This window comes from Vibrio mimicus CAIM 602 (genome assembly GCF_000338875.1).
In the GTDB taxonomy this organism is placed as follows: domain Bacteria; phylum Pseudomonadota; class Gammaproteobacteria; order Enterobacterales; family Vibrionaceae; genus Vibrio; species Vibrio mimicus.
The window spans coordinates 1-57,671 of the sequence record NZ_AOMO01000088.1; the positions used below are offsets into that span (position 1 = coordinate 1).

Sequence of the window (57,671 nt, forward strand, 5' to 3'; positions counted from 1 at the left end):
ATGGCTAAAGGTAGAAAAAAGCAAACCGCCGAAACACGCGCCAACAGTGCGCTGGGCTTATCTTGGCTTAGGGAAATTAGCTGGGTGGCACGATAGTAAACGAACAGGAATAGTGGGCTGGGAGCGACTTTGGGAAGGATGGTTCAAACTACAAACCATCCTTGAAGGTTACGAGCTTGCAATGTCTCTTGAGCATGAAATGTGATCAAGAGACAGGCTTTGTGCGGCTTTTTTGTTCACTTGAGATCCCTCTCAAATGGCTGTAGTATTTCGTCCCGTTTTTCTGATGCCCAAACTGGAGTTTCACCATGCTGAACATCAACTCTGATGCAAAATTAAAAGATCTGCTCGAATTCCCATGCTCCTTTACTTACAAAGTAATGGGATATGCCAAGCCTGAGCTGCCAGAACTGGTGTTGGAAGTGATTCAACGTCATGCTCCAGGTGATTACAGCCCACGTGTTAAACCAAGTGCGAAAGGAAACTACCACTCCGTTTCAGTGACGATCCACGCCACCTCAATCGAGCAAGTTGAGATTCTCTATAAAGAGTTAGGTGAAATCGATATCGTGCGCATGGTTCTGTAAACCACGTTATTATTTTATTTATTAAAATTTTTTTGAAAGCAGCTCAGGCTGCTTTTTCTTTATTTTTCATAAAATTAATAAAACCATCTTGTTATCGGGGTCAAAAAGATTCCCCGCATGTGTAGTTCATTACTGGCAAGCAGTTTATAATCGAAAAACTTTATATATATCTGGCGGATGGCAATAATGGAAAACCAGCTATTGGTGAGACGCCTAGGCAGACGGGATTACACTCCGGTTTGGCAGGCAATGCATCAATTCACTGATCAACGTGATTCTACGACACGTGATGAAGTGTGGCTTGTCGAACACAACCCTGTATTTACTCAAGGGCAAGCAGGCAAAGCTGAGCATCTCCTCAATACTGGAGATATTCCTGTCGTGCAAAGTGACCGTGGTGGACAAGTGACCTACCATGGCCCTGGTCAGTTAGTGGCTTACTTTTTAATTGACCTGCGACGTAAGCACCTTGGTGTACGAGAGTTGGTCACTCATATTGAAAACTTAGTCATTAATACCTTAAAACACTACCAGATTGACTCTGCAGCGCGACATGATGCGCCGGGCGTTTACGTACAAGATAAGAAAATCTGTTCTTTGGGACTGCGTATCCGTAAAGGATGCTCTTTCCACGGGCTGGCACTCAATATTCAGATGGATCTTACCCCTTTTCTGCGCATTAACCCCTGTGGTTACGCCGGGATGGAGATGGTTCAATTGAGCGACTTATATGGCCCAATAGGGATTGAACAGGTTGAACAAGCATTAATCCAAGAACTCGTTACCCTACTGGACTACGAGCAAGTCGAATTCAGCACAGAAGCATACAATCATGAGTAAACCAATTCAGATGGAACGCGGTGTTAAGTACCGCGATGCCGACAAAATGGCACTGATTCCGGTAAAAAACATGCCAACAGAACAAAAAGAAGTTCTGCGCAAACCAGAATGGATGAAGATCAAACTGCCTGCAGATAGCCAGCGCATCCAAGACATCAAAGCCGCCATGCGTAAAAACAACCTTCACTCTGTCTGTGAAGAGGCCTCTTGCCCTAACTTGGCAGAGTGTTTTAACCATGGTACCGCGACCTTCATGATCTTAGGTGCCATCTGTACTCGTCGCTGCCCTTTCTGTGACGTCGCCCATGGCCGCCCGAATGCACCAGAAACGGAAGAGCCGAAGAAACTCGCGCAAACCATTCACGACATGAAACTCAAATACGTGGTAATTACATCAGTTGACCGTGATGACTTGCGTGACGGTGGCGCACAACATTTCGCAGATTGTAATCGCGAAATTCGTGCTTTAAACCCGAACATCAGAATCGAAACTCTGGTGCCAGATTTCCGTGGTCGTATGGAAGTGGCACTGGAAGCTCTTAAAGACAATCCACCAGATGTGTTCAACCACAATCTGGAAACAGCACCACGCCTGTACCGTAAAGTACGTCCAGGAGCAAACTACAAGTGGTCTTTAGAACTGCTGCGTCAATTCAAAGAACAGCATCCTAACGTACCGACTAAATCAGGCTTAATGATGGGCTTAGGCGAAACCAAAGAAGAGATCGTCGAAGTTTTAAAAGATTTGCGTGCACACGGCGTGACAATGCTAACTCTTGGCCAATACTTGGCTCCAAGTCGTCACCATTTGCCTGTTGAGCGCTATGTACCACCTTCAGAATTTGATGAACTGAAAGAGATCGCCCTAGAGCTCGGCTTTACTCACGCAGCCTGTGGCCCGTTTGTTCGCTCTTCTTATCATGCCGATTTGCAAGCCAAAGGTTTAGAAGTCAAGTAAGCCTGCATATTCTCTATCAAGCCAGCCTATTTGCTGGCTTGATACATTATCCCGGATGAGATCCTCCGCCATAATCTAACCTCATCAGCTTTTTAACCTTGAATCCTGTGCTTGGGTTCTATAGGCTTACGTTAAGTTTCGATTACTTTTCGCTCACGATTTCCATCGTGCTTTTGAGTGAATACTGACAACAAGGAAAAATAATAATGAATCGTATCGGCTTACTCGCCCTCACAGCCGCGGCGCTTTTGGCAGGTTGTTCATCCAACACACAACAAGATAACTATCGCGAAGCCTCTTTTGAGTTGTGTAATACCGAAGTGAACATTTACTCGGTCAGTGATGACGGCCAAGTGCGTATCGTGTGTGCAGATGGAGCCAAGTTTGCGCTCAAAACAGAGAAAACCCTCGATATCATGCGTGATATCAACGTGGACTACTGTGATGGTGAAGGCCTAGGTAAATTTACCGAAAGCAACAAGTACTACATGTTCAAGTGCAAATCCGGCACTATGATCAGTGTGAGTAAATAAGCGGTCACTGAACTATATTCCAATAAAAAAGCCTGCGGATTTCGCAGGCTTTTTTGTCACGACGACCCAACTGACTAAAGTTGCAACTATTGAGCTGCAACTTCAACTTGTTCAGGTCTGAGCGCTTAAGCGTAAACAGGCAGACGTTTACAGATTGCTAATACTTTTTGCTTAGTCGCTTCGATAACACCTTGGTCGTTGATATTGTCTAGAACATCACACATCCAGTTAGCGAGATCTTTTGCATCTTGCTCAGTGAAACCACGACGAGTGATCGCAGGAGTACCCACACGAATACCAGAAGTCACAAATGGGCTACGTGGATCATTAGGCACTGAGTTTTTGTTCACTGTGATGTTTGCTGCACCAAGTGCCGCATCCGCATCTTTACCTGTGATATTTTTATCAATGAGATCAACCAAGAAGAGATGGTTTTCAGTGCTGTTAGACACGATCTTGTAACCACGCTCTTGGAACTGTGCCACCATAGCCTTCGCATTTTGCACAACACGTGCTTGGTAAGCTTTGAACTCAGGCTCCATTGCTTCTTTAAACGCAACGGCTTTAGCAGCAATTACGTGCATCAAAGGACCACCTTGGCCACCAGGGAACACCGCTGAGTTCAGTTTCTTGTACATCTCTTCGCCAGCGTTTGACAGGATCAAACCACCACGTGGACCAGCCAGAGTTTTGTGCGTGGTCGTAGTCACAACGTGTGCGAAAGGCACTGGGCTTGGATAAACACCCGCAGCAATCAAACCTGCAACGTGCGCCATATCGACAAATAGGTAAGCACCTACTTTGTCTGCGATTTCGCGCATGCGTTTCCAATCAACAATTTGTGAATAGGCAGAGAAACCACCGATGATCATCTTTGGCTTGTGCTCAAAGGCCAACGCTTCCATTTCGTCGTAGTTGATTTGGCCAGCTTCATCGATGCCGTAAGGAATCACATTGTAGTGCTTACCAGAGAAGTTCACTGGTGAACCGTGAGTCAAGTGACCGCCGTGCGCAAGGCTCATACCCAAAACGGTATCACCTGGGTTTAGCAGCGCCATGTACACTGCACTGTTCGCTTGAGAACCAGAGTGAGGTTGAACGTTCGCGTATTCACAGCCAAACAGTTGGCAAGCACGGTCGATAGCCAAAGCTTCTGCTTTATCCACATACTCACAACCACCGTAGTAACGCTTGCCTGGGTAACCTTCGGCGTACTTGTTAGTTAGTTGAGAACCTTGAGCTTGCATTACACGCGGGCTGGTGTAGTTTTCTGAAGCAATAAGTTCAATATGTTCTTCTTGACGAAGCGTCTCTTCCTGAATGGCAGCGTAAAGCTCCGGATCATAATCAGCGATGTTCATATCACGCTTAAGCATCTGTATCTCCTGACTCAGATTGACTGAAATTGCAAAAAAACCACACAATGACTCAACGCAAACGTTTTCGTCATCACTTTATGGCGCGCATTCTACATAATTTGATCTTTATCATAAAGCCCAAATTCACGAATTTATCATGCAGTTTTTTCATAACCACTAAGACAGCTTTCATATTGATGGCATAAACGACGCCTAAACAACAAACTGTCAATTTTTTGCTTTACACCCTGTAAAGCGGATGTGACATAGGTTTACCTCAATTTTTCATCCCTAGCTACCGAAAATATCGGCTTTTCATTAACATCCGCGCCATTCTCTTCCTTGATAACCTAATTTATGGAAAAACATTCACACAAAGAAGACTGGATCGCGATTCTTACTGGGACATTTCTTGTCGCACAGGGCGTCTATTTTCTACAAGCAGGACACTTATTGACGGGGGGAACTACTGGATTAGCCCTTTTGATGACCAAATTCACACCACTGACTTTTGGTGTGCTCTATTTTCTGTCGAACTGTCCGTTTTATTTGCTGGCTTGGAAACGATTTGGTGCTCGTTTTGCTTTCAACAGCGCAATCTCTGGTGCTTTAGTGTCACTGTTTGCTGATCATTTAGCGCTGTTGATTACGCTTGAAAAAGTGAACACCATCTATTGTGCGGTGGCTGGCGGAGTTTTGATGGGATTGGGAATGTTGATTTTATTTCGCCATCGTTCAAGCTTGGGTGGCTTTAACGTGCTGTGCCTGTTTATTCAAGACAAATTTGGTATTTCGGTTGGCAAAAGTCAGATGGCTATTGACGGCTTTATTCTGCTTGCCTCATTTTTCTTCGTCTCTCCACTGACAATTGGTTTATCTATCCTAGGTGCCTTTTTACTCAATGTAGTATTGGCAATGAATCATAAACCAAGCCGTTACCGCGTTGTTTACTGATATTCACTGTAGATAGAGTAAAGAAGCCGTTTACTCTGAGCTTCTTTGTTTTCGTTGACGTAATCCTGCCAATAACGTGTTAATCAAGCTTGCGATGGTCACCCCCATTAAGCTCGCTAAGATGTCCAGCACCGAAAAAGTACGTAGCGGAGAAAATGCCTGCATCCCTTCATCAATCAGGCAGCAAAATGCCACCAGCGCACCTGTTATCAGTACGACTTTGTAATTACTGCTGGTTGCAGATAGCACGCGATACAGTGCCAATGTCAAAAATAACGCTAATAGACCATGCAAATGCGTATCTCCGCCTACCACTGTTTCTAATTGGTAAACGTAATCTGCATGAAATCCTGATGATTTAAGCCAAGACGCCAAGGCGGTAGATAACGCCAACAAGCTGAATAACGCCACGGAAACCGGGCGTTGCTGACAGATTTGACGGCCTATTTTAAGACTGAGTTGCAAATATTGATCTCTAATTTTGGCTCACGGCGTAATGCTAAAACGCAAGCCAGTTTAAATTGGTCGGTCGATTTTAGGTATTCCGCTAAAGTGTGTCGACTGTTTTTCCCGTACAAACCACGAGCGAGATGTTCAATCACCAACCACTTTTGCTCACTATTCCACAACTTCCATTTTGCTAAACCAACTTGTGAAATCGCGATATTTACTGCAGGCGTATAAGGCCCATACTGCGCGGCTTTAGTTAAGTATTCACCCAGTTCAGTGATCTCTTGCCCATCACGATGAAGCTGAGCTTCTATTTTTAATAGCTCAGCCCAAGTATCTGGCCACATCGGTCGGCGTTGTGCACTTTCAAGATATGTTGCTTTTGCCGTTGTTAAGGCCTGATCCGCTTCTTGACCCGTTGATAAGAAAGCCCGCCACTGCCAGATCCTCGCGGCTAAAAAATAGTATTGAGGATGATCTGGATTGTGGTTAATAGCCTGTTGAATGGCGACATGGGCCTCTTCTACGGCAGGCATACTGGCTGGAGTATGATTCCAAGCCAGTAGTTCTTTTTCTGCTGCTAAAGCATATAAAGAAGCAATCCCTTGCTGAAAGGCAAAATAGATCACTAACAATGCAGAAGCAGCAACACAGGCTCTCCAACCAACCTGAAAAGCGGTATTCACTGTACTGAGCCCGGCTTATTATCTTCTCCGTAATAAGCCTGATAATGATAGTAACCGCTGTAACGTGAAGCCTTCTTAGCATTGAGTCGGTTGAGAATCACGCCATCAATTCGGCTGCCTTGCTGAGTCAGTTTACCCACCACTTCACGTACAACAGGGGTTCGAGTATGGTTCGCATCAATCACCAAAATCACTGAATCGACATGTTGCGCCAACATGAAGCTATCACTCACCGCTAGACATGGTGGTGTATCAATCACAATCCGTTGATATCGAGTTCTTAAATCCGATAACAGCTCACTAAATTTAGCTGATGACAGCAATTCCAATGGGTTGGAAGTATAAACACCAGCCGTAAGCACATCGAGCCCAGATTGCTCGTCGTGGTAGATGCAATCCTCTAGCTTCTGCGTACCGGTCAACAGGTTGGTCACACCCGATTGCGAGCCTGAAATTCCAAAACGATGAGCGATCGCCGGTTTGCGTAAATCGCAATCGATAAGCAAAGTCTTTTCCATCTGAGCTAGAGATAACGCTAGGTTAATGCTAGCGGTTGTTTTCCCCTCCCCCGGCAAACAAGAAGTGAGCATCACAACATGCTGTTCTTGATTAACATGCGCCAATAAATAGCTCGTTCGTATGGTTCGTACCGCTTCGGTCAATTCACGCAATTTTTCATCAAAATAAGCCTTCGCATCTAACTTGCCACGACGTTGACGGATGGCAGGTACAACCCCAAGCAAACTCAACGCAAGCTGCTTCTCCACTTGTTTGATGTCAGCAAAGGTGTCAGACATCGCATCGGCAATAAACGCTACCACGCAAGCAAAACCAAACGACGCCACAAATGCCAGTAGCACAATCAATTTCTTATTTGGCTTACTAGGCGTTAATGGAGCTGTTGCTTGATCGGTAAAACGAGCAATCGTGGTATTAAAGTCACCGGAAGCACTTGTCTCTTTCTGACGCGCTAAGAACAAATCAAACAATTCACGGTTAGTTTGTACTTCGCGCTTTAGCTCTGAATACTTGGCATTCTTCACGGTCAGAGTTTGGAATTCTGATTTACGTTGGTTGAACTCCGTTTGTAATGAGCGTTCAGCTTGTTTAGCCGCTTGTAACTCATTATTGATACCGTTCAATAGCTGCTTAAGTTCAGAGCGCAGGTTTTTACGCACAGCTTCCAACTGAGCGGCGGCCGATTTCAATTTCGGATGTTTCGGACCATAACGCTTCGAAAATTCTGAAACTTTACGTTCTGCATCCACTTCCGCCACTTTCAAATCACGAATGGTCGGGTGGTTAGATATTTCAGGAATCGAAGATAATGCCGTCAAGTCACTATCATTTTTGCTATAGCTATTGGCAACCAGATACAAGGTTTCAGCAGCAACGCGACGATCGCGCGCTTTGTTCATCTGCGATGTTAGCTCTTCCAATTCTTGCGTTGCTAACCCTTCAACCCCTTGTACATCCACCAGTCCTTCAGCTTGTAGAAAGGCTTGCAGTTGCGTTTCCGACTCACGCATTTTTTCGCGCAACTCACCCATTCGGTTGTTCAACCAAGTATTGGCTTTTAATTCCACTTCTAATTTGGCATCAAGATGGCTATCCATATAAACCCGCGCGATTTCATTCGCAATATCTGCCGCCAACTTGGGGTTACCCGCTGTGTAGTAGATATTAACCAATTGGGTTTTACGGATTGGACTAATGTTCATGCCATTTTTGAACTTATACAGAATCAATCGACTATTGCGATACGCCTCTTGTTCGGCATCAGGTACCACTTCCTGTTGCTTAAATGCCTTGAGAAAAGGCATCCATTCCAACAACTGATTAGTGAGGCCAGAAGATTGATTCTCCTTTTGAGTAGGATCGAACTCAGGATCGGTCGCCAAATCAAGACGCTGAATCACCTCTTGAGCAATCGTGTCTGATTTGAGGATCTCAATTTGGGTCAAGTAGTATTCCTGACTTTTAGTATCAAGTCCGTACACCTCTTCAATCGAAACCGCTTTCGCCTGGGTCGATTCAATCAAAATTGTTGCACGCGCCGTGTACTCAGAGCGCATCGACAGCACAAAAAGCAGAGTGATGGCTGTTACCATGATTGAAAACAGCAGGATTCGCCATTTGTAGTTGAGCAGTACATTAAAATACTGACGAATATCGATCACTTCTTCTTGAGTGAATTGTTTACCTGTCATCTCGTGTACCATTACACCCTAAAATTAAAAGAAGCTTTCAGCGACAGTCAGTATGTCACCGGGCTGAAGTTTACTGAGCAAAGTGGCTTTGACCGGCTTGGCTTCCGGATCATCGCTGCTGGAGATAAACAAATTGGTTTTGGAGGCACGTTCGGTGAACCCGCCTGCAATCGTTATCGCCTTATTGACCGTTAATCCGGGATGATAAGGATAACTCCCCGGCTTCATCACTTGGCCATTTACAAAGAAAGGACGGTATTCAAGGATTGAAACTGACACGTTTGGATTGATCAAATAACCATCCAACAAACCATCGTGAATGGAGATTTTCACTTCTTCCAAAGTTTTTCCTTTCAGGCGAATTCGACCAAGAAAGGGGTAGTCAATCACACCGTTGTCGCTCACCCGAGTTTCAAAAGAAAGCTCTGGTTCGTCATAGACTTGGATACGAATTTGATCGCCGACACCAAGTCGATAAAAATCATCGTTAGCGAAAGCCAAAGAAGGCAATAGCAATAGGCATAACAAAAAAGAGAACAAGTATTTCATAGCGGTTTACATCACACCCTGAATGGTCAGGTAATACACATTTTGACTATAACTGAGTGAATCGAGATTGGAGTCTTTCTTTTCATGACCAACCCCCACCTCTAAGGTTAACCATCGACGCAGGTCATAACTGGCACGCAAACTTGCATTAGTCGTATCATCTTCGCGATTCGATGCGGTGTAATCTTCACTCAAACGCGTTAATACCGCTTCCGTTGCCCACTTCGCATTCCAGTTATGGGACCAATTGACTTGATAGGTTGCCGCATCAATCGCATCGCCATCACCATCAGAGTCGGTTGAACGTCGGTTTGTCACCAACTGCAATGCTGAATAAGTCCGGATTAGGTAAGTCACATCGACATCCCATGATATTGAGTCAAAGTCCTTGCGGCTTGGTGCATCAAAGTCTTTCTGTTGATAGCCCAATTTCACATTACCCTGTAATTTACCCGTGGCATCCCAAGAAGTACCAAGGTAAGCAAAGTAATGATCGTTATCTTTGGTGCTTGAACCTGTTGCAATGAGATCATAGCGACGCGAATTGGCGATCACCTGCGCGATAAATGAAGTACGCGGTAAGGCTCGATAATAAAACGTTGAGTTAAAACGCAGTTCATCCCAATCCTGATATTGAGTGATATTACGGTTGTTTTGGTAGGTAAAATCCTGCCAGCCTATGTTCGTTTCGATACGACCAATCGCTTCGGTCGAACCGAAACCATAACCGAAGTTAAGGCTGTGGCTATCGTATTCGTTATAACCCAACCCAAGGGTTGTATCATTATCGCCACGCCCTTCATGCGCCAACGCTAAGTTGTATTTCAGAGCTAAGCGATGACGTGAGTTCAATTCCCATGCACTAGAGAGATCGAGAAAATGATCCGTAAAGTTATCTTGCTGGGAACTGAAGTAAGTTCCATTGCGTAGACGATAGCCTAATTCGGTCTTGTTACCCTGTGGCTCAAAAACCAAGCCAACTCCCGGTTCAATAATCGAAAATACCGAACTGTCTAATTGCTGGTTAGCTTTCGCGATGTTGTCGTTATACCCTGTTGAAAGATTGAGAAAAGGTACAATAGCGATGCCAGATTCGGTCTTAATCGGGTTTGGCGTAGGCTCTGCGACACCATACGGCGCATAAATCGCCGCCAGCGTAACCAAGCTGACGGAAAAAAGAGAAGTCACTTTCATCGGTTCCATTTATCTGCACTTACTCAAATTGATATTCACTCAAGAGTAGCACTCCCCTCTAAATGGGAGCGCCCTGAACTAATAGACGTTCTTTCCAACAAAACCTTTGAAGATGGTGAGAAAAACGATTTTGATATCGAACCACAATGACCAGCGATGGATGTAGTCAAGATCAAACTGTACCCGTTTCTCCATCTTATCGACGGTATCAGTTTCACCACGCCAACCATTGATTTGTGCCCACCCGGTAATACCGGGTTTGACTTTATGACGCAGCATGTAGCGGTTAACGATGGTTCGATATTGCTCGTTATGTGCCACCGCATGAGGTCTTGGACCAACAATGGACATAGTGCCTTGCAGCACATTGAAAAACTGAGGTAACTCATCCAATGAAGTGCGGCGGATAAAAGCCCCAAATCGAGTCACTCGAGGATCACCTTTGGTTGCTTGTTTCACTTTGCTGCCATTATCCATCACTCGCATGCTGCGAAATTTCCAGACTTGAATTGGTTTACCATCCAATCCATAGCGATTCTGTTTAAAAATGATCGGCCCCGGGGAACTGAGTTTGACCCCAAGCGCAATCGCCAATAACACTGGACTAATGAGAAGTAGAATAATGCTGCTCAGCACAAGATCCTCAAATCGTTTAACCCAGTTCAGCAGTCCATTGAATGGGGTATCAAAGATACTGAAAGCGTTCACATCACCAATCGTGTACCAACGTGAGTGCAATAAATTAAAAGTAAAAAAGTCAGGCACTATGTAGGTATTGACGGTACTGTCAGAAAAGGCATCTAGGATTTGATTGATGCGACGCTGCGCCTGCATAGGCAGTGCGATATACACATTCTGCACTTGCCCTGTTTTCGCTAAGCTTAACGCATCATTAATTGTGCCAAGGACGGGAGCTCCATCGTCTAAGCGTGAAGGTGCACGATCATCGTAGAAACCTTGCATTACAATTCCTAATTCAGGGTTATGAATGAGGTTTGCCGATAACTCTTGACCTTGCGCCGTCATACCGATAATGACCGCTTTTCGAGTATGTAATCCATTTTTGTGCATATAGTGAATGGTTGCGAAAGCAAGTACTCGCCAACCAATCAGAGCAACAAAAACGCCTGTAAACCAGCTCCCCATCACAAGCCGAGAAAACTCAATTCCAGTTTTTGAAAAATAGCCTAATAAGGTCAAACAGGCGATGGTCGCCGTCCAACAGAATGCAGTATGCATAGATAACGAACGCAGCTTTGCCGTTCGCCAGCCACTATAAATATCTAAACTTTCAGCAATATAGGAATAAAAAATCACACCAAGCAATGCAACGGAAATATATGCCATAGTGACAACATTCTGATTAACTTTAATCGCCGCATACATGATGACCAATATGAAAAAGCTATCAATTAATCGGTAGAAAAACTTACCTTGATAGTTAGTAATACGTATCCTGCCTTTTTCCTTCATGACTACATGCTCCTGACCAACGCAAGCTTTTCTCAAAGAGTAATTTTAATGTATGAATTATTTTTTAAATCCTACATCTTTATCAATAGATAAACCTGCGTCAATTGTAAGACTTACAAAAAATAAAAACCGTCTGGATAAAAACGGTTTAATATATACACCACTCACAATTCATACATCAAAACTCAATACAATCAATCAATTAAGGCAACAAGCAAAAACCAAACAAAACTTTAGTTAACTATGTTAAATATATAAATAAACCTAAAGTTTATCTTCACGAAAATTAAAAGACTAAAAAATCATGAGGTGAAATAAAACAAATGTTCATTTTTAAATTTGAACACTAATTATTGTTTTTGCGAAACAATAGTGAGTCAAATATGAGAACAAATAGAAAACTTATTAATTCAAAAATCACTTTGCTATCACCTTGGATTAGAATCACTCAAAATAATGAAGTGGATACCATCCATTATGAAACAAGTTCTATTAATAACCTTAATCAGTCTGTTCTCAGGTCACTACGCTTTAGCTGAAACTGAATTAAACACTTCAAATCCGCTCGACAGTGCCGTGTGTTCTAACGACACAGAGCTAAATGGCTATTTAAATCAATCGACAGATTTGGTTGGGACAGTATCGATTTTGATGTCAACCTGTCCTGAGAAGTCGTTGCAGATTGCTTCACTAGCAACAAATTTAAATCCACAGCTTGCTCGAGAAATCTATACCGTACTATTTCAGAATGTTCCTGCCGAGCAGCTAGTACAGCGAGCAGTAGACGCGGTGAGAAGTGTAGAGCAAGAACAGCGTGCAGATGTTGTTCAAGCCGCAATTGAAAACGCACCACAAGATCTTGCACAGGCAATTGTTGATGCAATTGCGGACGCTGGACTCATGGATCCAACTGAAATCATTATTGCCGCGATCGCCGGTGGTGCAGATCCTGGCTCTATTACTGAGCCTTCTGCTGCAGGTATTGCCACACCACCGCCTGTTGCGCTTGCTCCGGGAAACACCAATACCTTTGGTACTGGAAATGGCAACAATGGCGGCACCGCTTCGCCTAACTGATCGTAACTCTTTATATCCAAACTATTTGAAGTGGCAGACAGGATATCGCTAGATCCCCCAAACATAGCGTCAATGCGCTATTGTTTGGAGCATAGTCATCTCTATGTAACCTATAACTCTGCTTCTACGATTAAGATGGGTAAACCGCTATTTTGAGCAGACTCACTTATGCTTTTGTTCCACAAGCCTCTTCTCCTTGCCTTCTTATTGTTTGTTTTCTGGCTACCGATCCCACTTGGTAGTAATAGACCTTGGGCATGGTCACTTAATGAAATTTTCGGTGCTTGTTTGCTGATTGCTTGTTTATTCACCATCCCAGCAATTCAGTGGAAACAAGCAATCAAACGCGCACAACTCATCCTCATTCCTGTTGCATTCTTTACTCTATGGTCATGGATACAAAGTTGGCAAAGTTTAGCTCTGTCACCCGATTCTGGGCTGGTTTTTATTTCCACCATCAAGTCGCTGCACTACTTACAGGTTTGCTTGATAGCCGCGTTGTTGATAGATACCCCTCAGAAGCTAAAGATGTTGGCAACAACGATGATTGCCAGTGGTGTTTGCCAAGCTTTTTATGCAGGAGTGGTATTACTGCTCGAACTCCACACTTCCCCTGTTTTTTCGCTTCCTTTAAACCAACGGGCGTCGGGCAGTTTTGTTTACCACAATCATTTAGCAAATTTTCTCATGCTCAATCTCTGCCTTGGATTTGGCCTATTGATTGCTCAGCTAAGCCACCAAAATCAATCAGGTTGGAAAAACACATTCAAGAATTTGCTAACTATTACACTTTCCGATAAAGCCTTTATCCGTCTCGGACTCGTGATTATGGTAATCGCACTCGTGCTAACTCGTTCAAGAATGGGAAACATGGCATTTTTTGTCGCACTGAGTGTAGGGTGTGTCCTGTTATTACTGTTTTATCGACACAAGCCCAAAAGCATCTACATACTCATTGTTAGCTTGTTTATTGTTGATGCCTTCGTGGTCAGTAACTGGTTTGGTTTAGATAAAGTCCGCCAACGTTTAGCAGAAACCAGTTTACAAAGTGAGTCTCGCGATGACGTGGTTCATGACGCTATACAAGCCATTCAAGAACGCCCATTTACAGGATTTGGTAATGGTACTTTCTACTCCACATTTCCATCTTATAACCAAGGTAAAATCGCTTTATTTTACGATCATGCACACAATGATTACGTGCAATTTACCCTTGAATCCGGTCTTGTAGCCATCTGTTTATTGGGGATTATGGTTCTATTCTGTGCTTGGCGATCTTTACAGGCTTTTCGCCATCGAAGTAATGCGACCATGCGTGGTATTGGTTTAGGAAGCTTGATGGCGATCATTGGTATGCTGATGCATATGAGTGTCGACTTCCCATTACAAGCGCCTGCAACAACGCTCTACTTTCTTTTTTGTTTGTTAATGGCGAATTGGAGCATGACCCTGCCGACACCCAAACGCCGACCAGCACGTGTGACTTAATAAGGCAGAAATCAAACAAGGGGGGAACCTTCTCCCTTTTCATTCCAATAATTATCAAAATCACCAAGGTCGTGCTGCCCACTCTCCATTGAAATAACGTTTGTTTTTTTACAGATAAATCCATCGGCAAAGTTAGTGATGTTTTGTGTTATCAAGCCATTGGTACACCCAGCGTAGTCCGCTCTTCCCCGATAAACTAGACGCCATCTTCGTATAAAAAAATACCCCGAACACTCGGGGCATTTTGGTTTATCAATTTATCGTACAGAGAAAACTAACGTACTGAACAGACTAAGTTAATAAACAAATTGGAAGCCTTCGACTAACCAACCACCAGTCCAGACATTGATCTGTTTGATACGCTTACCTTGAGGCACAGTGTAAGTTTCTACTTTCTTATTGCTAGCATAGTTAGTAGAGCCTAACAGTACGGTTGAACCATTTTTCATATTGAACTTAATGGCTACTACGTGATAACCGCCCCAATTATAAAGACCAGAGGTCACTTCCACAGATTGAAGTTGATCCAATGCAATAGGTGCTCTTAATACACCACCATTAGTGCCCTCTACCGGGCCACCAACCAGATTGTTGGTTGTAGTACCAATGGCATCGATCGCGAATCCAGAACGGAGGAACATCTGATTATCAGCCGTTACAACACGTTGATATTGCTGTGTATTTGAATAACCGAAGATCGGAGACTCTCCACCGACAGCGTTACGCAAAGTGCTTGAACGGTAAGTATTGTGGCTTAACCAGCTAGGCTCTGCGTAAGTTGGAATTATCCCACTTTGACTAATGTTAGTGAGATGGAACGCATGCTGATTCCAAATACGTGTTGCGTTTTTCCAAGGTTTTGCACTATCTGCTGACTGGTAGACATAAACACCATGGTTAATCGAATATTGGCGATCAAAATCGTTCGATGCCACAATCAGTTCTGCGTTGTTATCACCTTCCAGATCAACAACAACCGGATATTCCCACAATGTCGCGGTTGAATGTGCTAAGGAAGCACGTTCTTTACCTGTCTTACCATCCAACACTCGTACACGAGCATGATCTTGAACGAGCACTTCATCGATACCATCACCATCAAAGTCATAGGCTGATACACCGATTTTGCCACTACCTGTATCATCGTTAGCTACCGACCAAACGCGCTCACCTTTGCTGTTATACATATCAACAGCAGCATAACCCGCGTACACGATACCTTTCACATCCAGATCATTGGTACCATTTTGTGTTGCTAGCTCAAACTGAACACCATCTAATAACCAACCTGCAGTCCATGCTTTAATACCTTTAATGCGGCTATCTGTAGGTACGTTAAAACGTTCAGTTTGTTTTGAGTAGGCGTAGTTTTTAGACCCCATGGAAATCACACTACCATTACTCATTCTAAAATCGAGTGCGAGCAAGTGATAACCGCCCCAGTAATACTTACCCCAAGTAAGATCAATCGCTTTGATATCTTTGACATTCACAGGCGTATTGAGATGACCTCCTGTGCCACCAACTAACGTTGAAGTCGAAGAACCAATCGCATCGATCGCATAACCAGAACGCACATAGACTTTACCATCCACCGCTAAATCGATTGAGGTCGGCTTGTTATTGGGCTGATAGCCATAAACTTTTGAGAACTCACTGGTTTCAACTGCTTTAGCTTTACCAAGGAAATTCGCTATCGCTTGTACACCACCGCCAGGGTTCGCAGTATTGTTAATTTCCCATTTGATGCTGCCATCGTGTTCTAGCACTGCGAAACGCGAATTCTCGCCAGTGGCAAACGTAGCAGGCACAGAGGCAACGATTTCAGGTTCTGCATCATTATCTAAATTCACGAGAGAAGAGAACCAAACCGCATCATTTGCTTGATATTGCCAATTGATAGCACCGTTATTCTGGAACAGCGTGCCACCAGAAAAGACTTCTTGTTGCTGATCGCCATCCACATCAACGTTGATCGATGATGGTGCCCAAGCATGATTAAATACCAAGCCAGTCTGATAGTTATATACACCGTCTGCCGCGAGGATCTCAATGCTGCCATCATTGTCTAGATCAGCCAAAGTGATATCGCCGACAATTCGCCAGCCACTCTCGGTGGTTGGGATTTGTTTTTTGATATTGCCTTGATTGTCCAAAATAGTAATGAATTGGTCACGATTATTAGCAGTGACGATTTCAACAATCCCATCACCATCCAAATCACCGATTGCTGGCGAATAACGCGCATCTGCAATGATGCCACCGTTGGCGTAATTCCAGAGTTCAGAGCCATCAATACCACTTAAAGCACGCACTAAACCGCCATTCGCGTACTTGTTCCCTTCAAACGTCACGACAACGAGATCAGCAACATCTTTCTCATCGATTTTACCGTCGCCATTATCGTCATTCAGTTGCGCCACAACTGGCGTCACCATGACTTGATTTGAGTTAGCTAAGAATGTGCTACCCTGCCAAGACCATTTGAGTTTCATGTTCAGGGCTGAACTATCCCCCTCATAAGGTACAACACGCATTGAACGTGGTTTAGAAAAGTCGAGAACTTCGCCGTTGTATGCCGTTACTGCACGCAATTGTTCATTTTTGGTTTGTCCCCCAAATACGGCAAGACGGTTGTATGAGAGGTTATCCCAATCACTAAGCATCACACCGAGACCCTGTGGCGCTTCAATATCAACTTCATGCCCGTAAATGTAAGCAGGCAGTGAATAACCCGAACGCTCACCTTCTTTCAAACAGAATCGTTCACCTGTTTGGCGGCTTACAATACAGGCTTCTGGATAGACTTCAGAAGCAAGCACACGCATTGAGCGCGGTTTGGAAAAATCTAAATAAGCGCCATTGTAGGCTTTCACATTCTTAAGATCTTCATTTCCGGTATAGCTGCTAAATACGGCGAGACGATTATAAGAAAGATTATCCCAATCACTGAGCATGACAGAGATGCCGCTAGGTGCTTGCACATCCACAGGATGAGCATAAATCCAATTAGGCAGTGAGTAACCAGAGCGCTCTCCCGCCTTTAAACAATATTTTTCGCCATTAAGACGACTGATAATACACCCTTCAGCATCATTGATCGTGGCGTGAGCAACTGTACCACTTAACGACAATAGGCCGACAGCCAGAGCAATATAATGAGATGTCATTTGGAAGACTCCCTCTACGTAGTGTTAATGCATACGACATTATTCAGACACATAAAGATATGCATCTGGTTGATTTGTTTTATTAATTATTATTTGAGACCTAGAAACTGGTATAAATTGGATTGTAAATAACAACCTGACGGAATTATCAATACGCACATTAAGTAATTCAATACGTCAAGCCTATTTGACCGCCTCAGTAATGAGACATCTCAAAGTTGAGAAGAAAAGAGGTTCGTTGAAGATATTTCTATTTTCATCAGAGTCTAAGGTATTGTGCTAATATACATTCAATATCAGAAAACCTGAGGATAATGCCTTGAATCACACTTTATGTTCACTCGCTCTACTTGGGTTTTCTATCTCAGCCGAGCCAATTTATCTTGAAGTCACAGAATTTGGCGCAATAGCGAATGATGGCATAGATGATTCAATTGCTTTTCAAAATGCACTGAATAAATTAGAACATGGTAATATTCTTGTCATTCCTTCTGGTGAATATCAGATTTGCAAGACCATTTATTTAAAAGAAAAAAATGACATCGAAATTATTGGTCTAGCAAATAGCAAGTTGAAGAAATGTTCTGGTTTTAGTGGGGAATATTTATTAAGTGTTTTTTACACACAAAATCTTAAATTGCAGGGACTTATTTTTGAAGGATTAAACGACGGGGATCAGAATCCAATATGGGGGGAACAAGGCATCTATCTAGGTAGCACCAAAGGCTCTTTAGTGACTCAAAATCAATTCCATCGATTCGGTGATGCAGCATTACGTATTACTACTGCAAGTCAGGATAACTCAGCCTCTCCGGGATCACAGTCGATCACCGTCAGTGATAATCGCTTCGAAAAATGCGCTCAAGTAACAACCACTCAAGCAACCGTCGGTACCGAGATGGCTGGTACACAAAATATCATTGTTGATAACAACCAATTTATTGGATGTAAATTAAAGCTATCGGCACGAGCTGACACTCGTGGAGCTGAAGTGAAAAATAATCTTTTTGCGCATATCAATGGTACATCAAATGAAGTTAGTTATTATTCAGATGTTTCTTATATAAACAATCGCTTCTATGATATCCATGGTTTTGCTATCAACATTTATCCAAACTCTAGAACAACAAAAATTATTCAATGGGAAAACATATCTATTATTGGAAATACCTTTGATACCATTCAGCAAGGCATACGATTACAAAGCTTCAGCAAGCATGATGACGCAAACAAGCCCATTAAAAACATTCAAGTTAAAGAAAACCATTTCTCTAACATTTATTTTGGAAGTAATATTGAAAATCAATATAAAGCAATAATCAGAACGAATACTCAGGATAAAAATGTCTCTTTCGATGGTGTGAATATAGCGAATAATCAATACCAATTAACGCCTTACAGCCAATTCACATCAATAGACACTAAAAGTACTTCAGTCACCATCAATAATAATTCTAGGTTATATGATAATATAACCGACTCAAACACCATAAAAGAATAGCTTTTAAGAAGATATTAATGGTTTTATGTTTAAAAGAATCTAGGTGCTTTCATTAGCAATTATTTAAGTAAAGTGATCACATAATATTTAGTGTAGATTTTGTATATAAAAAATGGAAGAACCACTATGTCGAGGTTCTTCCATGAATGGAGTAAGAAGAAACTACTCTGTTATTTTTTTACTACAGTAATCGACTCTTCAACTCTTTTACCTGAGACAGTGTCAACAACTTGAGTATTAATCACATACTCACCAGCAGGGTAACTTTTATCCATCAAAATACCACGTACTTTTGAATATGTAGTTGATGCTGATACAGTCATTTTTTCTCTAGAGTTAACTGGGATAATCAATCCATTCGGACCAACAGCAGTTATCCAAAATTCTACTTCAGCATCAGTTTCACGTCCGTTATGAAGCGCAATAGTAAATGGTACATATCCACCTTCACTTTCAACGCTAGCAATTTCGAACTGATTTTTTACTTCTACAGTCAAGCCATCAATATCTGGCAGGCTATTTAGCTCGATACCTTTCACAAATACTTCGTCAGCTTTGAATACTTCACCGTTTTCAGCAACAACTTGTAGCGATACTGTGTATTTACCATCAGCCATGTATTCTGGAATCCAGAAACCACGGGTTACATTCAACATGCGGCCGGTGCTTAGTGCATCTGATTCTTGCTGAGCAGTATCAACACCAACTACTGCTTTTGCAGGGAAATACATGCCTTCTGGACCTTTGACTGAAAGCCAGTACTTAAACTTAACGCTTTCACAGCTTTCATTTGCAATATCTAACTGGCTTGAAATGTAACCACCAGTACTCGCAACTTGGCTCTGGTTTAATGTAATATCCGCCTCAATAAGAGGTAGTGTTTCACAATTAACTTCTGCAAAAGAAGCCGCTGAATATAGTAATGCTAGGCATGATGCCAAACATGAATGACGTATGTTCATAATTATTCCTTGAATTTAGACAACCATTTATATAGGTATTGGTACACAACACAACTTCACAACAAGGCTAATTGATAACTATAGAAAATACATCACCCTTTTATGAAAGCATTTGTATTTATCGAAAATAAGACAAATGTAAAATATCAAATCTAATAATTAATACTTAAATTAAAACAATCATAATATTCTTTATAAATACTAAAAACCAACCAACGTTTTATCTCTCCTTCGAAGAGTTAAACTTTTCCATGATCAATAACCATGCATATTTTGTATTGGTTTTTAAATAGCGCTTCCACATTCTTCCAGGCTCTTGCAATACACGATATAACCATTCCAGACCCACTTTCTGCATCCAAAGTGGAGCACGAGAAACATGCCCAGCGACGACATCAAATGTTCCACCAACGCCCATGACAAAAGAAACGCCTAACTGTTCTTTCCAGCGATTGATGAAATTCTCTTTTTTGGGTGAGGTAATTGCGACAAAAAGCAGTTTTGCTCCAGATTGGCGAATTTTCTCCACAATGGCTTGCTCGTCATCCCAAAAGTAACCATGGTGGTATCCTGCCATGATTAATTGAGGATGCTTTTCCTGCATGACCGCCGCCGTTTTCTCAACAATCTCAGGTTTGGCCCCAAGATAAAATACTGGCAACTGTTCAGTGGCAGCCATAGCATTTAATTCAAGGAATAAATCAACACCAGCTACACGTTCTGGTACTTTATGGCCCACAAATCGAGCCCCCCAGACAACGCCCATTCCATCAATATTGATGATATCGCACTCTTTCACGGATTGAGCCAATTCCAAATCTGAGCGCATATTGACTAATTTCGCTACATTGACGACAACATGTTGAGTGAATTCTTGGCGTAGAATACGCTCGCGTATCAATCCGACAGTTTCACTCATTGAAGCCACATCCATTGGGCTGCCGAGAAAATTAATTCGTTGCAAGGTTGTGTTCCTCATTATTTCTTAGATAAAAACGGAAAGAAAAGTACATCCACGCTTGAGTCCAGCGAGCATAGTGAATTCGGTTAACCCAATGTTTGTTGCGCTGATAAACGAACTGATCTCGCTCAGGCATATACAAAGTCTGTATTGCGCGTTGAATCACCTGATTCGCCAATTGCTTATCACTTTCGCTCCCCCCCACCATTAGTAGGGTAATGATCGCTTGCGATACGGAATGTGGATCTAATGGATAAGGGTTGTTGTGGTAATACTTAGCTGTACCATCCACTTCAAAAAGATGCTGTTTGTAAAAAATCAAGCCACGCTCAATTGCACTATCAAACTCAGAGGTCGATAAAGCGGTGCGCATCAAGTGCAAGGCTTCTAAGTTGTACCCCGTATGAAAGCCATCAATAAAGGTATGGTGGTGACGAGTCCCATATGCCCAACTCCCATCTTCAGCCTGCGCACTGACACTATTTCTAGCTATACGCAAAGCAAGTGCCATATAGTCAGAACGTTCGATTTCACGTCCAACCACAGTTAGCCAAGCAGCAGCCCATAGACTGGCATTATGCACAAAAGCACTTTCACCTGGGATGTAGGCAAAAAACTCCCCACTTTCATTTTCAGTATGTAAATGACGAGCAATAAAATGACCACTGCTAAGCGCAAGCTCCACCCAATCCGCTCGCCCAAGGAGATTACCTAATCGATGCAGGGCTCGGCTAACATAAACCGTAGTAATGACATTAGGCTTGCCTTTAGGTACAAAAAAAGCACGAGCTTTCCAATCAAAGTGATACCCCCAACAAGCTCCATGCCATTGTTGCTCATCACAGCGTTGAGTAATCAACCACAATGCGAGTTGCTCTGCTTCCTCGAGCAAGGTTTTATCTTGAGTAACTAAATACTGTTCGATCAACCCAAGAATAAATAGAGCGACACCCTTAGGATTGCGAGCTTTACTTACCCCAAACCATGGCCGAAGGTTGATCGGCGAACGCTTAAAAAGCTGAATCCAAGCCAAACCAAAAGTGGAATCTTTACTCACTGGCATCCATGAAAACCAACTTGAGTTGAGCCCATCAAAAGGGTCATACCCAGCAAATTGTTCTGTTCGTGCTTTATCTAGCAAACATTGGCTGATATCGGCAATCGTACGTGATTTCATTGTTTCAATAACTCGTCATAGACACTTTGCAAACGCGGTATCACTGCTTGCAAAGAAAAATTTTCGGTAAATTTTTGCTTACCGGCTTCGGCTAAGCGTTGATTTTCTGCTCGTTGCTCAATCAAATCACCCAAAGCTTGTGCTAAACCATCTATATCACCCGCATCAATCAATCGGCCTTGCTCACCGTCGGTAATCGCATCCGGGATTCCTCCTGCTCGGCTCGCAACCACAGGGATTTCAGCAGACATTGCTTCTATTACCCCCATTGGAAAGCCTTCGTTGTAACTGGGTAAACAGTAAATATCGGTTTGGGTCAGTAACTTGTTTTTGGCTTCCCCCGCTATCCACCCAAGACAGTGCACAGAACCATTGAGCCCCAATTGGTTTGCCATTGCTTTGTAGATTTCAATCTCCCCATCACCTGCGAGATAAAGTTGTGCATCAGGGTAACGCTGTTTCACCTGAACAAATGCTTGAATAAGATCGCCCACCCCTTTACGTGCGCCCAAACGCCCAAGAAATGCAACACGTCCAGGCTGAACTTGGCTGCGATCTAACTCCAAACTTGGTACTGCGTTATAGAGCACAGAAACCCTCTCGGTTCGACCAACTACTTGGTTCATCCATGTCAGCCACTGAGTTGATAGCACTAAAACATGATCCGCCATGACAAATGTTTGTTGAATATGGCGTTGTAACGGTTCATCACACTCATCACGATAATAATCACGAAATTCCGCACCATGCAGATGAATGATGACTTTCCCTTTCAGTGCCTTAACTAAACGGACTATCACCGCTTTACGACGATAGCTACCTCGTGACGACATATGGATATGAACTAAACCCACACGATAGAAAACAAAGCAGTAAACCAAGTTCACCAAAGCAAAAATAAAGCGGAGTAGCATTCGCCACTTAACACCTTGATCTAGCGTTGAATGCGAGGCAATCAATCGAATTTGATTTGCCTCTAAAAACCCACACTCGGCATAAGTCGAGACAACTGTCGCCACACCACCTTGTCCTTTTCGATCAGTGGCTACCATTAAATTAATCGTTTTTCTCACATCACATCCTTGATGGTACAAATCGCTTGACGAATCTTGCCATTCGCCGTTCGTTGAAGTTCCACTACAACTTCTACTGTTACCGTTATCGTTGCACCCAAACGTGCTTGGGTATTACCGATCAGTATTTTCTGCTGCTCCGTATCAAACAATTCAGAATCCGCAACAACTTTAACAATGATCTCTTGACGCTTATGTTGGACAAATTGACAAGCAATAATACCCGCGACACCTTTAGGAATATGGTTAAGGATATGAACCTTTTGCCCATCTTCACCAATCAAATAATCACCTATTCGTCCTTCAATACGATCAATAACAGGAAAAATTCGTCCACAGGGGCAGGTTTCATTTTCCGATAGATAAACGTGATCGCCAGTTTTGTAACGGATCAATGGGAAATAATGATTGTTGAAATTAGTACCAATCAATTCATAGCGACCTTGACCCGCCTCCACTAGCTCTACCTGAGAATAATCCGATAGCAGGTGGTAACGTCCATGTTCACATTGGCCAATAGCCGCTACTCGCTCAAATAAACCGTACCAATCAAAAACTTTGCAACCAAAACGTGTCTCGATCACTTGTCTATCCTCTTCAGACAAAGACTCTGAAGAGGTGATGATCGATTTCAGTTTGGATGGGTAATAGGTTTGATTCGTTTCCAAATAGCGTGCTAGAGCTGCAATCGATGAAGGGTAAGCTTGAATAACCTCTACACCAAAATCGACCATTGCTTGCAAATAACTGGGCATCGCTTTAGGGGTAAGATGGAATGAGGACATAATAATCATCTGCTCAAACCAAGAGTAACGCCAAAATGGGCCTTGTTTTTGACTCAGCGGAACGACCATGTCACCACGAATCCACGCCCTTTTATCACCTTTTCGATAACCCGCCCATACCATTTGTCTAGCGACAAAAGCTTGTTCACGAATTACTGAGCGCATATCTTGCAATATAGTGAGAGGTGTTCCTGTTGTACCGCTGGTTGCACCATGTACCACTACAGAAGGCTTAACGCTTGAAATAAACTGCTCATGCTCGTGCCGTAATATCGTTTTATCCAGATATGGGAAAGCCTCAATTCCCGACCCACTCTGTAATCCTAAATGCTGATAATACGGTACCTTTTCGCATGCATTCACTAATGTTTGTTGTAATTGCTGTTGTTGATATTGCGCTAAATGCGTTTTAGAAAATTCATTTTCTTGAATTTCTTTAAGCACTGCATACATCTCGCTATTTTCTCTGATCATTTTTCGCGATAACGCCCGTAGCGAAAGCATCAGGTTTTGCAGCCAGATCGGAGCTTTAACATAAAATGAACTGGTAAACATCTATTTCATCGCCTCCATGAAGCTAAATTTTATTTTTCGTCTCCACGCAGGATTACTAAATGCTACAGAAACTTTTTCATAAGCATTTTCCCCAAGAGTACGAGCCAATGTTTCATTAGAGAGTACTTCAATGATCGTTTCTGCATATTTTTCTGTATTTCCTAGAGGGATGAGCAAACCATTGATGCCATCATCAATAATTTCATTTGCAGACATAGATGAAAATGACAACGTAGGAAGCATATAATTCATCGACTCAAGTAGTGATACGCCAAATGGTTCAGCTAAAGAGGTAAGCATACTTAAATCAGCAGCAGACAAATATTCCGATACATTATTAACATGGCCTGGCATAAGAATATCTTCTTGTAGATTTAATCTTTCTACTTCTGATGAATAAAAATCAAATAATTTACCCACACCAAGAAATACATATTTTATTTTAAGATTTGACTTCTTCTTTACATTTAAAATAACTTCAAGTGCCAAATCATGTCGTTTCATATCACGAAATGCTGCAACCATAACTACGATTTTATCGTAGCCACCAGATAAAAGTGTTGTTCTCAGATTAGCTGATTCTTTTTTCTCTTCTTGAATTTTATGTTTCTCTTTAACATCTATAGAGTTATAGACAACTTCAACTGGTTTGCTTGGTGGCAACTCTTTCGCAACAAACTTAGATATTGTCAAAAATGAATCAACACATAAACTGTAGAATATTTTTCTAATACGAGGGTACTTCAAGGCAGGAGGATAACCATGCTCATGATAGATAACTTTAACGCCTAACAATTTTGCAATTATCGGAATTAGATATCGTTCATAACCAAATTGAACATAAATATATTCAACTTTATTTTCTGCAATGATATTTTTTAGTAAATAAAAAAAAATTATGAAAATCCCATTTAGAGAAAGAATAATAATACAGTCTAAGATTATCATCTTTTATTTTATCAACAAACAATGGTTTAGAAAGGCTAAAACGACTTTCCTCATGCTTAAATTTATTAGATGGTGATTCAATCGACGGTACAAACCAAATTACATTACATTCATCACGCAACTCATTTGCTAAATCTATTGTATATTTTTCAATAGGTGACCATGTATCACAAACAAATCCAGGAACGAATAAAACATTCTTCATTTCTCATACCTATGCATTTGATAATTTGCAGAAAGCACCAACATCAAAAAGAGTATTGCAGGAGTCTTAACACTTAAAGAATTGTTAGTAATACTTGCGAGAATAAAGACACCAATCATCACCATTAAAGGCATTTTCCATTGAGTTAAATGCATAAAAAGGCCTAATAATCCAAAAATTAATAATACAGCAAGCGGTAGGCCAAACTTCAAAATCCAATCAATAAAGAAATTCTCAACAACCAACACTCCAGATATATAGAAAATATTATCTAGAAATTGTCGAGACGCGCCGAAAATCCATTCACCGAAAGATAGCTCATCTAATAGAATAAAAACATCAAATCTGGCCTGAGCACTATTATCAACATACAACTTGCTCAGTATTCTCTCTGATATCCCAGTGTACAAAACAATGTAAATCAAAAAAATCACACAAATAAAAACAATTAATTGAGTTACAGCTAGTTTCATTTTTGACGTTTTAACACCAATAGTTAAAAACTGATAAAGTGCAGGTAATGAAACCACTATCAGACCGATAACAAATGCCCCCATAGAACCTCTCCCTCCAAAACAGAAAAGAGCTAGAAGTGCGGTAGATATATATATTATGGGTGGAACTTTTGTTTTATCACTCAATGCTAAAGCCAATGTGGCTGTAATTAGCGCATTATTTAAAGGGTGAGCCATAAAAGCGGTAGAGCGAAAAAATGAAAAACTTGAAAACTCAACCGGTATAATACTTTTCGAAAGAATAAATTCCAAAATAGCTAAAAGTGAATTTATAAAAATGAAGCATGCCATTACACGAATAAGGGTTTCTTTATATTTATCATTTAAGCTAATAACCAAAGACACAAGAACTAATGGTGAGAATATAGTATCAATCATATATGCCATGCCTGATGTCCCAAATCTATAAAGGCCATAGCACATAACAATAATCGTGGCACTCATTGCCATTAACCAATATTTCCTTACATTTCCCAGCCTATGAAGAAAACCACTCACACCAATTCTAGCTAGATTTAACAAAAATATAGCTAACAGAATGTAAGAATAAACGTGTATCTTAAATAAAACAAAACCACCTTCAGAGACATATTGAATTCCAATCACCTCTAAAAGATATGCCCCAAAAAATAAGCAAGAGATAAAACAACACATAGCCAGTAAAAAATAAACTTTTCGCTCATTTAGCCACCACTCGCTTAAGTAAAATATCCCTTACTTTCATGGTATTAAAAGAAAACATTGATATACTATAAACTGAAACCCCAATAAAAATTGACATCGAGATATCTATCCATGAATCCAAATTTGGGTAGGATTTTTCTTTTAAGACTAAAGCTAATAACATTAACCCACATGAGAGAATAACTTTAATAAAGTTAATTCCAACTTTATATCTATAACCAAAATGCAGTGCGATGAACATCGTCAAAACAATTCCCATCGTATTGGAAATAAGTATTGCCCATCCAGCTCCATAAACACCTAGATAGTTTAATGTAAAGTATAGCAACAGAAAATTAATTAATATTGAAATAAATGCTACAAATGGGAAGTATTTTGTTTTATTTATAAATTGTAGCCCATGGTCTATATAGTGTATTTTAAAGTTATATATGTATACGGAAACAGCTAAAATCCAGAACAATTCAATGCCTTGAGTCAAATATTCCTGAGACAAAAAAATCTTAACAAGTGGCTCTGAAATAACACAAATCCCAATGAGAGATGGTAAAGTGATAGCAAAAAGTATATCTAAGTAATTTTGGTGTTTACCTAGTAATTCATATTTATCATTAGCACTTCTAGCCAATTCAGGATATAAAGGCAAAGAAACAACCATAAATACCAAGCTGATAACACCCATTAATGTATTCGAAAAAGCAGAATAGATACCAGTCTCTTCAAGACCAATATTCTTCGCAATAAATAATCTATCTAAGCGTGAACCAATTGCTATCATTCCACCTGAAATCATTATAGGAAGTCCATAAGAAATGATATTATTAAATGTTTCTCTCTCAAACTTAAACTTTATTGAGTCATTTAAAAAAAAATAATGATAAAAAATTTGAAAATGCCAATGATAATATAGCCATCGTAATGCCAGGCCAAATATAAAGCATTAACCAAGAAATAATGATCGACATTAAAGAGTTAATCAAAACTCCTTTTCTATACTTATTCGTATTTTCTTCTAGCCGGCAGAGTTCCACTTTATAAATATAAGCAATCTTCATTGATAAAAGTAATGAAGAAGAAATGAATACCTCTACTGAAAAAAGCTCATAAAAATATAAACCAATGAAAATTGCAATTAAAGCCGGGATAGAAAGAGCTAAAGATGCAAAGCAGGTAGTTGATACTAATTTGGCTTTCTCTTGTAAATTTGCAGCAGGATAAAAACGCAGCAATGTAACCACTAACCATTGTGATGAAATTGCTCTAATCGCTTCCAAGAAAACCATAACAATAGCCAAAACACCGTAACTTTCAACAGATAGAAACCGTGTCTGTACTGCAATTAGAGCAAATAAACAGAGAGATGAAAAAACCTGTACTGGGGCATATTTAAATAAACTAGCTATCACACTATTACCTTAGAGTATAGATTTTCATATTGTCTAATAACATCAGACACCGAGAAACTACTTCCTATATATTTGGCAATTTCAGATGATTTTTTAGAATTGTTATCAATAAAAAAACTAAGCAATTCTTCATCATTTTTTATATCTTCAAAAAATACAACACCTAGCGATTTAAATTCAGAATATCTCTCTTTAAACACTCCAACTTTAGTGGTAATTAAAGGTAACTGAGAGGCCAGCATTTCCATAGGGGCCAAACCAAATGTTTCCTCTTCAGAACAAAACACTCCAAAGTCTGAAGATTTATAAATTTCGACAATTTCTTCACTATTCATCGCTCCCAAAAAATCAACTTCATTAGCTAATCCAAACGATGCTACTTTTTGAATAAGCTCTTTATAATATTCATTATCAGAAACAGGACCAATAATATTCAAGAGAGATTTAACCCCTCTGCTTTTTAATAAATAGATGAGTTCTATAGATTTTTCAATTCTTTTTCTTCTTGTAATTAGCGCACATGTCACAAGTGTTATTTTATTTTTACTCTTGGAATTTCTATTATATGTGAAATACTCATTTGCAATTGGATTCTCTATTAATGAGATTGGTTTTTTGGTATCTAATAGCAAGCTATCTTTAATAATATTTCCTACGCAAGTGTATTGATCTATATATCCATTACAAACCCAAGGTATGAGTTTTACATGGAAGAAGTCATTTGCTTTGGAAACTGACTTTCTGCCTATTTTTTTGTAAGAATGCAGTGTAGCTATTCTTGTTAAGTGTTTGTTAACTCCAATAAGCCAAGGTGCAATATGAGTGTGAACAATATCTGGCTTAAAGTTTTTTACTTGTTCTAGCACACGCAAGTTTGTAGAAATAATACCTGGTAATGGAATTATCCTTTTCTCATTTGATGGGCAGAGTACAACCTCAACATTTTCCGAGAGATGAATAACTTCGCCTGTATACTTGACCTCACAAAAAGGATCAAAAGCGAGCACTCTATAGAAATAATGACTAGTGCACTTCGCTAACTCACGAACCAACATCTGGCATACTGAATCCACACCACCAGCATTTTTTTCTCCCCAGTTGAGAGTCGAAATAGGCATGATCAGTAACACTTTTTTCATTCGTTCGATTCCAATCGTATTAAATGAACAACACTTGGGGAAGACTGACCATCTAAAAAAAAGATGGTCAACTTTACTTATCACTAGAGTTCTAACTAACAAGACTTTATTGAACAGTCAGACCTCGGCAAACTCATGCCACCACTCCGCGAGTATCAATCACGACTTTCTTGGCGAACTCGGTTTTGTCTGCAGCTTTGAATTCTTTGTGATCAACCAGCACCACCACAATATTCGCTAGCTCTAGAGCACGCTCTAAAGAAACTAACTCAAGCCCCTGCTGTGAAAGCTTGCTTGGTAATTCGGTAATGTTTGGTTCTACTGCAACCAGTTGTCCGACTTGCTCTTTCGCTAGTTGTTGAGTGATTTCCATTGCTGGGCTTTCACGTAAGTCGTCAATATCCGCTTTAAACGCTAGACCTAAACAGGCAATGATTGGTTTTTTAAACTGATCAGCTGCTTGTTTTACCTGATCAACAACCCAATGTGGTTTGCCATCATTTACTTCACGAGCGGTGCGGATCAGTTGCGCTTCATCTGGGCAGCTGTTAACGATAAACCAAGGGTCAACGGCGATGCAGTGGCCACCAACTCCAGGACCAGGATTCAGGATGCTGACTCGAGGATGACGGTTAGCAAGACGGATCAATTCCCACACGTTGATTTTTAACTTGTCACATACCAGTGATAACTCATTGGCAAATGCGATATTGACATCACGGAAGGAGTTTTCCGTCAGCTTAGCCATTTCAGCTGTACGCGCATTGGTCACAATGCACTCGCCCTTCACAAAGGTTTTGTACAGCGCTACTGCTTTTTCGCTACAGGCTTTGCTTACCCCACCAATCACGCGATCGTTACTGACTAACTCTTGCAGTACATAACCCGGTAGTACTCGCTCTGGGCAATAAGCAATTTTCACATCTGCAGCGATGCCCTTTTGCTGTGGGAAAGTGAGGTCTGGGCGAGCTTCCGCTAGCCATTGCGCCAACTTCTCAGTAGTGCCTACAGGCGAAGTGCTTTCCAAAACCACTAAGTTACCTTTGGCTAGTACTGGAGCAATGGTTTTCGCTGCCGCTTCGATGTAACTAAGATCAGGTTCGTGATTATCACCTTTAAAAGGAGTCGGAACCGCAACCAAGAAAGCATCTGCTGGTTCTGCAGTTAAGGTGGCTTTCAGTTTGCCCGTCATTACTGCACTGCGTACCACAATGTCCAAATCAGGTTCAACAATGTGAATCTCACCTTTATTGATGGTGTCAACCGCATGTGCATTAACATCGACCCCAACCACATCTAAACCACGAGAGGCCAATACTGCGGCTGTTGGCAGACCGATATATCCAAGGCCAATCACTGAAACTTTACTAAACATCTTTCATCCCCTGATGAGTCTATTTCGCTAAAATGTCCGCGATACGTTGACATGCCTGACCATCCCCGTATGGGTTATGCGCCTGACTCATCGCTTGATAAGCCTGCTGATTGGTCAAAAGTAAGCTCAACGCTTCACAAATTTGTTGTTGGTCTGTGCCAACTAATTTCACCGTTCCCGCAGCAACGGCTTCTGGCCGCTCTGTCGTTTCACGCATCACTAACACTGGTTTTCCAAGCGAAGGCGCTTCTTCTTGAATACCGCCAGAATCGGTCAAAATGATGTGTGCGCGATCCATTAGATAGACAAAAGGCAAGTACTGCTGAGGTTCAATCAGCACGATATTGCTGACACCTTTGAGCAGCTTATTCACTGGCTCACGCACATTCGGGTTAAGGTGTACTGGATAAAGGATTTGGCATTTAGGATGTTGCTCTGCGGTATTGAGCAACGCTTGGCAAATACGCTCAAAACCACCACCAAAGCTCTCACGACGATGTCCCGTAACTAAGATCATTTTTTTGCTCTCATCGAGCATCGGGAATTGGCTATCCAAGGTCGCTTGCAGATCCGCGTCCCCGCGGATTTTGTCGCGGATAGTTAACAGAGCATCGATGACGGTATTTCCGGTAACAAAAATATTTTCAGCACTGTAGTTTTCTTGCAGTAAATTCGCGCGTGAAGTTTCTGTGGGAGCAAAGTGATACTGCGTAAGAGCAGCGGTTAGTTTGCGATTCCCTTCTTCAGGCCAAGGCGAATAGATATTGCCTGTTCTTAACCCTGCTTCCACATGCCCAACCGGAATCTGTTGGTAATAAGCGGCTAAAGATGCAGCAAAGGTCGTTGCGGTATCACCATGGACTAAAACCACGTCAGGCTGCTCACTGCTCAATATTTGTTGCATGCCAAGTAGAATTTTACTGGTAACACCATTCAGTGTTTGCCCAGGTTTCATGATGTTCAGATCAAAATCAGGGGTGATTGCAAAAAGTTCCAACACCTGATCCAGCATTTCTCGATGCTGACCTGTTACACACACTTTTGCCATAAAACGACTATCTTGGCGGAGCTGTTGTACTAAAGGCGCCATTTTGATCGCTTCAGGGCGCGTGCCAAATACGATTAGAACCTTTTTCACTTCCCTACATCCTCTTAAAAAATGATTTCCACCAAACTCAGGCAACAAAAAACCAGCATTCCTTAATTAAGGAACACGTACATAAGCAAATACTGAATCATTTCGTTATAGTGTAATTTCCTATTTAATTTCAATCATGGAGATTTCAAAGATATTTCAACCCTTGACTCATGATTGAGAATATTTACTTATCGGAAATTAGATTTGCGATAAGATTTACTCATAATCACAACAAAGTTAATAAGAAATCATTAAATCAAAACTAATTCTTTGGTTTAGCAACCATCTATATTCAACACCTAATAACTTCAATATGAATGCTAGTCTGATTCAATTCTTCTCTGATCAAACAACCATTTCTCGGCAACCGACTTTAGTGTTTGAACATCCCAAACCAGATTGCTGCCAATAATTCACTAAACCCTGAGCGCCAGACTCAATTAGTAATGCGGTTTTACGAAAAACCTCACTGCTACCACGATAAGGGTCTGGAACTTCTCTTTCCGAGCTTTGTGCATGGCTTAAAAACAGCATCAACTTGCTTTTCTGGTCTGGCGGACAATGGTCAATCAGATCAGCGAGATTGGTTCTATCCATAGCGTAGATAAAGTCATGTTTAATAAAGTCTTGTTGTGTGATTTTTCTGACTTGGTTCTTTTCTGATTGATACCCACAGAGCTGTACAGCTTGTAATGCTTTTTCCTCTGGGTAATCTTTTCCAATCACATTAAGTGTGCCTGCACTACTCACAAGGATATTCAACTTATGCTGACGAATCTTTTCACGAAGAATAATTTCCGCCATAGGTGAACGACACAAATTACCAGTACAAACAACAAGTACCGATAATGGTTTATTCTTTATGTCTAACACGCTATGCATAAGATTTACTATTTTAAATAACCAGCAGAAACTGATTATTAGATTATCCTAAGCTTGCCAACTATGCGTGTCTCATAATTGAGCTAGGTATTAATTAGAACTAAAGCAGTAAAATAGAAGTAATTTTATTTATTCTATTAGTATTAAAATAGAACCATCTGAATCAAAAATACGACAAGACACATTTACTTAGATGTGATAGTTGACATATTTAACTTGGATATTTCTACCGTGATAAGGAACTGTTTTTCAGTATGAGAAGAGATCAAAATACAGGAAGGAATATGCTGTATTAAAGCTCACCACCGCACTAGGCGGTGGTGAGAGGAAAGAGCTTAGTGTTGAACACGACCTTTGACATCTTGCTGAAGCTCGTGATTCAACTCTGCTTCAACATGGCCAGGGGCTTGTGTTGAGCCCGAAATCAAACGGTACATTGCGGGGATAACAAGTAGAGTTACGAGTGTGGCAAATCCCATTCCAAAGAAAATCACTGTACCGACTGCAATTCGACTTTCATAGCCCGCTCCGGTCGACACAATTAAGGGAATCGAGCCGGCTAAGGTGGTAAACGCCGTCATTAAAATCGGGCGTAAACGACGTGCAGAAGCATCAATAATCGCCTTTTCAAACTCAACACCGCGATCGCGCAGCTGGTTTGCGAATTCAACAATCAAGATACCGTTTTTAGTCACCATACCGATCAACATGATCATACCAATCTGACTGTAGATATTCATGCCTTGCCCCATCACGAATAAGCCAAGGAAACCGCCAAACACCCCCATAGGTACTGTGAGCATTACTACCAGTGGATTGATAAAGCTTTCAAACTGCGCTGCCAATACTAAATACGCAACCAACAGTGCCAAAGCAAAAACGATGGCGACACTCGATTGGTTTTCTTTGAAATCTTTCGATTCACCGGAGTAGCTGACTGAAATGTCGCTAGGTAACATCTCCACTGCTTTTTGATCCAGAAAATCAAGCGCTTGACCTAAGGTGTAACCCGCCTCAAGGTTTGCCGTAACCGTAATCGATTTTTGTTTGTTGTAGTGCGCCAAACGAATTGACGACGCCACTTCATCAATACGAGTTACGGTATCAAGAGTGACCAAGTCACCCGTCGAAGTACGCATATAAATCTGGCTTAAATCTGCTGCATTATTAAAGCTGTTTTCGTCACCGCGCAGATAAACATCATACTCCTCGCCGCGTTCCACAAAGGTAGTCACTTTTTTACCACCAAGCATGACCTCCAAGGTGTCAGAAATGGATTTCACACTAATCCCTAATTCTGCGGCACGCTGTTTATCAATCGCCACCACCAACTCAGGTGTTTTTTCCGAATAATCAATATCGGCTCCGGTCATAAACGGAGATTGTTCAGCTTCTTCCTCTAATTTTTCAGCCCAAGTTTTCAGTTCCGAGTAATCCGAACCGCCAAGCACAAACTGCACTGGCTCACTCGAACCGCCACGAAAACCGGGCATGAAAGGAAACACTCGAACATCAGGAATTCCAGCCAAAGCTTTACGCACCTGGCCTAGCGCTTCTTGTGCCGTCACACTGCGTTCATTCCAGTCATCCAGAATCATGATCACAAAACCGGTTTGATCGCCTGCATTACCGCCAAAAGCGGGCGACTGAATGCTGAACGACTTCAAGAATCCTTGCCCTAATAGCGGCATCAAACGCTGCTCGACCAGATCCATATTGGCTGCCATGCGGTTATAGCTGGTCGCATCCGCACCACGCACAAAGGCAAAAATCACGCCGCGATCTTCGGAAGGTGTTAACTGCGCAGGCACCAACTGCATCAAACCATAGCTTCCACCAATGCAAGCCGCGATGACCACAGGAGCAGCCCAACGCCAACGAATGGCTCGGCTTACAATTTTGCGATAGCCGGATTCAAGCCCTGCAAACAGACGATCAATAAACTGGTTAAAGCGTCCCGGTTTCACATTGGCTTTTAAAAGCTTACTTCCAAGCACTGGCGTCAACGTCAGTGCGATAAGGGAGGAAAAAATCACCGCCATCGCAAGCAGTACTGAGAACTCGGTAAACAGCAGCCCAACCATGCCATCCATAAAAGAGATAGGCAGGAACACCATCACCAAGACTAAGGTAGTCGCGATAACCGCAAAACCCACCTCTCGCGTGCCTTTATAAGCCGCCAAAAGTGGTTTTTCACCCCGTTCGATGTGGTGGAAAATGTTTTCAACCACCACAATCGCATCATCCACGACCAGACCAATCGACAAAATCAGCGCCATTAAGGTAATGAGGTTGATCGAGAAACCAAAGTAATACGCTGCCATGAAGGCCGAAATTAAGGAAACAGGAACGGTAACTGCGGGAATCAGCGTTGCTCGTAACTGACCAATAAAGATGTACAACACCAGAATCACTAAACCGCCAGTGATAAATAAAGTGCTATAAACCTCGCTGATCGAGCGCTCAATAAACACCGTTGAATCATAATCGATAGCAAGTCGCGTACCTTTGGGAAGGAATTGCTGAACTTTATCCACTTCTTCATGAACTCGCTTAGCGACTTCTAATGGATTAGCGTCTGATTGCGGCACAATCCCCATGCTGACGTTGACGATACCATCACTCTTAAAGGTCGAGTTCTCATTCTCCGCACCAATAAACACGTCGGATACATCTTTCAGGTACATAGGTGTGCCATCACTAGCACGTTTCACTACCAGATATTCAAAATCTTCAGGAGATTGGTAACCCCGAGCGGTACGGACTGACATCACGGTCGAGTCATTACGAACCTGACCTCCTGGGCTTTCAATATTCTCTTTATTGAGGGCATCCGAAATGTCACTGGTGGTGACGCCACGCCCAGCCATCAATTCTGGTTTTAAGCGCACATACATCACCTTGTACAAGCCACCAGAGACATCGACTGAGCTAACACCCGAGATCAAACTGAAACGGTCGAGCAATACCCGTTCGATGTAATCGGTCAGTTGGGTGCGATCCATCTCTGAGGAACTAAGATTGATGTAGACTGAAGCCTGCCCAGAGCCGTTGTTTTTGAACACCTGCGGATCATCAGCCTCTTCAGGAAGTGAACGCTGCGCCCTTGCCACGGCGTCACGAATATCACTCACCCCGGTGTTTAAGTCATAGCCGAGTTCAAAAGTCACAGTAATGCGCGACATACCATTACGGCTCACCGAGGTGATCTCATCAATACCACTGATGCCAGCCAGTTGGTCTTCCAACACACTCGTGATTTGGCTTTCAATAATAGTGGCCGATGCCCCTTGATAACGGGTCGATACTGAAACCACAGGGCTTTCAATATCCGGCATTTCACGTACAGCCAGTTTGGTAAATGAAACGACACCAAACACACATAGCAGCATACTCAGAACCAGCGCCGCGACAGGGCGCTTAACCGAAACATCAGACAACCACATTACTTGTCATCCTTTTTCAGTGGACGCCCTTCCACCGTCACTTCACTGACGCGAGCGTTGTTACGCATATTCACTATGCCTTGAACAACAATTTTTTCGCCAATGTCCAACCCTTGCTCAATCACGACCTGATTTTCGACTCGAGCTCCAAGCTTGACCTCACGACGCTTAGCCATATTGTCCTCACCAATCACGTACACAAAACGTTTGGTTCCGGAATATTCCAATGCCTGCACAGGAATGATCGGCGCATTGATAGCAGGGAAGTTGATCCGAGCTGACATTAACATCCCCGGCTTTAATCGCTGTTCAGGGTTAGGGAAATTCACTCGCACACGTAGGTTAAGTGTTTCTTGGTTAATTCTGGAATCTACCGCAACGACGGATCCTTCAAATGAGTGATTTGGCCAAGCATTACTGGTGCCCAACACCTTCATGCCTTTGCTGATCTGCGGTAAATAGCGTTCTGGAATTTGCAGATCAAGCTGCATCAAGGTCAAATTATCGAGAGTCAGCAACTCAGCCCCTGCACTCACCCACTTACCGCGGCTAAAATCGATAAAACCGACCGTACCGTCAAAAGGTGCGGTAATATGCAAATCGGCTAAATTGGCCTGCGCCGCATTCAGTCTTGCTTGGCCAATTTCCACTCGAGCTCGCTGTGCATCAATTTCGGTTGGAGTAATGGCGTTGCGTTTTAGCAAGCGTTCATATTCGGCTAATTTGCGCTGCTCATCTTGCAAATACGCTTTTGCCTCAACCAAAGCCGCTTGTGCTTTATCATCATCCAATTGAACCAATAGCTGGCCTTTTTTAACCAACTGATTGGCTTGAACCGCAATCACGTTCACTTTACCTGTCACCTCAGGGGCGATTTCCACCGACTGCTGTGCTTTGAGCTTGCCAACCAAAGAAAGAGATTGAGAAATTTGGTGTGATTGAACTTGCTCAGTAACAACAGAAATAGCGGGGGGCTGAGCAGGTTCTTTGGCGGATAACACAGTGCTGTGCATAAGCACCGTCAATAATGTCAATGAAAGTACAGAGTTTTTGTTCATAATCTGGCTTAGTGTCTGGAAAATCCGTTTATATTGTAGCGACTTATACGCAACTTGAACGTCAAGGAACGTAAAGATTGCCAGTAAAAGTGTAAGGTGCGCTGTGACTTAAGCAGATAAAACGATCAATTACTTGCCTCTTTGCCCAAAAAGACAGCATTCGATTCAATTTGCTAAAAAAAGTGTTTACAGAGGGAGCGAGTTTGATAAGATGCGCTCCGCACTTGAGTGATGTGTTGGGAAAACATCGGTTAAGTATAAAAATACCCTGGAGGGGTTCCCGAGTGGCCAAAGGGAGCAGACTGTAAATCTGCCGGCTCCGCCTTCGATGGTTCGAATCCGTCCCCCTCCACCATATTCTTCTCGCAAGAGAAACCCTTGATTGATGCGTTGGGAAAACATCAGTTAAGTCTTTTCAGTAATGAAAAGAAAAACACCCTGGAGGGGTTCCCGAGTGGCCAAAGGGAGCAGACTGTAAATCTGCCGGCTCCGCCTTCGATGGTTCGAATCCGTCCCCCTCCACCATATTCTCTCGTAAGAGAAACCCTTGATTGATGCGTTGGGAAAACGTCAGTTAAGTCTTTTCAGCAGTGAAAAGAAAAACACCCTGGAGGGGTTCCCGAGTGGCCAAAGGGAGCAGACTGTAAATCTGCCGGCTCCGCCTTCGATGGTTCGAATCCGTCCCCCTCCACCATATACAGAAAGCCAGCTCATTGAGCTGGCTTTTTTACTTTCATCATCTGAACTTTCTGCTTATTGAGATTGAAGTAAAGCATGAATACAGCTTTGCGCATCATCACAATCAACTTGTCCGGTTAAATCCGTCTGCAATAAAAAGCCTTGTTCCAAACTAATACAAGAATTGCTGCCTTCCAGACAGAGAGGAAGAGACTGAGCCGAGAGTTTATCAAGCAGCATGATCGAGGTTTGTAGATTGCCCCCTGAATGCTCCGCAAACAATAAGGTTAACTCTGCGGCACTATTGAGCGATGCCAATGCGTTGATCAGTTGTTCATCCAATTCAGCCAAAGTAACCGAGTCCAAGTGATTCAGCGTCAATATACCCTGATTCTGATCTGCATAACGCCAATCCACTACATTAAGCGACTCCTGCACATTCGCTCTTTGCATACTTTGCGCAGCTGGTTGGATGATCACTTGTATTTGATCACTGTTCTTTCGTCCGCCACTGTCTTCTGCCGATAGTTCAAAAAGATAAGTTCCCGCGACTGTAGGATAAAGCACGCTCGCTTTTAATGTATCCGCGTTGAGTAAAGCAAGTGATTGAGGCCCTGAGACTTGTCGCCAAGTCATGTTTCTAATGGTATACACGGATAACTCAGACTTTGCGGAACCACTCAACATAATGTTATTAAGCGGTATTGTCAGTAACTGATCATCTCCTGCATTCACTGTGGGTTTGGTCAGTTTTTCTGTGTCTTTCCAATCATCGGAACTACACCCTGCTAGCAGAATAACAATACAAAATGTCTTCAATAAATGGGTTAACTTAAACATGAGTCTTTCCTGTCATAGATTAAAAGGTGTAACTAATACCAGTGGCGATAAAGGTGTTCTCACTGTCATAGAAATCGATTTGGGCATCTTGCTGCTGGTAACCCGCCATCACATTCAATTGGGTGTGGGAAAGTGCAAAGGGGTTTTGATAGCCATACACAGCAAACATGGCGAAAGCATCGTCATCTCGCTTGCGGCCAAAGACAGGGTTGTCCTGCTCATATTTGCTCTTGCTGCTACGTAAAGTCGCAACCACTTGATGCCTATCCAGATTCGCAAAGAAGCTAAGTTGTGCCGCGGTTTCTGTGCGGCTCTGCGCACTCCCTTCAGCCGCTTGATCTGTGTAATAGAACCCAGGGGATAACATAATGCTCATAGAAAGCGGGAAATGTATTTCGGCACCTAATCGTTGATAGGTGCTACTGCGTAACAGCGAATGTTGTTCACTAGCGGTGAGAGCTTGTGATTGACCTATGATGTCATGCTCAATCTCACTGTCTGCGTAGGCATATTTCAGTGTGACCGGAAAAGGAAGACTGACCTCGAGAGCGGTTCGCGCACCAACGACATTGTGATCGGTTTTTGTGCGTTGTAAGCCAGTGAGATAAGGGTCTTGCCACGTTTCATCCATGCCGGGAATGTTGCCAAACACAGCAAGCGTGAGGTAAGTATTCGCGGTAATTTGTCCAATCCATCCCAGCTCACTTTGAAACTGAGCTTCACTTATCTGATCTTCACTATTTCCAAAGAAGAGTGCCTGATGACCAAATGTATATTGCAAGCGGCCTAAGATAAGGGGAGAAACGGTTTCGAGCTGTTTCCCTGTTCCATTTAAACTTTGAGTGATGGCATTGCTGTCATCCGTATTCAATTGGGAATTGGTTTGGCTAAAACCAGCATTTAAGCTGATATCGCCACTAAACCCGGGGCGCCATTCAGTGGGTTTAGCCAAACTGGGGATTGAGAAAAAGGCGCAACTCAGCAATAGCGCCAATGGTTTACGATTCATGCTAACTCCTTGTAAGTGGGTTCATTCCTCCACCCAATCAAGTTAACATCGAAGCGATGACTGACTCTTTAGCAATTCATTGACTATTTGTATCCAACTTGGTCACATTTCCCACCGCAATCTCTTTCGGCCAACGCAATTCAAAACGCGCACCACCGAGTAAGTCCGAACGTTTCACCTCGACTTGGCCTTGATGCCAACGAGTAATTTGCTTAACAATCGCTAACCCAAGACCGTGCCCTTTTTCACTGTTGCGTTCCTGATTATTCAGTTGCACAAAAGGTTCAAAAATACGTTCAACATCGTCAGCAGAGATGCCCACACCATCATCTTCAACGATCAATATCAGCTCTCCTTGAGCTTCGTTCAAAGAAAGACGTATTTCCTGCTTGGCATACCGCGCTGCATTGCTTAGCAGGTTTTTAACGGCTCGTAATAAAGCCCGATGGTCGACAAACAGCTTCTGCTGACGTAGATAATCCGATACGTCCACTTGCAGTTTAAGATGCGGATTCTCAAGCCGGAAAAGGTCGGCTTCCGCGTCTAAATTCTCCGTGAAATAGCAGTAAGAAAAATGGCTGATGTCGGTGATTCGGTTATAGCGCGACAGCACTAAGGTTTGATTGATCAAGTGGTCAAGGTCTTCAATGCTGGAATGAATGATTTGGCGGTATTTGTCTTTTTGGCTTTGCGCTATGTCTGGATCATCCAACATTTCAAAGGCAAAACGCAGACGATAAAGCGGTGTTCGCAAATCATGTGCAATCGCATTAGTGAGGGTTCTTTGACTCGCGATCAGTTTTTCAATGTTGTTGGCCATTTGATTGAAGGACTCGCTCAATTGAGAGATCACCGAAAGCCGAGAGGTTGAAGCTCGTTTTGAAAGTACGCCTTGCCCAAACTCATTAGCGGTTTTCACCAGCCGTTTGAGATCTCGCCACAAGGGAAAAATCCACATCACTAAGGCAATAGAAATACCTAAAAAGAACAACCCCGCGATGGCAGTCGTCAGTTTCAGTTGCGTTTGATAGGAGATATTGTCTTCAACATGTAGCCAGACTCCCTCATCAAGCGGAGCCAGTAAAATCATGCTGCCTTGGGGATTCAGATAGCTGATCATCTGCCCTTTGGCTGCACCGAGCTTTTCCTGCTCAATCGGCAATAAATCGGCTTCTCGCACTAAACTCAGTTTTAGCGGAATCAAGCGATTCTGCTCCGCGATACTGCTTTCCCACTGGCTACGAGGCTGACTACGCAGATCTTCAATGGCGAGTGATAGTGTTCCTCGCGCTTGGTTTAATGCGCCCTGTTCTCTGGATTCATTAATCGCGAAATAGAGCACCTTATTACTGTTCAGGACTCGTTGTAATAAAACATTGGGGTCGCCATCTTGGAAAATAAGCTCGCCACTTTGTAAAGCGGGATAAAACAAAGTGGAAGATGCGTAGCTCTCTAACTCATCCAAACGTAACGAGTAAGTAAAATATTGGGCATAATGTTCGATGATTACAGGCCACTCGGTAGGTGGCGCTTGCTGTAGCTTTCCTGATAGAAACGAAAAGTTGCTTCGGTAAACCGGCTTATAGAAGTCTTCCGACAGAGTGCGTGTAAGCTGTTGGATCGGGTTAAATTGATTGGGGATACTGAGCAATAAAATGGGGAGAAAAACTGCGACCCAAAGCACCCAAAATGCTCTAATCATTGCCACTCCCCTTCTTGTACCGCACACAGCTGATAACCCCGGCCGCGGATGGTTTTAATCAGTCTAGGTTCATTCGGGTCATCGTTAAGTGCTCGCCTTAGTCTTGAAATCCTCCGATCAATGGAGCGGTCTAAACCATCATATTCAAAACCTCGGATCTGTTGGGCTATGTCATCCCGCGTGACTATGGTGCCAACATTTTGCGCAAGCAGGTATAGAAGCTCAAATTCACTCGTAGTTAACCTGACTGGGCATTGCGCTAACAGCACCGCCCTGTGTTGCAGATTCATCCATAAAGACCCGATGCGTAACTCATATTTATCGCCTTGAGTATTGCGCTCTTGGCGACGCAACAGAGCACGTATTCGAGAAAGCAACAGCCGCGGTTTAACTTGCTTTACGACATAATCGTCTGCGCCAAGTTCTAAGCCCATCATTTGATCGATGTCGTCATCGAGTGCCGTTTGCATCAAGATCATGCCTCGATATTGTTCACGAATAGCACGGCAAACTTCCATACCGCTTTGACCGGGCAACATAATATCCAAAATGACCAGATCGGGTTGCGCAGTCAAGATGCTATCTACCGCTTGAAGGCCATCAGTAACGATAGTGACATCAAATTCATAGTGGTTAAGAAAATCTTTAATCAGCTCCGCAAGCTCTAAGTCATCTTCAACCAGAATCACTCGGTAAGATTGAGGTAAAGTCCCGTTCATTATGTCCACATCCATTGGGCAAGAATCCAAACTATAGCGGATTGAGCTTAACCGTTATGTGACGATTTGTGACCAACCAAGAACAAAAAAGCCCCGACAGTGCGGGGCTAAAAAGTGATTGAAATCTAAAGGGGAGACTCAATCAGGATTATGCGTGTCTCGTACGGGCGTAGCACTTGATGTGCTAATACGCGCTGTAACTCAATCCCCGGATAATTACCCAGTAAATAGAGCGCATCATCCAGTGGCAATTCAGGTAAAACACACTCTGTTTCGTGGCCGTAATAGTTATTTAAACAAATGAGTATCTGTTTCTGATTGCGACGCTGGTAGGCAAAAATCTCTTTATGATCAGGCAGCAAATCTGTGTAGTCACCATCGGTGATCACCTTAACCTTTTTGCGCAGCGATAATAATCGGCGATAAAAGTAAAACACAGAATGCGGGTCTTCCAAAGCGGCTTGAGCGTTAATATCAGAGTAGTTACTCGCCAGATCAATCCACGGTTCGCCACGAGTAAAACCGGCATGACGACTCGCATCCCACTGCATAGGAGTACGAGAGTTATCACGCGACTTTTGCGCCAGAATAGCCAGCATTTCACTTTCTGGCATCCCTTGTTGCTGCACCATCATCTGGTGGACGTTAATGCTTTCCACATCACGATATTGCTTAATCGAGGTAAACCCTGGATTGGTCATTCCAATCTCTTCACCTTGGTAGATATAGGGTGTGCCTTGCATTAAGTGAATAGTCGCGGCGAGCATTTTGGCCGACTCCACTCGATACTGCTGATCATTGCCTAAACGGCTCACAATCCGCGGCTGATCGTGGTTACACCAAAACAGCGCACCCCACCCTTTACCATTAAGTCCCGTTTGCCAATGATTAAAGATTTGCTTGAGTTGCAGAAAATCAAATGGCGCATTGGTCCACTTTTCCCCATTCGGGTAATCGACTTTCAAATGATGGAAGTTAAACACCATAGAAAGCTCTCGCCCATCCAGCGCGGAATACTGTTGGCAATGTTCCAAGGTAGTTGAAGACATTTCGCCCACGGTTACGCTGCCATAACGCTGAAAGACATCTCGACTGATCTCTTGCAGATACTCATGCACACGCGGGCCATCGGTATAAAAACGGCGGCCATCGCCCGTTTCATCATCAGCAAAGTCTTGCTGTTTGGAAATCAGGTTAATCACATCAAGCCGGAAACCATCGACGCCTTTTTCCGCCCAAAAGCTAATGATTTTTTTGACTTCTTCCCGAACTTGCGGATTTTCCCAATTGAGGTCGGCCTGCTGTTTGGCAAACAGATGCAAATAATATTCGCCCGTTGCTTCATCCAACTCCCATGCACTGCCACCAAATTTAGATTGCCAGTTATTCGGCACACCACCGTTAACCGGTTTGCGCCAAATGTAGTAATCACGATAAGGGCTAGAGTGATCGCCCAGCGCAGATTGGAACCAAGCGTGTTCGGTTGAGGTGTGGTTAACCACGATATCCATGATGATGCGAACACCGCGCCGATGCGCTTCACTCAGCAACTGTTCAAAATCCTGCATGGTGCCAAAATCAGGATTGATCGCGTAGTAATCGGCAATGTCATAGCCATTATCGACCATGGGCGATTCATAAATTGGCGTCAGCCAGATCGCATCAATGCCTAATTTCTGCAGATAATCGAGTTTACTGATGATGCCTTGCAGATCCCCTACACCTTTTGCGCCACTATCACAGAAACTTTTCGGGTAAATTTGATAAATCGCCGCGGTTTTCCACCATGGTGTGGGCTGCGTTGAATTGCTCATACAACTTCTCACTTACTCAAAAATCTTACTAAAAACAGAGAAAAGGAGTGGAACAAGCCACTCCCAGATAGTGTTATGGTTTAGGCTGTGGCAGCAGCAAGTTTGCCAGCGCGCTCTGCTCGTTTGTACATCACCAATGTCAGTGATACGGGAACAACAATCGCAATCAGCATGGCGACTAGGTAAATACTCCAATACTGTGGCTGAATGGAAAGAATGCCGGGTAAACCGCCTACACCAATGCCGTTCGCCATCACACCAGCACTGCCACATACAGCCGCAGCCAAAGCACTGCCAGTCATCGCGCTGAGCATAGGGAATTTGTATTTAAGGTTGATACCGTACATCGCAGGCTCAGTAACCCCAAGGTAGGCTGAAATCGCCGCAGGCACGGAGATATCTCGCTCGCCCTGCTTTTTGCTGATGATAATGATGCCCACCACCGCCGAAGCTTGGGCGATGTTTGAAAGGGCAATCAGAGGCCAAATCGGTGTACCGCCTAGCTCCTGCATCAGTTGCAGATCCACCGCGTTCGTCGTGTGATGAATCCCCGTAATCACTAAAGGCGCATACAGGAAGCCAAACAAGGTCGAACCAATCACCGCGAAATCACCGGTCATCGCCGCTTTCGCTGCAAACGCTACCCCATCACCAATTACACGACCAAACGGGCCGATAAAGGCATGGGCAAGGACAACAGAAACAATGATCGAAACAAACGGCACCACTACCAAATAGAGGTAAGAAGGCACGATGCGTCTTAGGTTATTTTCAATAAAAGCCAACATGACCCCTGCCAAAATCGCGGGGATCACCTGAGCTTGGTAACCGACTTTCTCAATCGCAAATAACCCAAAGTCCCACACTTCCGGCACTTGCTTACCAATTAAGTAAGCGTTCATGAGCTGCGGGGAAACCAGCGTAACCCCAAGGGTAATGCCGAGAATTGGCGTGCCACCGAGTTTTTTCACGGTTGACCAACAGACACCGACAGGCAGGAAGAAGAAGATCGCTTCACCAATCAGCCACAAAAACGCATGTACCGATGCCCAAAACTGACTGATTTCAGTCAGGGTTTTGCCATCAAACATGCGAATGTCGCCAATCACATTTCGAAAACCGAGAATCAAACCACCCGTGATGATCGCAGGAAGCAGTGGCACGAAAATTTCAGCTAAATGGGAGATGCCACGTTCCAAGATGCTCATATTTTGGCGAGCTGCAATTTTCGCATCCTCTTTCGAAGCCGCTTGTTTACCCGTCTGCTCCAGCAGCATTTTGTAGACTTGATCGACTTCGGTACCAATCACCACCTGAAACTGCCCTGCATTAGTAAAGCAACCTTTCACCATACTGAGTGCTTCCAAACCGGCTTTGTCAGCCTGCTCCGGCTGATTCAGCACAAAGCGTAAGCGTGTCAAACAGTGAGTAACACTGGCGATGTTACCTTCGCCTCCCACCAGTTCGATAAGACGCGCAACGTCTTGTTTCGCTATCTTACTCATATCCTTGTCCACCCTATTGAATTGTTGTCATCACCATCATGGGAACATTCCCAAATCAACTGATGCGATATTGACACAATGCATAAAAGATAAAAATGGGAACAATCCCATAAATTGAAAGTGATCACATTGTTCGTTATTTGTTCATCAGTTTAGTGTAGTAAAACGGAGGTAAAACCATTGCTGTTGTAAACCAATGGCAAACAGACTCATCCGCCAGAGCAGAGAAGCGTTAATTGATTGGGATGAGGAAAATCCTCTTCACTAGTTCAAAAGAAAGGAACTGAACAATCAGTGAGAGAGTGGCGACTGGGTAAGGTGAACACACTCAGTATGTGTTCCACAAAGCTGTTCAATCAGCAGATCAGCAGCCAGCTTGCCCGCTTCGCGATAGCCAGGGTCAACACTGAACACTTTCGGAAACAGGAAAGAAAGCAACTCATTACCACCAACCCCTGTAACGACGACATCATCGCGCTGACGCTCTTGCAGGCGCTTAATCACCCCGAGCGCTAAAGTATCACTCGCGCACACAATCGCTTGGGTCTGATTGGTCAGCACCTTATCCACCAACTGATAGGCACTGTCGTGATGCAGTTGTCCGGTTTGATAATTCGCGTCAATGCCATGCTGAGAACACCAACTGAGATAGGCGTTAAGACGCTGCTCCCCGGTGGTTTTGTCACGCGGATCCACGCCAATAAAGGCAATATGACGTAGCTGCTTTTGCGCTAGGTGTTGTAAGGCACGCTCGATCACCCCCGCATTGTCATAGTTGATGGAAGAGATTTCTTCACTGTGCATCGCCAGTAATACGCAACGATGCTGCCAGTTGAGTAAAGCATCATGATCGATATCGGTAAAACCAAACACGATCACCCCATCGACTTGTCGTTTAGCGAGTACTTTTAAGTGAGCATTGGTTTTTTCGCGGCTAAATTGGCTTTCCATGATCACCACATCATAACCATGGGCATAGAGAGCTTGCAGCATAGTGCTGACCGCTTTGTTTTCTGAAGGGGAATCCAAACGTGAAATGATGATACCAACCACTTTTTGGCTGCCACCACGCATGGTTTGCGCCGATTTGGAGGGCACATAACCCGACTCAGCAATCACCTGCTCCACTTTGGCGCGGGTTTCAGGCTTCACTTTAGGATCATTGGTTAACACGCGTGAGACTGTCGACTTCCCGACGCCCGAGAGCCTAGCAATGTCTAAAATGGTCAGTTTTCGATTCATGCGCTGTGTTTGGTATTCATCAATAAGAAAAGAGTTAGCCGTAAATAAGGCCGCTTAAGCGACCTTATTTTTTCACTCGCAGCAGATAATGCGGTACATCACGTATGCTATCGAGCACAACGGTCGCCAACGCTTCGCCTTGCTCGGTCACTGGCTTACCTGTGCGCACCAAAATCTTAGTGCCTACGCCCGCCGCTTCCGCCGCCATCATATCTTCCGCTTTGTCACCGACCATCACCGAATTGGCCATGTCGATCTTGAGGAAATCACGCGCAGAGAGGAACATACCTGGCTTTGGTTTACGACAATCACAATCTTCTTTGTATTGCCCAATACCGTGTTCAGCATGGTGAGGACAGTAATAAATACCATCAAATTCAACGCCATTATCGGCAAAGTTCCAGTCCATCCACTGGGTTAGAGAGATGAAACGCTCTTCACTGAATTTGCCACGCGCAATTCCGGACTGATTGGTGACCAACACCAATAGATAGCCCATGCGCTGCAAAGCCGCAGTCGCTTCAAATACACCTTCAATGAATTGGAAATCGTGCTCATCATGCACATAACCATGATCGACGTTGATCACGCCATCACGATCCAGAAATACGGCTGGTTTTGCCAAAATGCTATCTCTTTCAAGTCACTTTGCGCGAATTATTGCACGCTTTATTTTTTTCATCACTATCTAATTACTTTCTCATCTAACCAGTTACACCCATTTAGACGTCTAGACGTAAAAATATCTATTGACTTAAACTCAGCAAGCCCATAGCATCGACTACTAATTGACAAAGAGGCCAACAGATTATTCTGCCTCTCGCAGTACAGGGTTGCACATGATTGAGATTAAAAGCGTAAATAAGGTGTTCTATCAGGGGGATAAAGAAATCCACGCCCTGAAAGACATCAATTTATTGATTCCACAAGGCACAATTTTTGGGTGATTGGTTCATCTGGTGCCGGAAAAAGTACGCTGATCCGTTGTGTCAACATGCTAGAAAAGCCGACCAGCGGCCAAGTGATTGTGGATGGCGTTGACTTAACCACGCTAAGCAATCAGCAGCTTTGCGCGGCACGTCGTAACATCGGCATGATTTTTCAGCATTTTAATCTGCTTTCTTCACGTACTGTGTTTGAAAACGTGGCTCTGCCGCTAGAGTTGGCTGATAAGCCGCGCCAACACATCGAAACCAAAGTAACGGAGTTACTGGCTCTGGTAGGTCTGGCGGAAAAACGTGATAGCTACCCAGCCAATCTTTCGGGTGGCCAAAAACAGCGCGTAGCGATTGCGCGTGCTCTAGCGAGCGATCCCAAAGTGCTGCTGTGTGATGAAGCGACTAGCGCGCTGGATCCAGCGACGACTCAGTCGATTCTGGAACTGCTCAAAGAGATTAACCGTAAGCTTAACCTGACCATTTTGCTGATTACGCATGAAATGGATGTGGTAAAAAGCATTTGTCACGAAGTGGCGATTATTGGTGGTGGTGAACTCGTTGAGAAAGGTACAGTCGGAGATATTTTTGCCCACCCAAAAACTGAGTTGGCGCATCAATTCATCCGCTCAACCTTGGATTTGTCTATTCCTGAAGATTACCGAGTTCGACTGCAACCTTCTCGCGTAGCAGGTAGCTACCCTCTGGTACGTTTGGAATTTACTGGAGCAACGGTGGATGCACCGCTTATGACGCAAATTGCCCGTAAGTACAACATCGATGTCAACATTCTCAGTTCTGATCTGGATTACGCAGGCGGAGTGAAGTTTGGCATGATGGTGGCAGAAATTTTTGGTAATGCAGAGGACGATCAAGCCGCTATCGAGTATCTGCGCGAGCACAATGTGAAAGTGGAGGTGCTGGGTTATGTCCTTTAATACGATTACACAATGGGTTGCTCTTAACAGCGACTTACTACTGACGGCTACTTGGCAAACCCTATACATGGTCGCGATTGCGGGTGTGGTGGGTTTTGCACTAGGTATTCCGCTTGGGGTGATTCTACACACCACCAAAAAAGATGGATTGCTGGAAAACCTACCGCTCAATCGAGTGCTCGGTGCCATTGTTAACATTGGCCGCTCAGTACCCTTTTTGGTGTTGATGGTTGCGATTATTCCCGTCACCAAACTGATTGTCGGTACTTTTATCGGTACCACTGCGGCGATTGTGCCCCTCACCATTGGTGCGATTCCATTTGTGGCGCGCCTGATTGAGAGTGCTCTGCTTGAAGTGCCAACTGGCTTAGTGGAAGCGGCGCAGTCTATGGGTGCGACACCACTGCAAATTATTCGTAAGGTACTGCTGCCTGAAGCGCTACCGACGATTTTAAACTCAGTCACTATTACTCTAGTGACACTGGTCAGCTACTCAGCCATGGCAGGTACTGTGGGCGGTGGTGGTCTAGGCGATGTGGCAATCCGCTACGGATTCCACCGTTACGACATCACTATCATGGCGGTGACTGTGGTCATGCTGATTGTGCTGGTACAAATTATCCAATCCATCGGTGATGCGTTGGTACGCCGCGTCGATCATCGATAAGCAAAACAAAAGCCTTTTTGAACAAGGAGTTCATCATGAAGTTTAGCCTGAAAAGTTTACTGACTATCGCAGCTGCTGCCTCAACCCTGATTTTGGCTGGCTGTGGTGAAAAAGCGGTCGATAACAACAAAGTAAAAATTGGTGTTATGGCGGGTGCGGAAGCACAAGTTGCTGAAGTAGCAGCAAAAGTTGCTAAAGAAAAATACAATCTGGATGTAGAACTGGTAACCTTTACCGACTATGTAACGCCAAACGCAGCGTTGGATGACGGCTCTATCGATGCGAACGCATTCCAGCACAAACCATACCTAGATAAGCAAGTGGCTGACCGTGGTTACAAGCTGGCAATTGTAGGTAACACTTTTGTTTACCCAATCGCAGGCTACTCAAAACAAATTAAATCTGTTGATGAGATCCAAGAAGGTGCGCGTGTTGCAGTACCAAACGACCCAACTAACCTAGGTCGCTCACTGCTTCTGCTGCAACAGCAAGGTCTACTTAAACTGCGTGAAGATGTTGGCCTACTGGCGACCGTACGTGACATCGTTGAGAACCCAAAGAAACTTGAGATCCTAGAATTGGATGCAGCTCAACTGCCACGTTCACTGGATGATGTTGCTCTGTCTATCATCAACACCACTTACGCGAGCTCAATCAACCTAACGCCAGAAAAAGACGGCATCTTCGTTGAAGACAAAGAGTCTCCATACGTTAACTTGCTGGTAGCTCGTGAAGCGAATGTAAACGCAGAAAACGTACAAAACTTCAAGAAAGCTTACCAAACAGATGAAGTGGCTAAAGCTGCCTCAGAAATCTTCCAAGGTGGCGCTGTAAAAGGTTGGTAATGGCTTAACGTCAAGCATTAGCCTTTAAAAACAAACCATTGAAATATGATCAAAAAAGGTTGGCTCTAAGCCAACCTTTTTTATTACCGCGATCTTTTTAATACAAAGAAAAAGCGATGGATGTGGATTCCTTCCCCACTCTACTTCAGATGATCCCATGAAATATTGGAGACAATCCGGCACGGCTCACAACAAAAATGGAAGATGTCGTGCAATGGCTCTTCCAGCAACCACTCTCCGCCGCACTTAGGGCAAGGGCGCGCTTTTTCTTCCGCAAGGCTACTGCCTCCCACCCGATACTGATAGTAATAGGTTGGCACTTTAGTCAGAAATTCAATACGGCCACGCAGGTCCCAACCACGACGGAATAAATCACTATCCACATCGCAAATCTCATGCAGCGCAGCATGTTCAGCTTTGCACGCTCCTGCCATTTGCAACTCATCACACGCTTGCCATTCGGTTTGCCATTTGATCACGGCTTTATGATCACCATTAAAGGTCGGTGGATTGCGATACAAAGGGATCGGCAGCAATGTTTCACCGCTGCGCAGAGGTGAGCAAGTATGCACATATGTGGTGTACAGCACCTGCCAGCTAGGAGTTTCCTCTTCCGCAGCCTGTTCTGAATTAATGTCTAACCCCAGCACACGTACTTTCGGGGCAAGCAAACAAGCCTCACTTAAACGGCTAACACAAGCTTCAACGTATTCCGAATGGAATTTAGGGTGCAAACTCTCTTTTTCTGGGCATACGGCGCGCACGTAAAACACACCATCACCCAGCACAATCGGAAACTCGCGTCCCAATACTTGTCCGTTGTAACGTAGTGCATCCATCAAGCCATTAATCGCTTTATCGACCGCGCTGATTGTGGTGTTATCAAAACACTCAAATTCCAACTCAACCACGTACATCTCAATTCACCCTTGGTTCAAGCTGTTCTAAAAACGTCTCAAGATCGGCAGTCAATACTTCACGCTGCGCTGTCCCTAATTTCTCAAGGATCACATTGCCGGTCAGGTTACAAATGGCAATCACCGACATTTCATCCTGTGTCGTCGCAATAAACACCGTTGGTTTTTGTTTTAAGCGACGCTGCATAACTAAGTGACCCAGAATGTTCTCCTGCAAGCGCGTGAAATCGTCTTCACTCCATACTTGCAGCAATGTCAGCTCACGGTCTCGCCACTGCGCTGGCATGTCCGCACTAAACTGGCAGGCATAAAACGCTTTAATATCCTCGTGCAGCGTTAACTCAATCGCCCGCTCGACATTATTAAAATCCGCCCACACTTCACGATTAACGGGACGCCAGCGAACCGCATCGGCTAATTCTTCCACCACACAAGGCGAAGCCAGTCCGATTAACTCGTCATTTTCCGGCAATTGACCGGTTTGCTGTTCACAATATTGTAAAAAACGCTGACTGAATGCGCTTAAGGCTTGCACAACGCTTGGCGTCATAATCATCTCCATGTAGAGTTTGCGCAGCCTCGTTAATGACACTGGCACTGGGATTGCGTAAAATTCTGCACATTCTAATCGAATCGACTTGAAAGTATGAGCAAATATTCCGACGCCAAAGAGCTGGCTGGCCTAACACTGGGTAAAAAAACCGATTATGCCAACCAGTACGACCCAACTCTGTTGCAACCCGTACCTCGCAGCTTGAACCGTGATGATCTGCATCTCGGGGACACTCTGCCTTTTCAAGGCTGTGATATCTGGACTCTGTATGAGCTTTCTTGGCTCAATGAGAAAGGGCTGCCACAAGTGGCGATCGGTGAAGTTTCCATTCCCGCCACCAGCGCGAATTTGATCGAATCCAAATCGTTTAAGCTCTACCTCAACAGCTACAACCAAACTCGCTTTGCCTCTTGGGATGATGTACAAGCACGCCTTGTGCAAGATCTTTCCGCCTGTGCAGGCGAAACGGTAACCGTAAAAGTGAAATCACTGAGCGAATACACGGCTGAGCCGATTGTAACCATGCAAGGTGAGTGTATTGATGAGCAAGATATTGAGATTAAGGGCTACGAGTTTGATGATGCGTTGCTGCAAGGCGCAGCACAGGGTGAAGAGGTCAGCGAAGTGCTGCACAGCCATTTGCTTAAATCCAACTGCTTAATCACCAATCAGCCGGATTGGGGCAGCGTGGAAATTGCTTACCACGGTGCCAAAATTAACCGTGAAGCGTTACTGCGTTATATTGTTTCTTTCCGCGAACATAACGAATTTCATGAGCAATGTGTTGAACGTATTTTTACTGACATTATGCGTTACTGTCAGCCAAAAAACTTAACCGTGTATGCGCGTTATACTCGACGCGGTGGCTTAGACATTAACCCATTCCGCTCCAACTGCCATTCAGCACCAGAGCATAATCAACGTATGGCGCGACAATAAGGATGCAACTTAGGATGAGATTTCTGCGCTGGATAACTATAGCAAGCTTGCTCCTGATTTCGAGTTGGGTACAAGCTACTATCTATTCCTCCCCCATGCTCAACGAAGCAAACGGCTTGGTAGAGATCTCTCCTTTGCAAGCACGCAAAATGGCTCAGCAATACCTCAACGATCGTCATTTGGCTGAGAAACAGGAAAAACATCCTGCCACCATAGCGCGTGATGAAGCAGAAAGTAGAACGCGCACACCAGGCAGTACCGTTGATGCCATGATGATTTTGGCGCAAGCGCTTTACAATCTTGGCGAAACAGAGCAGGCACAATCCGTCCTAAATGAAGCAAAAACTCTTAGCGAACGCTATCAGCTCCCCTATTTATTACTGGATGTTCAGATCCTCAGCACTCGGCTTGCATGGCAAAGCGATAATGATGCTCTTGCTGCCCGAGAGCGCCTGCGTAAAATTGCCGAACAATACAAAGTGATCGAAAATGCCGATCAAATCGCTAAAGGGATTGATTACAAACTCACGTTACTGCGGGCAGAAATTGCTTCCAAAGCTAATGATATAGAACTGGCTGATAAGCTGTTTGCCCAAGCCAAGCCGTACGTTGATACACTTCAAAACGCAAAACCCGCTATCGAATATCACTTAAAGTTAGGCGAACATAACCTAAGCCATGAGCGCTATAACCTCGCGCTCTCCGAATTGTTGATCGCTTACTGGAGTGCGATTGAAAGCAACTCTGGAGTATTGTTAGCCGAAGCAAACACTCTCTTGGGTAAGCTGTTCTTCAATCGACAAGTATTGGATAAAGCACTGGATCACTTTTCGCAAGCTGCTGATTTTTATGGCCGATATGAGCAATCACCTTTTTTACCTAAGGTGCTCAAACAAATGGGTGATATTTACTATCAGCAAGGGAAATATAATTTAGCCTTAGTGCATTATTTCAATGTCATCGATCACCAAAATAATAATGCACCACTCAGTGATGAAATTGAAATTCGTATCAACCTCGCGGCCACCTATTTACAGCTCTACAACTATCCGATCGCAGAACAATATTTAACCAGCGCAGAAACCTTGCTTAGCGTGACAAATATCCCACGTTTAAATGGGCATGCTGCACTACTGCACTCAGGATTGTCTTATTATCAAAATATAAACCAAGAGATCGTGCATTATGCAGAAATGGCACTGCAAATTGGCGAATCCATTCAAGATAATTATCTTCAAGAACAAGCTTATCGCCTACTTTCTCTAGGTTATGAAAAAACAGGCACACCAACAAAAGCATTAGAATACTTTAAGAAAAGTCAGGCTCTCGCCCAAAAAAGACAAAATAAACTCAACCAAATCAGTGAAGATGCTTTTCGCCAACAACGAGAGTTTATTGAACAAACCTTGCATTTAGTTGGACAAGAAAAACAGTTACAAGAAACGGAAATTCAACACCGTCAGCTGCGTAAAATTGCTTTTTTCTTGCTCGTTATCTGTTTAGTCTTTTTTATGATCAACTTACGACGTGGGTATCTTGTTCAGCGCTATCAAGATGAGGTCAAAGAGTTACACGACACCTTATTTACTCACCCAAGATCGCGCCTCAATAACCTGCGTATGCTGAATGCTAAGCTGCCAAGTTCATTGGAAAACAGCAACCGCAACTATGAACAATGGCAATTAGGAGAGTTAATCCAGCAACCACTGAATGATCGACTTCGTTTTGCTTTGATTGATATTCCGTTTATGCGCAACATGTATCTGCAAAATGGTTATACCGCTGGATTAGAATTAGAACGCGCATTTGGTGAATTTCTAAAAGGAAAAATAAAAGAACCGAATAGGTTGTATCATTTTTCGGATGCTAGCCTTCTTTATATAGAAAAAAATGGTGAACAGCGCAGTGACCCAGAAACATTATTCAACCAGATTCAATCATGGCTGAATGAATTCTCTACTGAACGAAAAATAAACAAAATCGTTAGGATGGGAATCGCGGATTATCCATTTTTACCTCGCGCTTATACCGCAATCAATGATAAAGAACTGCTCGATATTTTATTAATGGCAACTCACATCGCTAGAGAGTTAAGCCTTAAAGAAAGTCAGAGTCACTGGGTTTATTTAAAAGCGATTGATAATGCACCAGCAGCCAGTTTTGCTTCTGAAAATATTCGCCTCTCCTGCAAGCAAGCGATAAATCAGGGCCTGATCAAAGTCCATTCTTCTTATAAGAATGAGGACAACATCAAAAAACTCTTAAAAGATGGATAAATGCTGCCCAGTCGACATAAACACCGAGTGACGTCAGCAAAATATTTGCTATTATCGACAAATCAATAAATAGGATCAGGATTGATCCTCTACTATCTAGTTTGTTGTACATGGGCGTTCTAGAACAAGATATCCACACAGAGCTTCAGGAACTAAAATCTCAGTTAGAACAAGTACGTTTGACACAAAGAGATACTTCGTTCAAATTTAACCGAGAGCAACAAGTCCTAAAACGAATGGTCAGTTCATTGGCTACAACCTGCCACGGCAGTAGCCAACGCCTAAACCAAAGTTTAGAAGAACTCTGTTTTGCATTAGAACAACAAAAAGACATCAGCACGCTGATCCCACAAATCGCTGTGCTGGAACGCATGTTGAAACAACAGTCATTGGCCATGGACAAACAAAATAGTCATCTGGATAGCCAGCTACAGCACAGCGGTGAAACGTTACTGCGCGTCCCCGGCTTGCCCGCCAAGATCAAACGCGATCTCCGCGATCTGCTGAGCTTCACCTCAGCTCAACCGCTGGAAAAAGTACAGCAAGCCATGCGTTTGCTGGAAATTTATGAACGTGCGGTCAAAATCCAGTGCGCAAATCCTAATCTGGCGCTCAATGAAATCACTCAACAAGCGGATCGTGAGCTGCTTTATCGTCTCTCAATCGATCTGCAGCACTTAATCACTGAGCTCGATTTTAACGGTGAATCTGGCGATCAGTTGACAGATATCCGAACCAAACTTCTCCTTGGCGTAAACACGCACACTCTTCTAGAACTGACTCTTGAAGTACTACGTTTGGTTGTTGATGGTAGCCATGCAGAACGTAAAGCAGCGGAAGCCTTTTTAGAACAAGTTAATCTCTCGATTGGCAATAACCTGAAAAGTGCCACCCAAAATCTGGAGCAAAGCCAGAGTTATATCGCTCATCGACAAGAGATGAATGGAGAACTCAGCAGCTTAGTCTCCCGAAGCCAAGCGGCTCTGAAAGAACAAACAGAACTCGAACAACTCAAGCAAAAAATGGCACCTCTTCTAAGGGAAATGTCTTCGCTGACCGAACGCCTAACCTTGGCAGAACAGCGTGAACAAGCCCTGCTAGAACGCATGCGCTACAGTAAAGCGCAGATGGAGGCGTTATCTGATTTGGCGCAAGATTACCGTCGACGCCTTGAAGATCAGGCCTTGCGAGCTCAGCTTGACCCACTCACTAAAGTGTACAACCGCAGCAGCTTTACAGAGCGGCTTGAACACGAATATCGCCGTTGGATACGTACTCAGCACAACTTACGAGTCGTGATGTTTGATATTGATCGATTCAAATCGATCAACGACAGCTTTGGTTACTCTGCCGGTGATAAAGCACTGGGTATTATTGCTCGCACCATCAAAAAAGAGTTGCGAGAAGGCGACACCGTAGCACGCTTCTCAGGCGAAGAGTTTATTCTGATACTTCCAGAGCGTTCCGATAACGAAAGCTATCAGATCATTCATCAAATTCAGCTTAACGTGTCGAAATTACCGTTTAAATTCCGTGATAAGAACCTGACTATCACGCTTTCTGCGGCCAGTATTCGTTTCGCCGATTCTGATACGCCAGAAACCGTTTTGGATCGCTTAAACCTGACCTTAAATGAAGCAAAAAGTATCGGTCCAAGTCAGCTTGTCTGGAAATAATTGAATATTAATTGAGCACAATGGCGAATAAATTGTGCTCAATTTCACAATTACCCTCTCACTCTATTTTCTTACCTTAGTTGAACCCTCTAGATTGAAACTAGATATATCAAGAGGTTATCCCCCTTCTCTGGGTATCTCTGCTACTCTTGTTTTATAACAAATGCTCAACTTCATGCCCGTGCATGACCTCAACCCCTGGTTGAAGGAGGAAACTATGATTATTCAAGTCAGCCCAGCAGGCAGTATGGATCTACTTTCTCAATTGGAAGTCGAACGCCTGAAAAAAACCGCTTCTAGCGATCTGTACCAGCTTTACCGTAACTGCAGCCTTGCGGTTTTGAACTCTGGCAGCCATACCGACAACTCGAAAGAGCTGCTCGATAAGTATAAAAATTTTGATATCACCGTGATGCGCCGTGAACGTGGCATCAAGCTTGAGCTGGCGAATCCTCCCGAGCACGCTTTTGTCGATGGTCAGATCATCAAAGGGATACAGGAACACCTGTTTGCAGTGCTGCGCGATATTGTTTACGTCAATATGCATTTGGCGGATAGCCAACGCCTAAACCTGACTAACGCAACTCACATCACCAACTTAGTGTTTGGTATTCTCCGCAATGCGGGAGCACTCATCCCGGGCGCGACACCGAATCTGGTTGTCTGTTGGGGTGGGCATTCCATCAATGAAATCGAATACCAATACACTCGTGAAGTCGGTCATGAACTGGGGCTGCGCGAACTAAATATCTGTACAGGCTGCGGCCCCGGTGCGATGGAAGGCCCGATGAAAGGCGCAGCCGTAGGTCACGCTAAGCAACGTTACAGTGAATACCGCTATTTAGGTCTTACCGAACCTTCAATCATTGCCGCAGAGCCGCCAAACCCGATAGTTAATGAATTGGTGATCATGCCGGATATTGAAAAACGTTTAGAAGCTTTCGTGCGTATGGCGCATGGCATCATTATTTTCCCTGGTGGCCCAGGCACCGCAGAAGAGCTGCTCTATATTTTGGGCATCATGATGCACCCTGAAAATGCCGATCAGCCAATGCCGATCGTACTCACAGGGCCAAAAC

The 57,671-nt window shown here is 43.4% G+C and carries 48 protein-coding genes, 3 tRNA genes and 2 pseudogenes (1 of these 53 running past the window's edge); 20 read left to right on the forward strand and 33 right to left on the reverse strand.

The window, feature by feature from the left end:
* The 5 genes and pseudogenes from D908_RS01835 to D908_RS01815 all read left to right on the forward strand — a co-directional run.
* Positions 1-205 (forward strand): annotated as a pseudogene (locus D908_RS01835) (IS4 family transposase); the annotation flags it as partial.
* A 103-nt stretch (positions 206-308) separates the two neighbouring features.
* On the forward strand, positions 309-587 hold the full coding sequence (ybeD, locus tag D908_RS01830; RefSeq protein WP_000932182.1) for a DUF493 family protein YbeD: 279 nt from the start codon (positions 309-311) through the stop codon (positions 585-587).
* A 186-nt stretch (positions 588-773) separates the two neighbouring features.
* Positions 774-1,427: a lipoyl(octanoyl) transferase LipB gene (gene lipB, locus D908_RS01825; protein WP_032467763.1), complete on the forward strand. Its 654-nt coding sequence runs from the start codon at positions 774-776 to the stop codon at positions 1,425-1,427.
* A complete protein-coding gene (gene lipA, locus D908_RS01820) occupies positions 1,420-2,385 on the forward strand; it encodes a lipoyl synthase (protein ID WP_005527335.1) in 966 nt (321 codons plus the stop codon). The genes lipB and lipA overlap by 8 nt, the downstream gene beginning before the upstream one ends.
* 206 nt (positions 2,386-2,591) lie before the next feature.
* A complete protein-coding gene (locus tag D908_RS01815; protein WP_001079737.1) occupies positions 2,592-2,918 on the forward strand; it encodes a lipoprotein in 327 nt (108 codons plus the stop codon).
* Positions 2,919-3,043: 125 nt separating this feature from the next.
* On the opposite strand, the gene glyA is transcribed toward D908_RS01815, so the two are convergent.
* Positions 3,044-4,294: a serine hydroxymethyltransferase gene (gene glyA / locus D908_RS01810; protein WP_005527337.1), complete on the reverse strand. Its 1,251-nt coding sequence runs from the start codon at positions 4,292-4,294 to the stop codon at positions 3,044-3,046.
* A gap of 339 nt (positions 4,295-4,633) precedes the next feature.
* Here glyA and D908_RS01805 point away from each other — a divergent pair, with 339 nt between their 5' ends.
* On the forward strand, positions 4,634-5,230 hold the full coding sequence (locus D908_RS01805; protein WP_005513036.1) for a YitT family protein: 597 nt from the start codon (positions 4,634-4,636) through the stop codon (positions 5,228-5,230).
* Positions 5,231-5,260: 30 nt separating this feature from the next.
* Here D908_RS01805 and vpsQ read toward each other — a convergent pair whose 3' ends face one another.
* The 6 genes from vpsQ to vpsL form a co-directional block, all read right to left on the reverse strand.
* On the reverse strand, positions 5,261-5,695 hold the full coding sequence (vpsQ, locus tag D908_RS01800; protein ID WP_001177232.1) for an exopolysaccharide biosynthesis protein VpsQ: 435 nt from the start codon (positions 5,693-5,695) through the stop codon (positions 5,261-5,263).
* Complete coding sequence (vpsP, locus tag D908_RS01795; protein ID WP_005527340.1) at positions 5,674-6,366, reverse strand: exopolysaccharide biosynthesis protein VpsP; 693 nt, start codon at positions 6,364-6,366, stop codon at positions 5,674-5,676. The genes vpsQ and vpsP overlap by 22 nt, the downstream gene beginning before the upstream one ends.
* Positions 6,363-8,576 (reverse strand): exopolysaccharide regulatory tyrosine autokinase VpsO, encoded by a 2,214-nt coding sequence (gene vpsO / locus D908_RS01790; RefSeq protein ID WP_005527342.1) that lies wholly within the window; start codon positions 8,574-8,576, stop codon positions 6,363-6,365. Before vpsO ends, vpsP begins: the two co-directional genes overlap by 4 nt.
* 24 nt (positions 8,577-8,600) lie before the next feature.
* On the reverse strand, positions 8,601-9,125 hold the full coding sequence (gene vpsN / locus D908_RS01785) for an exopolysaccharide export protein VpsN (RefSeq protein WP_005527344.1): 525 nt from the start codon (positions 9,123-9,125) through the stop codon (positions 8,601-8,603).
* Positions 9,126-9,131: 6 nt separating this feature from the next.
* The gene (vpsM, locus tag D908_RS01780) at positions 9,132-10,328 is read right to left on the reverse strand and encodes an exopolysaccharide biosynthesis beta-barrel protein VpsM (protein ID WP_005527347.1); all 1,197 of its coding nucleotides are present in this window, start codon (positions 10,326-10,328) and stop codon (positions 9,132-9,134) included.
* A gap of 69 nt (positions 10,329-10,397) precedes the next feature.
* A complete protein-coding gene (vpsL, locus tag D908_RS01775; RefSeq protein ID WP_005527349.1) occupies positions 10,398-11,792 on the reverse strand; it encodes an exopolysaccharide biosynthesis glycosyltransferase VpsL in 1,395 nt (464 codons plus the stop codon).
* Positions 11,793-11,844: 52 nt separating this feature from the next.
* On the opposite strand from vpsL, the gene D908_RS22160 reads away from it, so the two are divergent.
* The 3 genes from D908_RS22160 (at position 11,845) to D908_RS01765 (ending at position 14,357) form a co-directional block, all read left to right on the forward strand.
* Entirely contained in the window at positions 11,845-12,033 is a 189-nt protein-coding gene (locus D908_RS22160; RefSeq protein ID WP_134815426.1) for a hypothetical protein, read from the forward strand.
* 236 nt (positions 12,034-12,269) lie between these two features.
* Positions 12,270-12,869, forward strand: coding sequence for a hypothetical protein (locus D908_RS01770; RefSeq protein WP_000815789.1), 600 nt, complete (start codon positions 12,270-12,272; stop codon positions 12,867-12,869).
* A 168-nt stretch (positions 12,870-13,037) separates the two neighbouring features.
* Positions 13,038-14,357 (forward strand): O-antigen ligase family protein, encoded by a 1,320-nt coding sequence (locus D908_RS01765; protein ID WP_005527355.1) that lies wholly within the window; start codon positions 13,038-13,040, stop codon positions 14,355-14,357.
* A gap of 296 nt (positions 14,358-14,653) precedes the next feature.
* Here the strand turns inward: D908_RS01765 and D908_RS01760 are convergent, their stop codons facing one another.
* Positions 14,654-17,527 (reverse strand): beta-prism lectin domain-containing protein, encoded by a 2,874-nt coding sequence (locus tag D908_RS01760; protein WP_005527360.1) that lies wholly within the window; start codon positions 17,525-17,527, stop codon positions 14,654-14,656.
* Positions 17,528-17,846: 319 nt separating this feature from the next.
* Here D908_RS01760 and D908_RS01755 point away from each other — a divergent pair, with 319 nt between their 5' ends.
* Entirely contained in the window at positions 17,847-19,028 is a 1,182-nt protein-coding gene (locus D908_RS01755; protein ID WP_005527364.1) for a right-handed parallel beta-helix repeat-containing protein, read from the forward strand.
* Between the two features lie 170 nt (positions 19,029-19,198).
* On the opposite strand, the gene D908_RS01750 is transcribed toward D908_RS01755, so the two are convergent.
* The 15 genes from D908_RS01750 to D908_RS01690 all read right to left on the reverse strand — a co-directional run bounded on the left by D908_RS01750 (position 19,199) and on the right by D908_RS01690 (position 37,337).
* Positions 19,199-19,990: an RbmA family biofilm matrix protein gene (locus tag D908_RS01750; protein ID WP_005527366.1), complete on the reverse strand. Its 792-nt coding sequence runs from the start codon at positions 19,988-19,990 to the stop codon at positions 19,199-19,201.
* A 220-nt stretch (positions 19,991-20,210) separates the two neighbouring features.
* Positions 20,211-20,969 (reverse strand): exopolysaccharide biosynthesis glycosyltransferase VpsK, encoded by a 759-nt coding sequence (vpsK, locus tag D908_RS01745; RefSeq protein WP_032467766.1) that lies wholly within the window; start codon positions 20,967-20,969, stop codon positions 20,211-20,213.
* On the reverse strand, positions 20,941-22,128 hold the full coding sequence (gene vpsj, locus D908_RS01740; protein WP_000842356.1) for an exopolysaccharide biosynthesis protein VpsJ: 1,188 nt from the start codon (positions 22,126-22,128) through the stop codon (positions 20,941-20,943). The genes vpsK and vpsj overlap by 29 nt, the downstream gene beginning before the upstream one ends.
* Entirely contained in the window at positions 22,125-23,201 is a 1,077-nt protein-coding gene (gene vpsI / locus D908_RS01735; RefSeq protein ID WP_005527368.1) for an exopolysaccharide biosynthesis glycosyltransferase VpsI, read from the reverse strand. Before vpsI ends, vpsj begins: the two co-directional genes overlap by 4 nt.
* On the reverse strand, positions 23,198-24,541 hold the full coding sequence (gene vpsH, locus D908_RS01730; protein ID WP_005527370.1) for an exopolysaccharide biosynthesis protein VpsH: 1,344 nt from the start codon (positions 24,539-24,541) through the stop codon (positions 23,198-23,200). Before vpsH ends, vpsI begins: the two co-directional genes overlap by 4 nt.
* Positions 24,542-25,489 carry a glycosyltransferase family 4 protein gene (locus D908_RS01725; protein WP_005527372.1) on the reverse strand — a complete coding sequence of 316 codons (948 nt, stop codon included), beginning with the start codon at positions 25,487-25,489 and terminating at the stop codon, positions 24,542-24,544.
* Positions 25,490-25,690: 201 nt separating this feature from the next.
* Positions 25,691-26,863, reverse strand: coding sequence for a VpsF family polysaccharide biosynthesis protein (locus D908_RS01720; protein WP_032467767.1), 1,173 nt, complete (start codon positions 26,861-26,863; stop codon positions 25,691-25,693).
* A gap of 25 nt (positions 26,864-26,888) precedes the next feature.
* A complete protein-coding gene (locus D908_RS22800; protein ID WP_338131528.1) occupies positions 26,889-27,827 on the reverse strand; it encodes an oligosaccharide flippase family protein in 939 nt (312 codons plus the stop codon).
* Positions 27,751-28,299, reverse strand: a complete 549-nt coding sequence (locus tag D908_RS22805; protein WP_235047399.1) for a polysaccharide biosynthesis protein — start codon at positions 28,297-28,299, stop codon at positions 27,751-27,753. The genes D908_RS22800 and D908_RS22805 overlap by 77 nt, the downstream gene beginning before the upstream one ends.
* Positions 28,296-29,438 carry a VpsD family glycosyltransferase gene (locus tag D908_RS01715; RefSeq protein ID WP_005527376.1) on the reverse strand — a complete coding sequence of 381 codons (1,143 nt, stop codon included), beginning with the start codon at positions 29,436-29,438 and terminating at the stop codon, positions 28,296-28,298. Before D908_RS01715 ends, D908_RS22805 begins: the two co-directional genes overlap by 4 nt.
* A gap of 133 nt (positions 29,439-29,571) precedes the next feature.
* Positions 29,572-30,813, reverse strand: coding sequence for a UDP-N-acetyl-D-mannosamine dehydrogenase VpsB (gene vpsB / locus D908_RS01710; RefSeq protein ID WP_000491997.1), 1,242 nt, complete (start codon positions 30,811-30,813; stop codon positions 29,572-29,574).
* Positions 30,814-30,832: 19 nt separating this feature from the next.
* Positions 30,833-31,951, reverse strand: a complete 1,119-nt coding sequence (gene vpsA / locus D908_RS01705; protein ID WP_005527378.1) for a UDP-N-acetylglucosamine 2-epimerase (non-hydrolyzing) VpsA — start codon at positions 31,949-31,951, stop codon at positions 30,833-30,835.
* Positions 31,952-32,296: 345 nt separating this feature from the next.
* On the reverse strand, positions 32,297-32,815 hold the full coding sequence (locus D908_RS01700; RefSeq protein WP_032467773.1) for a low molecular weight protein-tyrosine-phosphatase: 519 nt from the start codon (positions 32,813-32,815) through the stop codon (positions 32,297-32,299).
* Between the two features lie 353 nt (positions 32,816-33,168).
* A complete protein-coding gene (vexH, locus tag D908_RS01695) occupies positions 33,169-36,279 on the reverse strand; it encodes a vibriobactin export RND transporter permease subunit VexH (protein ID WP_005527382.1) in 3,111 nt (1,036 codons plus the stop codon).
* Positions 36,279-37,337: a vibriobactin export RND transporter periplasmic adaptor subunit VexG gene (locus D908_RS01690; RefSeq protein ID WP_005527384.1), complete on the reverse strand. Its 1,059-nt coding sequence runs from the start codon at positions 37,335-37,337 to the stop codon at positions 36,279-36,281. The genes vexH and D908_RS01690 overlap by 1 nt, the downstream gene beginning before the upstream one ends.
* Positions 37,338-37,607: 270 nt before the next feature.
* On the opposite strand from D908_RS01690, the gene D908_RS01685 reads away from it, so the two are divergent.
* From D908_RS01685 to D908_RS01675, 3 genes are all read left to right on the forward strand, one after another.
* Positions 37,608-37,692, forward strand: a tRNA-Tyr gene (locus D908_RS01685).
* A gap of 85 nt (positions 37,693-37,777) precedes the next feature.
* Positions 37,778-37,862 (forward strand) — tRNA-Tyr (locus D908_RS01680).
* An 84-nt stretch (positions 37,863-37,946) separates the two neighbouring features.
* Positions 37,947-38,031, forward strand: a tRNA-Tyr gene (locus tag D908_RS01675).
* 59 nt (positions 38,032-38,090) lie between these two features.
* Here D908_RS01675 and D908_RS01670 read toward each other — a convergent pair.
* The 8 genes from D908_RS01670 to gmhB form a co-directional block, all read right to left on the reverse strand.
* Positions 38,091-38,855: a PKD domain-containing protein gene (locus D908_RS01670; protein ID WP_005527386.1), complete on the reverse strand. Its 765-nt coding sequence runs from the start codon at positions 38,853-38,855 to the stop codon at positions 38,091-38,093.
* Positions 38,856-38,874: 19 nt separating this feature from the next.
* Positions 38,875-39,864 (reverse strand): DUF2860 family protein, encoded by a 990-nt coding sequence (locus D908_RS01665; protein ID WP_005527388.1) that lies wholly within the window; start codon positions 39,862-39,864, stop codon positions 38,875-38,877.
* Positions 39,865-39,940: 76 nt separating this feature from the next.
* On the reverse strand, positions 39,941-41,566 hold the full coding sequence (locus tag D908_RS01660; RefSeq protein ID WP_005527390.1) for an ATP-binding protein: 1,626 nt from the start codon (positions 41,564-41,566) through the stop codon (positions 39,941-39,943).
* Positions 41,563-42,285 carry a response regulator gene (locus tag D908_RS01655; protein ID WP_005527393.1) on the reverse strand — a complete coding sequence of 241 codons (723 nt, stop codon included), beginning with the start codon at positions 42,283-42,285 and terminating at the stop codon, positions 41,563-41,565. The genes D908_RS01660 and D908_RS01655 overlap by 4 nt, the downstream gene beginning before the upstream one ends.
* A gap of 125 nt (positions 42,286-42,410) precedes the next feature.
* Positions 42,411-44,099, reverse strand: a complete 1,689-nt coding sequence (treC, locus tag D908_RS01650) for an alpha,alpha-phosphotrehalase (protein WP_005527395.1) — start codon at positions 44,097-44,099, stop codon at positions 42,411-42,413.
* Between the two features lie 80 nt (positions 44,100-44,179).
* On the reverse strand, positions 44,180-45,604 hold the full coding sequence (treB, locus tag D908_RS01645; RefSeq protein WP_005527397.1) for a PTS trehalose transporter subunit IIBC: 1,425 nt from the start codon (positions 45,602-45,604) through the stop codon (positions 44,180-44,182).
* Between the two features lie 291 nt (positions 45,605-45,895).
* Positions 45,896-46,846: a trehalose operon repressor TreR gene (gene treR, locus D908_RS01640; protein WP_005527399.1), complete on the reverse strand. Its 951-nt coding sequence runs from the start codon at positions 46,844-46,846 to the stop codon at positions 45,896-45,898.
* Positions 46,847-46,910: 64 nt separating this feature from the next.
* Positions 46,911-47,471, reverse strand: a complete 561-nt coding sequence (gene gmhB, locus D908_RS01635) for a D-glycero-beta-D-manno-heptose 1,7-bisphosphate 7-phosphatase (RefSeq protein WP_001108089.1) — start codon at positions 47,469-47,471, stop codon at positions 46,911-46,913.
* 214 nt (positions 47,472-47,685) lie between these two features.
* Between gmhB and metN the strand changes: the two are divergent.
* From metN to metQ, 3 genes and pseudogenes are all read left to right on the forward strand, one after another.
* A pseudogene (metN, locus tag D908_RS0120000) lies at positions 47,686-48,719 on the forward strand (methionine ABC transporter ATP-binding protein MetN).
* A complete protein-coding gene (locus D908_RS01630) occupies positions 48,709-49,386 on the forward strand; it encodes a methionine ABC transporter permease (RefSeq protein ID WP_000009606.1) in 678 nt (225 codons plus the stop codon). The pseudogene metN and the gene D908_RS01630 overlap by 11 nt, the downstream one beginning before the upstream one ends.
* Positions 49,387-49,421: 35 nt before the next feature.
* Positions 49,422-50,231 (forward strand): methionine ABC transporter substrate-binding lipoprotein MetQ, encoded by an 810-nt coding sequence (gene metQ, locus D908_RS01625; RefSeq protein ID WP_000672708.1) that lies wholly within the window; start codon positions 49,422-49,424, stop codon positions 50,229-50,231.
* A gap of 140 nt (positions 50,232-50,371) precedes the next feature.
* On the opposite strand, the gene D908_RS01620 is transcribed toward metQ, so the two are convergent.
* Complete coding sequence (locus D908_RS01620) at positions 50,372-51,148, reverse strand: Zn-ribbon-containing protein (protein ID WP_005527402.1); 777 nt, start codon at positions 51,146-51,148, stop codon at positions 50,372-50,374.
* Position 51,149: 1 nt separating this feature from the next.
* A complete protein-coding gene (gene syd, locus D908_RS01615; protein WP_005527403.1) occupies positions 51,150-51,698 on the reverse strand; it encodes a SecY-interacting protein in 549 nt (182 codons plus the stop codon).
* 96 nt (positions 51,699-51,794) lie between these two features.
* Between syd and queF the strand changes: the two genes are divergently transcribed.
* The 4 genes from queF to ppnN all read left to right on the forward strand — a co-directional run.
* Complete coding sequence (gene queF, locus D908_RS01610; protein WP_005527405.1) at positions 51,795-52,640, forward strand: NADPH-dependent 7-cyano-7-deazaguanine reductase QueF; 846 nt, start codon at positions 51,795-51,797, stop codon at positions 52,638-52,640.
* Between the two features lie 14 nt (positions 52,641-52,654).
* Positions 52,655-54,916: a tetratricopeptide repeat protein gene (locus D908_RS01605; RefSeq protein WP_005527406.1), complete on the forward strand. Its 2,262-nt coding sequence runs from the start codon at positions 52,655-52,657 to the stop codon at positions 54,914-54,916.
* A gap of 110 nt (positions 54,917-55,026) precedes the next feature.
* Positions 55,027-56,592 carry a GGDEF domain-containing protein gene (locus D908_RS01600; protein ID WP_000538422.1) on the forward strand — a complete coding sequence of 522 codons (1,566 nt, stop codon included), beginning with the start codon at positions 55,027-55,029 and terminating at the stop codon, positions 56,590-56,592.
* Between the two features lie 217 nt (positions 56,593-56,809).
* Positions 56,810-57,671: the 5' portion of a nucleotide 5'-monophosphate nucleosidase PpnN gene (ppnN, locus tag D908_RS01595; RefSeq protein WP_005527408.1), read on the forward strand. It continues 497 nt past the right edge of the window; 862 of the gene's 1,359 nt are visible here — the first part of the coding sequence; it begins with the start codon at positions 56,810-56,812; its stop codon lies beyond the right edge, outside the window.

What these genes read in the sequence shown, in the direction of transcription:
- ybeD (WP_000932182.1), top strand. Translation starts at nt 309, where the DNA reads ATGCTGAACATCAACTCTGATGCAAAATTAAAAGATCTGCTCGAATTC.
- lipB (WP_032467763.1), top strand. Translation starts at nt 774, where the DNA reads ATGGAAAACCAGCTATTGGTGAGACGCCTAGGCAGACGGGATTACACT.
- lipA (WP_005527335.1), top strand. Translation starts at nt 1,420, where the DNA reads ATGAGTAAACCAATTCAGATGGAACGCGGTGTTAAGTACCGCGATGCC.
- D908_RS01815 (WP_001079737.1), top strand. Translation starts at nt 2,592, where the DNA reads ATGAATCGTATCGGCTTACTCGCCCTCACAGCCGCGGCGCTTTTGGCA.
- glyA (WP_005527337.1), bottom strand. Translation starts at nt 4,294, where the DNA reads ATGCTTAAGCGTGATATGAACATCGCTGATTATGATCCGGAGCTTTAC.
- D908_RS01805 (WP_005513036.1), top strand. Translation starts at nt 4,634, where the DNA reads ATGGAAAAACATTCACACAAAGAAGACTGGATCGCGATTCTTACTGGG.
- vpsO (WP_005527342.1), bottom strand. Translation starts at nt 8,576, where the DNA reads ATGACAGGTAAACAATTCACTCAAGAAGAAGTGATCGATATTCGTCAG.
- vpsN (WP_005527344.1), bottom strand. Translation starts at nt 9,125, where the DNA reads ATGAAATACTTGTTCTCTTTTTTGTTATGCCTATTGCTATTGCCTTCT.
- vpsM (WP_005527347.1), bottom strand. Translation starts at nt 10,328, where the DNA reads ATGGAACCGATGAAAGTGACTTCTCTTTTTTCCGTCAGCTTGGTTACG.
- vpsL (WP_005527349.1), bottom strand. Translation starts at nt 11,792, where the DNA reads ATGAAGGAAAAAGGCAGGATACGTATTACTAACTATCAAGGTAAGTTT.
- D908_RS22160 (WP_134815426.1), top strand. Translation starts at nt 11,845, where the DNA reads ATGAATTATTTTTTAAATCCTACATCTTTATCAATAGATAAACCTGCG.
- D908_RS01770 (WP_000815789.1), top strand. Translation starts at nt 12,270, where the DNA reads ATGAAACAAGTTCTATTAATAACCTTAATCAGTCTGTTCTCAGGTCAC.
- D908_RS01765 (WP_005527355.1), top strand. Translation starts at nt 13,038, where the DNA reads ATGCTTTTGTTCCACAAGCCTCTTCTCCTTGCCTTCTTATTGTTTGTT.
- D908_RS01760 (WP_005527360.1), bottom strand. Translation starts at nt 17,527, where the DNA reads ATGACATCTCATTATATTGCTCTGGCTGTCGGCCTATTGTCGTTAAGT.
- D908_RS01750 (WP_005527366.1), bottom strand. Translation starts at nt 19,990, where the DNA reads ATGAACATACGTCATTCATGTTTGGCATCATGCCTAGCATTACTATAT.
- vpsK (WP_032467766.1), bottom strand. Translation starts at nt 20,969, where the DNA reads ATGAGGAACACAACCTTGCAACGAATTAATTTTCTCGGCAGCCCAATG.
- vpsj (WP_000842356.1), bottom strand. Translation starts at nt 22,128, where the DNA reads ATGAAATCACGTACGATTGCCGATATCAGCCAATGTTTGCTAGATAAA.
- vpsH (WP_005527370.1), bottom strand. Translation starts at nt 24,541, where the DNA reads ATGTTTACCAGTTCATTTTATGTTAAAGCTCCGATCTGGCTGCAAAAC.
- D908_RS01725 (WP_005527372.1), bottom strand. Translation starts at nt 25,489, where the DNA reads ATGATAATCTTAGACTGTATTATTATTCTTTCTCTAAATGGGATTTTC.
- D908_RS01720 (WP_032467767.1), bottom strand. Translation starts at nt 26,863, where the DNA reads ATGTGTTGTTTTATCTCTTGCTTATTTTTTGGGGCATATCTTTTAGAG.
- D908_RS01715 (WP_005527376.1), bottom strand. Translation starts at nt 29,438, where the DNA reads ATGAAAAAAGTGTTACTGATCATGCCTATTTCGACTCTCAACTGGGGA.
- vpsB (WP_000491997.1), bottom strand. Translation starts at nt 30,813, where the DNA reads ATGTTTAGTAAAGTTTCAGTGATTGGCCTTGGATATATCGGTCTGCCA.
- vexH (WP_005527382.1), bottom strand. Translation starts at nt 36,279, where the DNA reads ATGTGGTTGTCTGATGTTTCGGTTAAGCGCCCTGTCGCGGCGCTGGTT.
- D908_RS01690 (WP_005527384.1), bottom strand. Translation starts at nt 37,337, where the DNA reads ATGAACAAAAACTCTGTACTTTCATTGACATTATTGACGGTGCTTATG.
- D908_RS01670 (WP_005527386.1), bottom strand. Translation starts at nt 38,855, where the DNA reads ATGTTTAAGTTAACCCATTTATTGAAGACATTTTGTATTGTTATTCTG.
- D908_RS01665 (WP_005527388.1), bottom strand. Translation starts at nt 39,864, where the DNA reads ATGAATCGTAAACCATTGGCGCTATTGCTGAGTTGCGCCTTTTTCTCA.
- D908_RS01660 (WP_005527390.1), bottom strand. Translation starts at nt 41,566, where the DNA reads ATGATTAGAGCATTTTGGGTGCTTTGGGTCGCAGTTTTTCTCCCCATT.
- D908_RS01655 (WP_005527393.1), bottom strand. Translation starts at nt 42,285, where the DNA reads ATGAACGGGACTTTACCTCAATCTTACCGAGTGATTCTGGTTGAAGAT.
- treC (WP_005527395.1), bottom strand. Translation starts at nt 44,099, where the DNA reads ATGAGCAATTCAACGCAGCCCACACCATGGTGGAAAACCGCGGCGATT.
- treB (WP_005527397.1), bottom strand. Translation starts at nt 45,604, where the DNA reads ATGAGTAAGATAGCGAAACAAGACGTTGCGCGTCTTATCGAACTGGTG.
- treR (WP_005527399.1), bottom strand. Translation starts at nt 46,846, where the DNA reads ATGAATCGAAAACTGACCATTTTAGACATTGCTAGGCTCTCGGGCGTC.
- D908_RS01630 (WP_000009606.1), top strand. Translation starts at nt 48,709, where the DNA reads ATGTCCTTTAATACGATTACACAATGGGTTGCTCTTAACAGCGACTTA.
- metQ (WP_000672708.1), top strand. Translation starts at nt 49,422, where the DNA reads ATGAAGTTTAGCCTGAAAAGTTTACTGACTATCGCAGCTGCTGCCTCA.
- D908_RS01620 (WP_005527402.1), bottom strand. Translation starts at nt 51,148, where the DNA reads ATGTACGTGGTTGAGTTGGAATTTGAGTGTTTTGATAACACCACAATC.
- syd (WP_005527403.1), bottom strand. Translation starts at nt 51,698, where the DNA reads ATGACGCCAAGCGTTGTGCAAGCCTTAAGCGCATTCAGTCAGCGTTTT.
- queF (WP_005527405.1), top strand. Translation starts at nt 51,795, where the DNA reads ATGAGCAAATATTCCGACGCCAAAGAGCTGGCTGGCCTAACACTGGGT.
- D908_RS01605 (WP_005527406.1), top strand. Translation starts at nt 52,655, where the DNA reads ATGAGATTTCTGCGCTGGATAACTATAGCAAGCTTGCTCCTGATTTCG.
- D908_RS01600 (WP_000538422.1), top strand. Translation starts at nt 55,027, where the DNA reads ATGGGCGTTCTAGAACAAGATATCCACACAGAGCTTCAGGAACTAAAA.